The sequence below is a fragment of the Haloferax elongans ATCC BAA-1513 genome (assembly GCF_000336755.1).
Lineage (GTDB): Archaea > Halobacteriota > Halobacteria > Halobacteriales > Haloferacaceae > Haloferax > Haloferax elongans.
Map to the genome: position 1 here is coordinate 1 of NZ_AOLK01000023.1, position 57,671 is coordinate 57,671.

44 protein-coding genes are annotated in these 57,671 nt (G+C 57.6%); 21 read left to right on the plus strand and 23 right to left on the minus strand.

The genetic code is table 11. From position 1 onward, the window contains the following. Window positions 1-293, minus strand: a 293-nt coding sequence (locus C453_RS21135; RefSeq protein ID WP_241430786.1) for a hypothetical protein, incomplete at its 3' end; no start/stop codon positions are given. A gap of 31 nt (window positions 294-324) precedes the next feature. On the opposite strand from C453_RS21135, the gene C453_RS16715 reads away from it, so the two are divergent. Together C453_RS16715 and C453_RS16720 are read left to right on the plus strand one after the other, a co-directional pair. Beyond that, entirely contained in the window at window positions 325-1,329 is a 1,005-nt protein-coding gene (locus C453_RS16715; RefSeq protein ID WP_008326321.1) for a DUF1616 domain-containing protein, read from the plus strand. A gap of 55 nt (window positions 1,330-1,384) precedes the next feature. Beyond that, complete coding sequence (locus C453_RS16720) at window positions 1,385-1,921, plus strand: metal-dependent hydrolase (RefSeq protein ID WP_008326324.1); 537 nt, start codon at window positions 1,385-1,387, stop codon at window positions 1,919-1,921. Between the two features lie 12 nt (window positions 1,922-1,933). On the opposite strand, the gene C453_RS16725 is transcribed toward C453_RS16720, so the two are convergent. The 6 genes from C453_RS16725 to C453_RS16750 all read right to left on the minus strand — a co-directional run bounded on the left by C453_RS16725 (window position 1,934) and on the right by C453_RS16750 (window position 11,868). Next, on the minus strand, window positions 1,934-3,163 hold the full coding sequence (locus C453_RS16725) for an ABC transporter permease (RefSeq protein WP_008326326.1): 1,230 nt from the start codon (window positions 3,161-3,163) through the stop codon (window positions 1,934-1,936). Beyond that, window positions 3,160-4,398, minus strand: a complete 1,239-nt coding sequence (locus tag C453_RS16730) for an ABC transporter permease (RefSeq protein ID WP_008326328.1) — start codon at window positions 4,396-4,398, stop codon at window positions 3,160-3,162. Before C453_RS16730 ends, C453_RS16725 begins: the two co-directional genes overlap by 4 nt. Then, window positions 4,388-5,152 carry an ABC transporter ATP-binding protein gene (locus C453_RS16735; protein WP_008326335.1) on the minus strand — a complete coding sequence of 255 codons (765 nt, stop codon included), beginning with the start codon at window positions 5,150-5,152 and terminating at the stop codon, window positions 4,388-4,390. The genes C453_RS16730 and C453_RS16735 overlap by 11 nt, the downstream gene beginning before the upstream one ends. Window positions 5,153-5,235: 83 nt before the next feature. After that, a complete protein-coding gene (locus C453_RS16740) occupies window positions 5,236-6,996 on the minus strand; it encodes a S8 family peptidase (RefSeq protein WP_008326336.1) in 1,761 nt (586 codons plus the stop codon). 105 nt (window positions 6,997-7,101) lie between these two features. Further along, complete coding sequence (locus C453_RS16745; RefSeq protein WP_008326337.1) at window positions 7,102-7,863, minus strand: PGF-CTERM sorting domain-containing protein; 762 nt, start codon at window positions 7,861-7,863, stop codon at window positions 7,102-7,104. Between the two features lie 60 nt (window positions 7,864-7,923). Further along, window positions 7,924-11,868, minus strand: coding sequence for a surface glycoprotein (locus C453_RS16750; protein WP_008326338.1), 3,945 nt, complete (start codon window positions 11,866-11,868; stop codon window positions 7,924-7,926). Between the two features lie 813 nt (window positions 11,869-12,681). Between C453_RS16750 and C453_RS16760 the strand changes: the two genes are divergently transcribed. Genes C453_RS16760 through C453_RS19655 form a run of 7 tightly spaced genes read left to right on the plus strand, consistent with a single transcriptional unit; the run spans window position 12,682 to window position 20,519 of the window. Then, window positions 12,682-13,617 (plus strand): glycosyltransferase family 2 protein, encoded by a 936-nt coding sequence (locus tag C453_RS16760; protein WP_008326339.1) that lies wholly within the window; start codon window positions 12,682-12,684, stop codon window positions 13,615-13,617. Further along, window positions 13,614-14,726, plus strand: a complete 1,113-nt coding sequence (wecB, locus tag C453_RS16765) for a non-hydrolyzing UDP-N-acetylglucosamine 2-epimerase (RefSeq protein WP_008326341.1) — start codon at window positions 13,614-13,616, stop codon at window positions 14,724-14,726. The genes C453_RS16760 and wecB overlap by 4 nt, the downstream gene beginning before the upstream one ends. A 58-nt stretch (window positions 14,727-14,784) precedes the next feature. Continuing rightward, entirely contained in the window at window positions 14,785-15,741 is a 957-nt protein-coding gene (locus tag C453_RS16770; protein ID WP_008326343.1) for an NAD-dependent epimerase/dehydratase family protein, read from the plus strand. Between the two features lie 11 nt (window positions 15,742-15,752). Next, window positions 15,753-17,006 (plus strand): nucleotide sugar dehydrogenase, encoded by a 1,254-nt coding sequence (locus tag C453_RS16775; protein WP_008326345.1) that lies wholly within the window; start codon window positions 15,753-15,755, stop codon window positions 17,004-17,006. Between the two features lie 2 nt (window positions 17,007-17,008). Further along, window positions 17,009-18,235 carry a glycosyltransferase family 4 protein gene (locus C453_RS16780; RefSeq protein ID WP_083881619.1) on the plus strand — a complete coding sequence of 409 codons (1,227 nt, stop codon included), beginning with the start codon at window positions 17,009-17,011 and terminating at the stop codon, window positions 18,233-18,235. Beyond that, complete coding sequence (locus C453_RS19650) at window positions 18,232-19,398, plus strand: glycosyltransferase (protein WP_008326350.1); 1,167 nt, start codon at window positions 18,232-18,234, stop codon at window positions 19,396-19,398. Before C453_RS16780 ends, C453_RS19650 begins: the two co-directional genes overlap by 4 nt. Then, the gene (locus tag C453_RS19655; protein WP_083881620.1) at window positions 19,395-20,519 is read left to right on the plus strand and encodes a glycosyltransferase family 4 protein; all 1,125 of its coding nucleotides are present in this window, start codon (window positions 19,395-19,397) and stop codon (window positions 20,517-20,519) included. Before C453_RS19650 ends, C453_RS19655 begins: the two co-directional genes overlap by 4 nt. 336 nt (window positions 20,520-20,855) lie before the next feature. On the opposite strand, the gene C453_RS20040 is transcribed toward C453_RS19655, so the two are convergent. From C453_RS20040 to C453_RS20925, 4 genes are all read right to left on the minus strand, one after another. Beyond that, window positions 20,856-22,391 (minus strand): hypothetical protein, encoded by a 1,536-nt coding sequence (locus C453_RS20040; RefSeq protein ID WP_152418087.1) that lies wholly within the window; start codon window positions 22,389-22,391, stop codon window positions 20,856-20,858. Window positions 22,392-22,541: 150 nt separating this feature from the next. Next, window positions 22,542-24,044 carry an oligosaccharide flippase family protein gene (locus C453_RS16785; protein WP_083881621.1) on the minus strand — a complete coding sequence of 501 codons (1,503 nt, stop codon included), beginning with the start codon at window positions 24,042-24,044 and terminating at the stop codon, window positions 22,542-22,544. A gap of 24 nt (window positions 24,045-24,068) precedes the next feature. After that, window positions 24,069-25,193, minus strand: a complete 1,125-nt coding sequence (locus C453_RS19660; RefSeq protein WP_083881622.1) for a glycosyltransferase family 4 protein — start codon at window positions 25,191-25,193, stop codon at window positions 24,069-24,071. Continuing rightward, a complete protein-coding gene (locus C453_RS20925) occupies window positions 25,190-25,924 on the minus strand; it encodes a glycosyltransferase family 4 protein (RefSeq protein ID WP_338035952.1) in 735 nt (244 codons plus the stop codon). The genes C453_RS19660 and C453_RS20925 overlap by 4 nt, the downstream gene beginning before the upstream one ends. A gap of 658 nt (window positions 25,925-26,582) precedes the next feature. Here C453_RS20925 and aglF point away from each other — a divergent pair. The 8 genes from aglF (at window position 26,583) to C453_RS16830 (ending at window position 33,716) form a co-directional block, all read left to right on the plus strand. Next, a complete protein-coding gene (gene aglF, locus C453_RS16795) occupies window positions 26,583-27,308 on the plus strand; it encodes a UTP--glucose-1-phosphate uridylyltransferase AglF (protein ID WP_049907822.1) in 726 nt (241 codons plus the stop codon). 72 nt (window positions 27,309-27,380) lie between these two features. After that, window positions 27,381-28,544, plus strand: a complete 1,164-nt coding sequence (gene glmU / locus C453_RS16800) for a bifunctional sugar-1-phosphate nucleotidylyltransferase/acetyltransferase (RefSeq protein WP_083881624.1) — start codon at window positions 27,381-27,383, stop codon at window positions 28,542-28,544. A 232-nt stretch (window positions 28,545-28,776) separates the two neighbouring features. Further along, window positions 28,777-30,576, plus strand: coding sequence for a glutamine--fructose-6-phosphate transaminase (isomerizing) (glmS, locus tag C453_RS16805; protein ID WP_008326360.1), 1,800 nt, complete (start codon window positions 28,777-28,779; stop codon window positions 30,574-30,576). Window positions 30,577-30,764: 188 nt separating this feature from the next. Continuing rightward, on the plus strand, window positions 30,765-31,826 hold the full coding sequence (locus tag C453_RS16810) for a tubulin/FtsZ family protein (RefSeq protein WP_008326362.1): 1,062 nt from the start codon (window positions 30,765-30,767) through the stop codon (window positions 31,824-31,826). Window positions 31,827-31,984: 158 nt separating this feature from the next. Next, window positions 31,985-32,539, plus strand: a complete 555-nt coding sequence (locus tag C453_RS16815; RefSeq protein WP_008326364.1) for a hypothetical protein — start codon at window positions 31,985-31,987, stop codon at window positions 32,537-32,539. Next, complete coding sequence (locus C453_RS16820) at window positions 32,532-33,032, plus strand: metal-dependent hydrolase (RefSeq protein ID WP_008326367.1); 501 nt, start codon at window positions 32,532-32,534, stop codon at window positions 33,030-33,032. Before C453_RS16815 ends, C453_RS16820 begins: the two co-directional genes overlap by 8 nt. 68 nt (window positions 33,033-33,100) lie before the next feature. Then, window positions 33,101-33,307, plus strand: coding sequence for a hypothetical protein (locus C453_RS16825; protein ID WP_008326369.1), 207 nt, complete (start codon window positions 33,101-33,103; stop codon window positions 33,305-33,307). Between the two features lie 94 nt (window positions 33,308-33,401). After that, window positions 33,402-33,716: a hypothetical protein gene (locus tag C453_RS16830; protein ID WP_008326371.1), complete on the plus strand. Its 315-nt coding sequence runs from the start codon at window positions 33,402-33,404 to the stop codon at window positions 33,714-33,716. 406 nt (window positions 33,717-34,122) lie between these two features. Here C453_RS16830 and C453_RS16835 read toward each other — a convergent pair whose 3' ends face one another. The 6 genes from C453_RS16835 to arcS form a co-directional block, all read right to left on the minus strand. Continuing rightward, window positions 34,123-34,515: a hypothetical protein gene (locus tag C453_RS16835; protein ID WP_008326373.1), complete on the minus strand. Its 393-nt coding sequence runs from the start codon at window positions 34,513-34,515 to the stop codon at window positions 34,123-34,125. A gap of 68 nt (window positions 34,516-34,583) precedes the next feature. Beyond that, window positions 34,584-34,898, minus strand: a complete 315-nt coding sequence (locus C453_RS16840; protein ID WP_008326375.1) for a hypothetical protein — start codon at window positions 34,896-34,898, stop codon at window positions 34,584-34,586. Window positions 34,899-35,120: 222 nt separating this feature from the next. After that, entirely contained in the window at window positions 35,121-44,402 is a 9,282-nt protein-coding gene (locus tag C453_RS16845; protein ID WP_083881625.1) for a FlgD immunoglobulin-like domain containing protein, read from the minus strand. 307 nt (window positions 44,403-44,709) lie between these two features. Further along, window positions 44,710-45,021, minus strand: a complete 312-nt coding sequence (locus C453_RS16850; protein ID WP_008326377.1) for a helix-turn-helix domain-containing protein — start codon at window positions 45,019-45,021, stop codon at window positions 44,710-44,712. Between the two features lie 141 nt (window positions 45,022-45,162). Continuing rightward, the gene (locus C453_RS16855) at window positions 45,163-45,432 is read right to left on the minus strand and encodes a hypothetical protein (protein WP_008326378.1); all 270 of its coding nucleotides are present in this window, start codon (window positions 45,430-45,432) and stop codon (window positions 45,163-45,165) included. A 297-nt stretch (window positions 45,433-45,729) separates the two neighbouring features. Beyond that, window positions 45,730-47,487, minus strand: coding sequence for an archaeosine synthase subunit alpha (gene arcS, locus C453_RS16860; protein ID WP_008326379.1), 1,758 nt, complete (start codon window positions 47,485-47,487; stop codon window positions 45,730-45,732). A gap of 89 nt (window positions 47,488-47,576) precedes the next feature. Between arcS and C453_RS16865 the strand changes: the two genes are divergently transcribed. The 3 genes from C453_RS16865 (at window position 47,577) to C453_RS16875 (ending at window position 50,322) form a co-directional block, all read left to right on the plus strand. Next, window positions 47,577-48,845 carry an outer membrane protein assembly factor BamB family protein gene (locus C453_RS16865; RefSeq protein WP_049907825.1) on the plus strand — a complete coding sequence of 423 codons (1,269 nt, stop codon included), beginning with the start codon at window positions 47,577-47,579 and terminating at the stop codon, window positions 48,843-48,845. Between the two features lie 63 nt (window positions 48,846-48,908). After that, window positions 48,909-49,358 carry a pyridoxamine 5'-phosphate oxidase family protein gene (locus tag C453_RS16870; protein WP_008326381.1) on the plus strand — a complete coding sequence of 150 codons (450 nt, stop codon included), beginning with the start codon at window positions 48,909-48,911 and terminating at the stop codon, window positions 49,356-49,358. 178 nt (window positions 49,359-49,536) lie between these two features. Further along, on the plus strand, window positions 49,537-50,322 hold the full coding sequence (locus C453_RS16875; protein WP_083881626.1) for a CPBP family intramembrane glutamic endopeptidase: 786 nt from the start codon (window positions 49,537-49,539) through the stop codon (window positions 50,320-50,322). Window positions 50,323-50,471: 149 nt separating this feature from the next. Here C453_RS16875 and C453_RS16880 read toward each other — a convergent pair whose 3' ends face one another. The 3 genes from C453_RS16880 to C453_RS16890 all read right to left on the minus strand — a co-directional run bounded on the left by C453_RS16880 (window position 50,472) and on the right by C453_RS16890 (window position 54,074). Continuing rightward, window positions 50,472-50,684, minus strand: a complete 213-nt coding sequence (locus tag C453_RS16880) for a hypothetical protein (RefSeq protein ID WP_008326383.1) — start codon at window positions 50,682-50,684, stop codon at window positions 50,472-50,474. Between the two features lie 150 nt (window positions 50,685-50,834). Beyond that, window positions 50,835-51,764, minus strand: coding sequence for a DUF7351 domain-containing protein (locus tag C453_RS16885; protein WP_008326384.1), 930 nt, complete (start codon window positions 51,762-51,764; stop codon window positions 50,835-50,837). A gap of 324 nt (window positions 51,765-52,088) precedes the next feature. Then, a complete protein-coding gene (locus C453_RS16890; RefSeq protein ID WP_008326393.1) occupies window positions 52,089-54,074 on the minus strand; it encodes a DUF7282 domain-containing protein in 1,986 nt (661 codons plus the stop codon). A gap of 230 nt (window positions 54,075-54,304) precedes the next feature. Between C453_RS16890 and epsC the strand changes: the two genes are divergently transcribed. Next, window positions 54,305-55,207 carry a serine O-acetyltransferase EpsC gene (epsC, locus tag C453_RS16895; RefSeq protein WP_008326394.1) on the plus strand — a complete coding sequence of 301 codons (903 nt, stop codon included), beginning with the start codon at window positions 54,305-54,307 and terminating at the stop codon, window positions 55,205-55,207. A gap of 44 nt (window positions 55,208-55,251) precedes the next feature. Here the strand turns inward: epsC and C453_RS16900 are convergent, their stop codons facing one another. From C453_RS16900 to tgtA, 3 genes are all read right to left on the minus strand, one after another. Then, window positions 55,252-55,557 carry a hypothetical protein gene (locus C453_RS16900; RefSeq protein ID WP_008326397.1) on the minus strand — a complete coding sequence of 102 codons (306 nt, stop codon included), beginning with the start codon at window positions 55,555-55,557 and terminating at the stop codon, window positions 55,252-55,254. Between the two features lie 55 nt (window positions 55,558-55,612). Beyond that, on the minus strand, window positions 55,613-55,888 hold the full coding sequence (locus tag C453_RS16905) for an ArsR/SmtB family transcription factor (RefSeq protein WP_008326398.1): 276 nt from the start codon (window positions 55,886-55,888) through the stop codon (window positions 55,613-55,615). Window positions 55,889-55,983: 95 nt separating this feature from the next. Beyond that, window positions 55,984-57,516 carry a tRNA guanosine(15) transglycosylase TgtA gene (tgtA, locus tag C453_RS16910; RefSeq protein WP_008326401.1) on the minus strand — a complete coding sequence of 511 codons (1,533 nt, stop codon included), beginning with the start codon at window positions 57,514-57,516 and terminating at the stop codon, window positions 55,984-55,986. Window positions 57,517-57,671 lie beyond the last annotated feature (155 nt).

A 57,671-nucleotide genomic window follows, 5' to 3' on the forward strand; every position in this document is an offset into this window, starting at 1 on the left:
AGAGATGTGTATAAGAGACAGTCGTTGCCTACGAGGCGGTTCGGCAGTCGCTGCTGGCCGACTTCGGGTACAGTTCGGCGCTGAATCACACGGAACTCGCCCGCCGGGTGCGTTCGGACGGCGAGGCATCGCAGGCCGACGCGGTCGACGACCTCGTGGGAATCTACGAGCAGGTCGCGTTCGCGCCGTCTGGCGTGACACACGCGGAGGCGTCTCGGGCGTTGGACCTTGCGCGCGACCTCGTCGAATCGCCCTGACCCGGTCGTCCGAATCGTCCTGACCGACCGACTCACTTTAGTACGCCCTCGAATCAGATTCACAACGATGACACGCGACCCGGATTGGCGCTTGCTCCTCCCCAGACAGGTGCGCGAGCTTCCCGCCGATTTGGCGGCAGTTGTCGCCCTCGTCGGGGTCGTCAACCTTGCAGTCTTCCTTCCGGGCGTGAGCGAGACGCCGCTTCGGGACGTCCTCGGTCTCCCGTTCCTGTTGTTCGTCCCCGGCTACGCGCTGATGGCGGCACTGTTTCCCGAGGCCGGTGGCGACGTCTCGGGTATCGACGGCATCGAGCGCGTCGCTCTCTCGTTCGGCGGGAGTATCTCGCTCACACCTCTCGTGGGACTCCTCCTCAACTTCACCCCGTGGGGGATTCGACTCGCCCCGATTATGGTCGCAATGAGCGGCCTGACACTCGGGTTGGTGGCGCTCGGAGCGCGGCGTCGGAACCAGTTGTCGCCCACCGAGCGCTTCTCGGTGCCGTACGAAACGTGGCTCTCAGACGCGCGTGACGAGCTGTTCGACCCCGAGACGCAGACCGACGCGGTGCTGAACGTCCTGTTGGTCGTCAGTATCCTCCTCGCAGTCGGCAGCGTGGGCTACGCCGTCGCCGTTCCGAAAGACGGTGAGGCGTTCACCGAGTTGTACCTTCTCACCGAAGGCGAGGACGGCGAGCTCGTCGCCGACGGCTATCCCGAGGAGTTCGTCGTCGGCGAGTCGAAGCCGCTCGTCGTCGGCGTCGGGAATCAGGAACACCAGCCGATGAATTACACAGTGGTCGCGGAGTTACAGCGCGTTCGGGTCGAGAACAACAGTACGACCGTGTTGGAAGAACGCGAATTGACGCGGTTCTCACCGCGCGTCGCGCACAACGAGACGTGGCAGACGACCCACGAGGTGACGCCCACGATGACGGGCGAGCGCCTGCGACTGGTGTATCTCTTGTACAAAGGCGCGCCTGCGGGAGAGCCGACAGTCGAGTCGGCCTACCGCGAGGTGCATCTGTGGGTGAACGTGAGTCAGTCGTCGCAGTCGGAGTCGATTCGTCAGTAAACGCATCTCCAGAGAGCCAGACATTCAAGGGTCGGGCCACGAATCAGTCGCCTACGTGTTTCCATTCGGCCACCTCGCGTTCGGGTATCTCTCGTACGTGTTCACGCGACTCGCGCGGCGACAGCCGCTTCCGCAGGGCTGGCTGGTGGGCTGTGTCGTCCTCGGGACGCAACTTCCAGACCTCGTCGACAAACCGCTGACCTACGCGGGCGTGCTTCCCAGTGGTCGGACGCTGGGTCACTCGCTTTTCTTCGCCGTGCCGTTGCTCGTCGGCGTGGGATGGTGGGCGCACAACGCAGGATACGACGAACACGCCATCGCGTGGGGTGTGGGCCTCGTCTCCCACTACGTCGGAGACGTGTACTCGCTCGTCCTCGCCGGTGACTGGTGGACGATGCGGTTCCTGCTGTGGCCGGTGTTCCCGACGGTTCTGTACCCCGACGCCGACGCCATTCCGCCGTGGGTTCGGGTCGTGAACTCGCTTGGCGACCCGCGATTCCGGGTGCAGAACGCGCTGTTCGCGCTCGCGGGTGTGCTGTGGATAGCGAGTGTGATTCGGCGCAGGTGGGGCGCGCGACAAAACAAGGAGTAGCGTGACCGCCGCTCAGCCGTCGAGCAAGTCGGTCACGGGCTGTCGTGCGAGGCTCCACGACCCGGCGAGTGCGCTCGCGAGGCCGATGACGAGCGCGATAGCGAAACCACCAAGGACGACGCGCTGGTCCACGACGACGACGTTCTCGAAGCCGACGAGGGACTGGATGGCGACGTTGAGCACGTCCGCGAGGGGGTAGGTCAGCCCCGACGCCAACAGGCCGCCGAGCAGTCCATAAGTGAACGCCTGTGTGCCGACGACGCCGACGAGCGTCCATACGGAGAGTCCCTGTGCGCGTAACGCGGCGAACTCGCGGCGTTGCTGGTAGATGAGCGAGAGCACGAGGTTGAGTGTCAGTGCGATGCCCGTGATAATCGAGAGCGCGACGAGCGCCACGCCCGCGGCGATGAGGACGGCCTGCTGGCGCAGCGTCGCTTCGAGTTGCTCCTGGTTGGTGCGAACGTCGAGGGTCGGATAAGTCGATTCGAGTTCCGATGCGACCGTGTCGGGGTCCGCGCCGTCCCTGAGTTTGACAGTGACCAGGCTCGCCGTGTCGGTTCCGGTCGTCCCCGAGACTTCCTGCAGTTCGCTCAGGTGCAACACGACGTTGCTCGACCCGAGGAAGTTCGAGTAGGTGGGCGAAATTCCCGTGATTCGGAACTCGTGTTGTCGCGCCGAGGCGAGGGTGCTTCCGATGTAGAGCGTGTCGTTGACGCCGACGCCGAAGCGCTCGGCGGCTTCCGGGCTGATGATGACCTCGTGAGTCATCGGGCCGTCGTAGCTGCCGCCGTTGTAATGCGGGTCGCCGGGGGTGTACTGTGAACCTTCAGTGACCGTCACCGACTGCCCGCCGCTGGGTGCGCCGACGCCGATGATGGTCTCGAACTCCGAGGTGTTGGGTGAGACGTACACCGTCTGGAAGCCGAGCGCGTAGGCAGTCGCGACGTCGTCTCGGGCCATGATTTCGTCGGCGACGCGGTGAGAGTTGTCAAGCGAGTTCTGGAAACCACCGGTCTCGGGCGTGAGTTTGACGGGACCGCCCGTCACCCAGAGGTCGCGGCCGGAGGCGTCGAACTTCTCTTGGCCAGTCTGGACGACGCCCATCCCGAGCGACGTGAGAAGCGTCATCGACAGGACGGCGAGGCAGATGCCGACGATGGCGAGGAGGCTCCGGAGTCGCTGCGTGCGGATTTGTGCGCCCGCGATGCCGATGACGGCACGGAGTCGTGTGAGGAACCTCATTGCAGCACCTCCACGGGGTTCGCGCGATGGCTCAGCCACACGGGGTAGACCGACGCGAACAGGCCGATGAGCACGGAGACGACGAACGCGGCACCGACGAGAATGGGGTCGAATCGAGCGACCGACGCGATACCGAGATAGCGCTCCGTGAGGACGTTCGTGAGTTCGATGCCGCCGATGCCGAGGCCGAGGCCAACGACTGCGCCACTGAGCGTCACGCTGAGGGTCTCGACGACGAGCAGTAGGCTGCGGGAAGACGAACTGTAGCCGATTGCCGCGAGCGTCGCGAGTGACGCGCGCTCGGAGAGGACTTCGAGACCCATCATCGTCGCGACGAAGAGCGTGCCAACGACGAAGGCGGTGAGGACCGCGCCGACAGCGATAGCGAGCGGGAGGCTCGACGAGGAGAGTTGCTGTTGAGCGAAGCCGGTTCGCTTGACGACGTTCGTCTGTGGGTAGAGCCGTTCGATGTCACCCGCAACGGCGGCGTCGTCGGTGCTCACGAGAATCTGGTCGGCCTGGTCGCCGCTCGTCGCACCTGAAAGGGCCTGGGCCTCCGAGAGGTGGACGAGAGCGACGGGGACCTCGCCGATTCCGGTCGTGTACTCGCTTTCGGCGACATCAGAGACAGTAAACGAGCGATTCGTTGCCGACCCCGTCTCTGGGGAGAGAGTCGTCCCCTTTTCGGCGTCGAGAAGTGTCGCAGCGCCCGTGCTGAGCACGGCCTGTCCTGTCCACGGGCCGTCGTAGGTGCCATCGGCGTAGTGCGGGTCGCCGGGTTCGAGAGATGCAGTGGGAAGCCCGATAATCGACCGATTGGTCGAGTCGGGGATGACGCCAGCGACGAGGATATACTCGCTGTTGCCGGTCTGGGGATTCGAAAGTTCGAGTACCCGAATCAATACGGGTGTGGCGTAGTCGATACGGTCGTCGTCCGCGAGTTGGTCAGTGACTGAGTGGACGCCACCCAAGCGAGGGGCGTCGACAGAGACCGCGATTGCCGAAGCGCTCGCGGCGTCCGGGACGACCCAGTAGTCCACGTCCTCGCTCTCGATTGCCGACTGGGAGGCGAGGCCGAGCGAGATGCCGCCGACGGTCGTCATGAGCATGACTGCGAAGGCGACGCCGGCGATGCTCGACCAGAGTTGGCGCGAGTCGCCGCCGAAGAGTCTGCCGGAGAAGCGTGCGAGACCGAGGCGGACGACACCCGCCAGTCGCCGAACTTTACGACTCATGTGGAATCTCTCGGTGCATACTGGGGTCCGACTCGGATTGGAGTCGCCCGTCGTGCAGTCGGAGAACGCTGTCCGCCCGGTCGAGAACTGCCTCGTCGTGCGAGGCGATAATAACTGCGCGGTCGTCGGCGACGTCCGTGAGAAGGTCGAGAATCTGGCGGCCGGTTTCGCTGTCGAGTTCGCCCGTCGGTTCGTCAGCGACGAGGAGCGACGGGTCGGTGACGAGCGCGCGGGCGATAGCAACGCGTTGTTGCTCGCCGCCGCTTAGTTCCGCGGGTTTGTGGGTGGCGCGGTCGGCGAGGCCGACGGCGTCGAGGAGGTCGTTCGCTTTGGCTCGGCGAGTGGACTTGGGGACGCCGCGCTGGACGAGCGGGAGGGCGACGTTCGCACGGGCCGAAAGAGAGGGCAAGAGATGGAAGTGCTGGAAGACGATGCCGACCTCGTCGAGGCGGAGTTTCGCGCGCTGGCTCTCCGAGAGCGTCGTGGTGTCGGTGCCGTCGAGGACGACACGTCCTTTGGTAGGCGTGTCGAGCGCGGCGAGAAGATGGAGAAGCGTCGATTTGCCGCTGCCGCTCGGTCCGGCGAGGCCGACGACGTCGCCCGTGTGGATGGTCGTGGTGACGTCGTCGACGGCGACGACTGTTTGGGTGTCCTGCGGCGACGAAAGCCAGCCGGACCGCCCTCGCGTGAAGCTGCGGGTGACGCCGTCGCAGGTGAGAATCGGGTCGGTCGTGTCGCTCTCCGTGGAGACCATTTGGAAGAAATGATGGATAGCGATTTGATAGGTGTTGCGCTGTGCGAAAGCGTCGATTCGACCGGCTCACCAACGTCGTGTCGTTACTCGATTTGTCGAACCAGTTCTTGGACGTCCCGCATGTCGAATCCGCCGTCGTCGTTGAAGTCGAACGCCGTCGCGCCAGCACTGACCGTGCCTTCGAGTGCGAGTTGGTAGAGCAATTCGGCGTCTTTCATATCGACGACGCCGTCGCCGTTGACGTCCTCGTAGCGGCCGTCGTCGTCGGGGTCGGCCGGGAAGTAGACCTCGCCGTCGACTTCGATGCCACCGGGGAACGGGACCGGCTTGGTCCCCGCTCGCTCGATGTCGATGTGCCCCGCGCCGCGGAACGTCGCCGAGTCGTAGAGGTCTTCTAACTCGTAGTCGTCGTAATCGTCTTCGTCGGTCTGTTGGTCCGTGAAGTAGTCGACGTCCGGGTACGTGGTGTCGATGTCTCTCGCCGTGTTTTTGATGTGTGCTTTCACTTGCTCGGGGTCGGCCTCTGGGTTCGCTGCCATGATGACCGCGGCGAGGCCCGTGACGTGTGGGGCGGCCATGCTCGTCCCGTGGAGCGTGCCGTACATCCCGGAGCCACCGTAGAGGCCTTCGCCACCGCCCGGGCCGATACGGATGAAGCCGTACCCGCTGACCTTCGGCGAGAGCGTGCTCAGCACGCCATCGAACAGCGACCCGCCGGAACGCACGTTTCCACCGGGGGCGCTCACATCGACCGAGCCGGGGCCGTAGTTCGTGTAGACCGACGGGGTGTGTTCGGGGGCAATCGACCCGAAGTCCGGCTTTCCGTCGCCATCCGAATCTCCCGGGAGGTCGACGAGGTTCTCCACGTCCGAGCGCGGACCGGTCGCCGACACCGTCAGCCACCCAGGGTGGCTTCCCTTGCCAGTGTTCGTAATCTGCGGCTCGAACTCGTCGATGTTCGTGTCGTCGTTGCCGGAGGACTCGACGAGTATCGCGCCGTTGTCGCGGGCGTACTCCCCGACGCGTCGGTAGGATTTGACGCTGAGGTGCTGGCTGATACTCGGCGACACGGGGCTGCCCGGCCCGAGACTGAGGTTAATCGCGTCCGCACCGTTGTCGACGGCGGTCGTCACGGCGCTCAGAATCGAGGCGCTGGATTTGAACGGGAACACCTTCATGTCCAAGAGGACGGCGTCAGGTGCGACACCGACGACGTACGGGCCGTCCTCGGAGACGCGGCTTCCGTTCGCGGCGGCGATACCGGCGCAGTGGGTTCCGTGGCTGCTGTTGTCGCTGGTGCCGATATCGTCGTCGAGCGAGAAGTTGCCGGAGCGCTCCGTGTCGACGACGAGGTCCGGGTGGCTCGCGTCGATGCCGGAGTCGACGATGGCAATCGTCGCGCCCTCGCCCGTGACGCCCTGGTCGTGAAGCGATTTGACGTTCTGACTGTGCTTCGACCACTGATACGGGTGGGGTTCGGGGACCTCGTCGGTGACATCGGCGGCCGTGTCGAACTGCCCGTCTTCGGGGAGCGTGTCCGGAACCGAATCGGGTGAGACACCCTCGATTTCCGGCGGTTCGATAGAGAGTTCGACTTCGGGTGCGAAGTCGAGGCCGTGGCCTTCGAGGTCGCGTTCGTCTCCTTTGACCGACGCGAAGCCCACAGTGTCGGCTTCGTCGACGATTTCGACAGCCTCGCGCCACGCGTCCGACGATGCCGAGCGCGTGTCGACGAGGAACTGATTCTCCCGGACGCCAGTCGCAACGACTGGCGACGACGCGACCGACAGCCCACCGACTGCGGCCGCAGCACTCTTGATAAAATTCCGACGTGTGTGGTTCATGTGACGTAGCAAATGCTAAACATATTTATTGTTACCGAAGTTCATGCCAACTACTGACGATATCGACCGCAGTTGCCCGAAAAAATACTGCGGGGGTGACGTGGGTTATTCGGTGCGGAGTGCGAACAGCGCCGCCGCGAGAACGGCAGCGAGTGCGGTTCCGACACCGAATCCAGGAACGCCGGTTCCCGTCGTCGATTCATCGGCCGTCACCGATTCGTCTGCTGTCGTCTCCGTCGCTGTCGTCGTCTTCTCTGAGGCCGATTCGGTCGTCGACTGTTCCGATTCGCTCGTCGTCGATTCGGCCGTCGTCGACGATGGGTCTGTGCTGGTGGCCGTCGTTCCCACCGCTGTCGACGTGTTCGTGGTGGCAGTCGTGGTCGTGGATGCAGTGTTTGCACCGCCGGTGCTCCCACCGCCAGTGCTGCCACTGTTGTCGGCGTCGCCACCGGAGCTACCGCCACCGCCGGAGCCGCCACCAGAGCCACCGCCGGGGTCACTGTCTCCACCGGACCCACCGCCGTCGCTGTCGCCGAGGGCGAAGTTCACTTCGGTCGACCCCGTCGACTCCCATTCGAACTGTTTGGATTCGCTGCGGACGGTGATGGTCACGGTTCGCTCTTCGTTCTGGTCGATTTCCTCTTCGGGAACCTTCAGGTCGAAGTTCCCGTCGTCGCTGGTCGTGTTGGACGCGACGACCGAGCCCTCGTAGGTCACTTCGACAGTGGCTCCGGCCAGTGGTTCGCCGTCGTCTTCGACGGTTCCGAAGAAGCGATGCGGTGGCGACGGCGGGGATGCGAGTGTCGTGCCTGCGCCAGCGGTGACGACGAGGAGCGCGACGAGCGCTACCGCTGCCGTAGTCGGCATGCGTCGACTGTTCGTATCTCGTGAGTTCATGTGGATTGGCACAAAGACGTGGGTGTGAGGTTAGTTCTCTGAGGTGTTCTGCGACGCGCCAGTGTAGACCTCGTCGTCACGGACGAAGACCCAGTAGGCTTCGCCGCGCTCCATCGTCTCGAAGTCGCCGTCGATGTAGGCGTGATAGGCGATTCCCTCGCTCGACTCGTCGTGTGCGAGGAGGTTGTAGACGGAGTCACTATCGACCGACGAGAGCGCCGTCGTGACGTTCTGGTCGTACTCCTGGTAGTGGCCGACCAGATTCCACCCTGCGGCGAGTCGCTGTTGTGTCGGTGCGGGCGACACGTCGTCTTCACCCGCGTCGCTGCCGGGCATGTTGTAGACGTTGACTTCGATGGTCGCGGCACGGTCCATCACGAAGATATAGCCGTCGCCGCCTTCGAGCGTCGAGAAGTCGTTTATCCACGCATCCGGGTCGAAAGCGTCCCACGACCCGGACTCGGCGTCGTACGAGTAGACGGCGTCAACGCCCGAGAGGTCGAGTTCGTGAAGCGGAACGTCACCGCTCTCTGCGGGCACGGAGACGAAGTTCCAGCCCTGTTGCAGTTCGAGCGTGTCGGTGTGGATGACCGTCTTGCCGTCGGCCTTCCCGTTCGTCCCGGCGAAGTCAGCGTAGCTGTCGCCGTCGATAGTCACTGTCGGGCTGTTGCCCGTCTGTATCTTGCCTTCGGTGACGACGGTGACTGACCCGAAGACGCCCGCGTCTTGCACCGCGACGACTTCGCCATCGAAGCCTTCGATAGACACGTCACGCGGCGTGATGTCGCTGGCGTCGATTGGCTCGTTGAACAGCACGCGAAGTTTGGTAATGTTCCGAGTGCCGTCCTGTTGGGCTTCGGCGGTCACGTCGAGCAGGACCGCGTCAGTCGGGTGTGGGGCAGTCGTATCGACGACTGTCTGGTCCGACATCGTCTGGCTGTCGACCGAGCCGGAGATTTTGTAGCGCCCGTCTGCGCCGTCGGGACGGGTTGGTACCGAGACGGTCGCTCGGTACACGTTCGCTTCCGTCTTCGTGAAGTCGGACGCGTTCAGCGTGGTCGTGTAGCGCTCTCCGAGTTCGAACCCTTCGAGCGAGTCGAGTTCTCGGTTGACTCGGCTGATGGTGTACCCCGTGCTCGTCGCGTCGGTGATATCGCTCAGGGAGACGACCGTGACGACCAGCGTGCCGTCGTCGGCAGTCATGCTGAGGTCCGGCCTGACACCGATGGACTCGTTCGTCTGTCGAACGGCCTTTCCGACCGAGTCGTAGACGCTGTTGGCTTCGACGCCGACCATATCTTGGTCGAGGTCTTGGGTCGTGAGCACGCCGTTCGTCTCGAGGACGACCGTCTGCGGACCGGTCTGGGTGACCGACTCGATGGCGGTCACACCGCCCGTGTCCTCGTCTCTGTACGCGAAGTCGTCGAGGGTGAACGTCTCGTCGTCACCGGGCGTGACGGCCTCGGTGAACGTGAGGACGAGCGCTTCGTCGCCCGGTTCGGCCTCGATGCGAGAGAGTCTCGGCGTGCTGCCGTCGACGAGCGTCTGCCCCTGTGTAAGCTTGTTTCCGGCGTGGTCGGTTACGCTTGGAGCCGAGATGGTCACGCTCTCGTTGCGAATCGCACTCGGCGGCACAGACTCGTTGAGCGTGAGCGTCACGAACGGGCCGATGACTCGCGAGGTGTTGACCGTGTGTGAGAGATTGTTGACGACGAAGTCCTCTTCGTCGGTGTCTGCGACCGACTCGGAGAGTTTGAGGGCGACCTCTTTCGTTCCCGCGTTCGTCTCCGCGAATTCGAACGTCGGCGGGACGGTGTCGGTCACGATGTGTCGTGTCACCGTCTGGTCGTTTCCGGCGCGGTCTGCCATCGTCACGTCGAGCGTCGTCGCGCCGTCGGCGAACGCGGAGGCGTTCACCGAGAGCGTCACGGTGCCTTGCGTCGCGTCCTTCGTGGTGGAGACGGACGCGCCGTTCGGCCCGGTGAGGTTCATCTCGACGTCAGTGGGTTCGGTTCCCGTCTCCAACGTCAGGCTGTAGTTTTCGATGTTGTGCGTGTTGACGTCGGGGACGGTTTCGAGGGCGATTGTCGGTGGCGTGGTGTCGGCGAGTGCGCTGGCATCGGTGCCGACAGCACGGGCGTCAGTGTCGTGCGAATCGACGAGTTGCCCGCTGCGGGCGTTCACCCGGTCGCTTCCGAGGTCGCCGAAGGTGACGTTGGCGTCGAGGCGAAGCACCACCGTATCGCCGCTGTGTGCGACGACGGAGGAAATCGACCCCGGACCAGCACCGTTGCCGTCCTGGTAGGCGAAGTCGGCGCGGGTGAGCGCGGAGTCGCCGTCTCCGGCGACGACGACTTCAGAGAACTGCACCGTCACCGTGTCGCTGCCGACGGTCGCTTCGACCGATTCGAGACGCGGGTTGTCGGCGTTCACGTCGAGCGTGCCAGCCATGCTGGCGTTGCTCTGCATGCCGGTCGCGTCGGTCGCCGTGAGAAACACGCTGTAGTTCGCGTTGTCCGTGATTTGGTCGGCGAGGTCGACACCGAGCGTTCGGTTTTCGACGACGCCGTGGTCGACCGACTGCTCGTAGGTCGTGTACGACGCGTTTTCGAGGTCACCGGCCGTGAAGTTCGCAGTGCTCTCGTCGTCGACAACCCACACCGTGACGGTGGTGGCGTTCGGTGCCGACTCGTAGTCGTAGGTGAGGTTCAGCGTCGCGTTCGGTGCGATATCGGTCGTCGGACTCGCGAGTGAGACGTTTCCGACCGTCGGGTTCTCGTCGTTCACCACGACGACCGGCGAGGCAGTCCGGGCGGTCTCTGTGTGCCCCGACTCGTTCGCCACGGCCACCTCGACGTTGTACGCACCGTCGGTCAGATTGCCCGCCAGCTTGTCGAGGTCGAGCGGGACGGTGACAGTCGCACCCGCGACGTAGTCGGTCTTGTCGACCGCGTAGGTGTACGTGTTCTGCCCGTCCGTGAGCGTGAGTTTGGTCGTCGTGATGTTACTCGGCACGTCCTCGACGTAGCCGAACGTCACGTCGAGCAGGTCGTCCGACTCGACGATGGTCTGGTTGGTCGGCGAGACGACCTGCAGGTCCGGCGCGGCAGACGAGTTGTTGAGCGTCGGCGACGACGACCCGGTGTCTGTCGTGTTGTCCGTGGTCTCGTTTGTCGCCGTGGTCTGTCCCGACTCGGTGGTCGGTTCTTGTGTGGTTTCGTTGGTCGGCGTGTCTGTAGTTTCGTTGGTTGGCTCGTCTGTGGTCTCGTTGGTTGGCGTGTCTGTGGTCTCGTTCGTCGGTTCGTCCGTAGTTTCGTTGGTTGGCGTGTCTGTAGTTTCGTCGTCCGGACTCGCAGTCTCGGTCGACTCGTTCGCAGACTCGGTCGTCTCGTTTTCAGTCTGGTCGGTCGCGGCGAGCGTCTCGGTCACGCCGTCGGCGACAGCGTCCGTCTGGCCGGAGCTACCGTTTTCCGTCCAGTCGGCGCTCGTTTCGAGTCCCAGTTCCGCGGACTCGGAGACGTTGGACGCGACGGTGATAGAGACCTTGAGCGTCGTACTCCCGTCGTCGGGGACCGTGATATCGGAGACGGTGAACGTCTGGCCCGACCCGAAGAGACTGTCTGTGGGGGACGCACTGGCGACTTCGTCGCCGTCGGCGTCGAGGATGCGAACTGTCGAGAGGTCACTCGCGGACGCGGTGTTGTTGCTGCTGCCTGCGACCGTCACCGCGGTCACGTCGAGCGCGCTCGACTCGTTTTTGTCCGCGTCGGTTATCTCGATGGTCTGTACGACTGCCGTGTCACCGGCTTGGAGTTCCCCAGCGTCCGTCCCCTGGTCGGTGAACGCTCCGGGACCCGTTGCCTGTGCAGCGGCGGTCGCCCCCGTAACGGCGATGGAGCTTCCGAGGACCGAAAGCACCAGCAACGCCGAGAGGGCGAGTGCACGTAGTCGATGTCTGTCGGTATCGTCTGTCATGTTGTGAGATGAGTTACACTAAATGTCGGGGAGGGACCACTGGGACCAAGATTGTGTGATATGCCCCACTGTCGCGTGGTATAGGTGCCCACCACCCGCATTCATCTCAAACGTATACCAAATACAATTGAAAACTGTTTTGAATTGTCACGGACGTTCCTGTGGCTTCGTCGGGTGGTGATTGGGTGGGTGGTAGTGGTGATGTTTGGTGGAATTGTCTCTTGGGTGGGAGTTCGGGAGTTGGTTCTTCGAGCGAATTCGAAGCGTAGAGTCGTCGAGCTTCGGTGGTTGCGTCGTATAGTCGTCGTGTGGTCGTCGTGTGGTCGTCACGGTACAGCGTCTCCCGAGCGATATGTGGGGGATATCGTTTTTGGAAGTGTTACTGGTGGCGTACTCCAGTTCCTACTGAATGCCCCGAGAGAACCGATGGGTGCTACTCGGTTGACTCTGATGACATGTAGCGGAGAACAATTCACCGTATTGTCTGCTTTTTCAGCGACAGCAGACACAGCAGTACGTGGAAATAGTTTCTCAAAGCACACTATTCTTCACTGCCTCCAGGGCCGGTTTTAGTGATGTATCAGAAGAAAACTCTTTATTGATGTGTTATAGTGTTAATGATAGATAATCGAAGGTTCAAGGAGATAGGACAGTACCTATCTTGGAGGCCTCAGCCAGTCGAGAGACTATGGTACGAACAATCAACTGCAATCAACAGTGGGGCATAGAGTAGTGCAGTCAACTAATGCCGGGGGGAGAAGCAGTTCAGACAGCGTCGCCAGTCATGCCAGTGTCAATGGCCAGACGAGTGACGTGGAGACTGGACCTGCTACAGAGACCCACGATGACACGACAATCGTCGGAATTCCAGCCTACAACGAAGAGGTTGGAATCGGAAGTACAGTGCTAGCGGCCCAACAATACGCTGACGAGGTTGTCGTCGTCGACGACGGAAGTACGGACAACACAGTTCCAATCGCAAGGGGGTCAGGAGCGACTGTCATCGTCCACGAGGAAAACCAAGGAAAAGGCGGCGCTGTACAGACACTGTTGGAGCACGTTCGGCGGACGGACTGTGATGCATTCGTAATCCTCGATGGGGATGGACAGCACCATCCAGAGGACATTCCACAAGTCGTCTCACCTGTGTTAGATGGTGAGACGGACTTAGTAATCGGAAGTCGGTACTTAGAGTCAACGGAAGACGACGAAACGCCGCTGTATCGACGCTTTGGACAGCGTGTCCTTGACATCTTGACCGTCGGGTCGAGCGGGGAGAATCTCACAGACACCCAAAGTGGGTTCCGAGCGTTTTCACCGACAGCAATCGAGAAGCTATCGGTCAAAACGAGTGGGATGGGTGTCGAAAGCGAGATGATCGGCGACGCCGTCGACAAAGGACTCGAAATCAAAGAAGCACCCATCGATGTTCGGTACGAGGGTGTCGACGGACAGACGTACGGCCCACTCCGTCATGGGTTGACTGTTGCAACGTTCATTTTACAGTTGATTCGTGACCGCCATCCATTGATTTTCTTCGGTGGGCCTGGGCTCGTGTTTACCCTTGCTGGGTCATTGTACGGTTTGGACGCGATATTGATCTACCAAAACTCGGGTGTTTTCTACCCCGCCAAAGTGTTAGTGGCGGGTTTCACGACGATTCTGGGCGTGTTAGGCATCTTTGTTGGACTTCTGCTGAACCGAATTTCGAATATGATCAACGAACTCAAGCACGATTTTCACCAATGAACGACGAACAAAACCACATCACCATCGTCCTGGGGACTCGACCGGAGATTATCAAACTCGCACCAGTCATCCGAGCCTGTGAAGAATATGACCAGCCCTACAGTGTAATCCACACTGGACAGCACTACTCAGAAAACCTAAACAAAGTATTCTTCGATCAGTTAGAACTCCCGAAGCCAGATTATAATCTGGGAGTCGGGTCTGCCAGCCATGGTAAGCAAACAGGAGAGATGATTATCGGTATCGAAGAAATCCTGCTCGAAGAAAACACAGATGTTGTTCTCGTACAGGGCGATACGAACTCAGTACTTGCCGGAACAATTGCGGCAACCAAACTCGACTGTGAAGTTGGCCACGTCGAGGCAGGCCTTCGTAGCTTTGACCGTGAGATGCCGGAGGAGAAGAACCGGGTCATCGCTGATCACACCGCAGACTATCTCTTCGCACCGACCGAGCAGTCGGAAAAGTTCCTTCTGGAAGAAGGACTTCCAGAAGAGCGCATCTACGTGACTGGGAATACAGTCGTCGATGCGGTCCAGCAAAACCGTGAACTGGCGGCGCAAAAGAGCGCTGCGTTGAGCGAACTCAACCTGGAAGACGGTGGATACGGTCTACTGACGGCTCACAGAGCAGAGAATGTCGACAATAAAGAGCCGTTTTCGAACCTACTCGCAGGTGTTGCACAAGTTGGTAAGAGGTACGGTCTTGAATTCCTGTACCCGATTCACCCTCGAGCTCGCAGTCGTCTCAAAGAGTTCGACTTGGAACTTCCTGAGTGTGTACGGATGATTCCTCCACAGGATTATCTCGACTTCCTGCAGTTACAAAGCAGTGCAGGGCTCATTCTCACAGATTCTGGTGGCGTTCAAGAAGAAGCGTGTATTCTAGGCGTTCCCTGTGTCACCCTCAGAGATAGTACAGAGCGCCCCGAAACTCTCGACGTTGGGGCAAACCGACTCGCAGGAACTGAACCACACGAAATCGAAGAAAGCGCCCGATTGATGTTAGAAAAATCTCATGACTGGGAGAACCCATTCGGAGATGGAACGTCAGCAATAAAGGTCATAGATAAAGTCACGACAAGACGCACAGAATCGGTCTCGCAATAGAGTACTGCTTAGTCACGGACCACAAACTAAATATCAAACTCCAATAAAATATCAGCCAATGGTGAAGATTCTAATCACTGGCGGACTCGGAGCGATTGGTGCACCACTCACAGAGGAACTTGAAGAAAGAGGACATGACGTGTGGGTTGCAGACCTGCCGTGGAGTGAACGAGAGAAATATTTCCGCTGTGACGTGAGCGAATACCGACAAATCAGCAAAGTATTCGAACAACATGAGTTCGACTACGTCTATCACCTCGCTGCCGAGTTCGGCCGCAAAAACGGAGAGGACTTCTACGACACGATGTGGAAATCAAATGCAATCGGGACGAAGAATATGATTCGTCTTCAGCGAGAACACGGCTTCAAAATGGTTTTCTCATCGAGCAGTGAGGTCTACGGAGACTACGACGATGAGATGGAAGAACGTGTTCCGCTTGAAGAAGGCCCACGCCAACTGAACGACTATGCAATCTCAAAGTGGGTCAATGAACAGCAGATCCTGAACGCAACAGACCGATACGATACCGACACGGTCCGTGTGCGCTTCTTCAACACCTACGGCCCTGGTGAGAAGTTCAGTGAGTACCGAAGTGTCGTGTGCAAGTTCTGTTACCACGCGCTCCACGACAACCCATATCACGTCTATGAGAATCACCATCGATCATTCACGTATATTGGAGACGTCGTTCGAACCCTTGCAAATATCGTGGATAATTTCGAGCCTGGAGAAGTTTATAACATTGCTGGCGAAGAGTACTACGACATCAAGGAGCTCTCTGACATGATTCTCGGCTACCTCGGGAAAGATGATGATAAAGTCGAGTACAGAGGACGTGAAGAACATAATACACTCAATAAACGAGCAAGCGTCGAGAAAGCTAAGCAGGACCTCAACCACGAGGCACGTGTTTCACTTGAAGAGGGGATTCCTAAAACAATTGAGTGGATGAAGGACTACTACGGTATTGACAAAGAAGCAAGAGAGTCTGTGTTCCAGTTCACCAGCAACTAACCTGAGTACAAATGCAAACGTCTCAATTCGAAGAGGCCGTTGAGCCGATTGAACAGGTGGTAGTCGTTGGGACCGGTTTCGTTGGGCTACCATTAGCACTGCAGCTTGCAAAGGCTGGAAAGTCAGTGATTGGCGTCGATATTGACGAACAGCTCGTTGCAGCTATCAACGACCAATCGCTCAACCTCGACGAAGATAAACTCCAAAACCTACTAGAAAGCGACGAAGTAGAAGAGAACCTCCAGGCTCGGACATCACCCACTTCTGGTGATGCCTTCGTCGTTTCAGTTCCGACTCCACTAACCCGGCCTCAAAAGTCGCCTGACCTCTCGATGATTAAGGCGGCAGTAGAATCCATAATACCTCATCTTGAGGAGGGAGATCTCGTCAACATCGAATCGACGATACCGCCACTTACTTGTGAAGAAGTCGTGGTCCCAATGCTCACGGAGGCAGGATTCACTCCTGGAGAAGAGATTCAACTCGCGCACTCGCCAGAACGAATTCTTCCGGGTGATGTATTCGAAGAGATTGTACACAACGACCGTGTGATTGGGGGAATCAACGAAGAAAGTGCACACCGAGCAGCCAAGGTATACGAACCATTCCTTAAGGGAGAGACGTATTTCACGGATTTGATCTCCGCAGAGTTGTGCAAGCTAATGGAGAATACCTTCCGTGACGTGAATATAGCTCTCGCAAATGAGTTTGCACTGATTGGAGATTCACTTAACCTCGATATTACAGAGGTTATTGAACTTGCAAATCGTCATCCACGAGTCGACATCTTAAACCCCGGAATCGGAGTTGGTGGCCACTGTTTGCCGATTGACCCCTGGTTCCTCAATGAGGTGAATCCAGAGCATACAAATCTCATCACGACAGCCCGACGAATTAACGATAAGATGCCACAGGCATCAGCCCGAAAGATTCGTCACGCGCTCAGTGAATTTGACAATCCCACTGTGCTCGCACTTGGTTCGACTTACAAGCCGAACACCCAAGACGAGCGTCTGAGTCCAGCAAATGAGATTGTGGACGAATTGCGACGAGATGGATACGAAATCGAGCACTTCGACCGGCTCGTCGACGAGAAACAGTACGACAACCTGAAAATGCTCATTGAAAAAATCCAGCCAGATGCAATCGTTCACTTAGTCGGTCATAGTGAGACTATTAGTCAGCTGGAAGAACTTAAACCGTGGATAGCTGATCAGGAGATTAAACTAATCCAGACTGAGAACGGAAACCCACTTCGACTGTAACGATGTCCACCTTCCAGTCCGACGACGGGTCAGTACGTTTGCTTGTCATCTCCCAGTTTTTTCCGCCAGAATCAATGGGGGGTGCGCATCGATGGGAAAAACTCTCCAAGAACCTTTCAGAAAACGTAGAAGCACGAGTACTGTGTCCACCACCGACGTTTCCATACGGTGAATTCGACCGTGACTGGACACCCTACGCACAAGACGAAATAAACGATATTCCAGTCACGCGGTTGTGGACATGGCAGCCAAAGGATGACGACCGGATAGTAGGTCGCGTCCTCAATTACGGTGTCTTTGCTGTCCTAGCTACGCTATATGTCCTCCTGAACTGGTGGCGATTCGACGTTGTAGTGACAATGTCGGCACCTCACACAACATATCTTCCAGGTGTCGTTTCTAAACTAATGGGACGGAGGTGGGTCGTCGATATTTTTGATTTGTGGCTTGACAACGCTGCTGACTTAGGCTACGTTGATGAAGATTCACTCCAGTACCGATTTGTTAATATGCTAGAATATTCATCAATGCACATTTCAGATAAGATATTTGTCATAACGGAGACTATGTGCGAATTCTATCTAGAAAAATATCCAGAGGTCCATGAAGAAAAAATAGAAATCATTCCGTTTGGAGTCAATACTGAATTATTCTCGCCAGACACGAACACCACTAATAATGGTTCAGATATTATATATACTGGGAACCTTGGAACTGGACAAGCGTTTATCCCATTCCTCGAAGCATTTGCAGAATTGGACTTGAATTTGACCCTTTCGATAGTTGGAGATGGTGAACGGCGAGAAGAACTTGAAAAGTTAGTTGAATCACTTGATATTGAAGACCGTGTTACGTTTGTTGGACTCGTGCCACGCGAAGAGATACCCGAGCGATTGTCATCAGCCAAAGTAAGTCTAGTTCCTTTAAAAACAGAACATAGTCTCGATTACGCACGACCGAACAAAATGCTCGAGGCAATGGCCGTCGGAACATCATATATTGCAAGCTCAGTTAAAGAAATCACAAAAATAAGTGAGCAAAGAAACACGGGTGTAGCGACGTGCAATGAGAGATTAACCATAAAGGACGCCATGGAAACCCTAATTCAGAACCCAGAGCTACGTGAAGAGATGGGTGAGAATGGTATTAAGGTTATAAACGAAGAGCATGATTGGGAGGTAATTGGCCAGAGAGCCACGAACAGTATCAGCAAATTGGTGAGAGAATGAAAATATTACATGTATGCGGGAGCTTCCCCCCAGCATATGCCTACGGAGGCCCACCTCGCTCAATTCAGCATCTTACAGCAGCACTAGCTGATCTGGGTCATGAGGTTACCGTAGTCACTACTGACGCAAAAGATGAGGCTAGCCGAGTAGAAATTAATAACAACCCGACATGGTCAGATGGTGTTGAAGTATACCGGTTTCGGAATTTAAGTAATAAGCTATCATGGAAGAATATTCAGATCCCTCCAAAAATGATGCTGTATCTCCTCCGAAATTGTTCAGATTATGATGTAGTTCATTCGCATGAATTTCGGTCGCCTCCAAGTGTCTTCGCCCACTTCGCAAGTACAGTTGCTGGAATTCCTCACGTTCACCAACCCCGAGGATCTATGCCTAGATACGAATTGAGCCACCTGAAGCTAGCCTTTGACCGGGTGATTGGGGAACAAATGATTACTGCGGTCGATCAGTTAGTTGCATCGTCTGAAAGTGAGGGGTCGCTGTATGACGACATCTTCCCTAGTATCAATACAGACAAAGTTGCTAAAGTTCCAAATGGGATCTCTACAGAGGTATATCAAGACCTGCCAGAGCAAGGGAGATTTAAACATTCCAATAATATTGATTCCCGAGAAAAAGTAATTCTATTTTTGAGCCGTCTACACCCGAGAAAAGGAGGAGACCTCCTTATAGATGCAGTCAGTCAGTTAGAGAGGGAAAATATCAGACTTGTTTTTGTAGGTCCTGATGAGGGTGCTCAAAGCCAATGGAAGTCTTACGCAGAAAGAAAAGGAATTCAAGCTCAAACCAAATTTATAGGGCCGCTTTATGACACAGACAAGCTAGAGGCCTATGTTGATGCCGACCTATTTGTTCTACCTTCAAAGGATAGATACGAATCATTTGGAAATGTAGTTATCGAAGCAATGGCATGCGGTACACCAGTAATTGCAACAAATGTCTGTGGAGTGTCAGAATGGCTTAATCACCCAGGATGTCAGGTATCTAAGCCAGACGTGAATGACTTGTGTCAAAGTATTAGAAATCATCTCGATGGGAAGAGCCCAGATGAATCTTCAGTAAAACAGTATATCCAAGAGAACTTTTCTTGGTCGTCTGTCGCAAAAGAGACTGAGAAAATATATGAGAAACTGATACAATGAAAGTTACCTTCTTAACATACATATACCCATATCCAGAGCGCGGGTTCAACCCAGGTATTGAACGAGTTATACAAGAATTTGCTAGAAACCTGGTGGATAAAGGTCATGAGGTCCATGTGCTGACGACTTACCGAAATGGAGGGTCTGAAAAACATGGAGAAGACCAAGGGGTTCGAATCCATCGAGTTTCAGATACGCGAAGATATTTAGGTAGAGTTGGTAGTCTCCTTTCACTCGATCTACTGTCTTTAAATATATCATTCAAGTCGTACTCAGAGCTTCTGGAGACATCGGATGTCGTCCACGCCTTCACACCAATTATTCACAAATTCTTTTCTACGAAACTCGTTTCTCACTATCACCACTGGGATGATCCATCCCAACCATTAGAATATCTATACTTGCCATCTAGCCACCTATTGTGGAAACAGTGTTATGAGATCTCAGACAAGGTTGTTGCTGTATCTGAATATTCCGCGACCGACCTCTCTGAGAGAGGAGTTGATGACGAGAAGTTAGTAGTTGTGCCAAATGGAGTTGATACAGGAAAATACAATCCAGGACCATCAGACATAGAATTTAACGAATGGGAAACTGTGTTGTTGTACGTTGGCCCGCTAATGGATAGAAAAGGGATAGAATACCTGATACAGTCGCTCCCCACTATTCTAGACAAATATCCCAAAACTGGACTTGTGATAGTCGGAGGAGGGGAATCAGATACGTACGAGGAGTTGGCAGATAGCCTTGGTGTTAAAGATAATATCCGTTTTGAGGGGTTTGTGCCTGACGAGAAATTGCCGGAGTACTACCGTGGAGCAGATATTTTTGCTTTCCCTTCGCTTCTGGAGGGATTTGGGATGGTCCTCATAGAAGCTATGGCATCTGGGTTACCAGTTGTGAGTACAACATCAAGTGCAATTCCTGAAGTGGTAGGGGATGCTGGCTTACTCTGTGAACCCGCTTCTGTGAGTCCAATCGCTAAACAAGTGTGTGACCTCATAGAAAATCCAGAATTACAACACGAACTGAGTGAATCTGGCTTAACCCGAGTAGAATCAAAATTCACCTGGAATGCTGCTACTGAGCAACTTATCGAGCATTACCGACAGACCACATGATTTAAATTATATTTAATTAAATAGTATATTTACTGGTTGAACGTTTATCGGTATGTGATAATCGAATGAGTTGAGAGGCTTGATTTTCTTAACAGCACATAGATCCTCAAACTATACCTAATCATAATCATAGAATACAGTTAGCATCACCTCAACGCGTACGCCCGTGAGTAACCAACGTAATCACAAGAGTATAGTTGCACCTCTGACTGCCGCCCCATTTGGGTATAGCCATTCCCTTACAGCATGACCTGGGCAGCGAACGGCCTCAAATGTCTTTGAAATTCGATTCAGTGAACTCAGTATCTTAACGACTCGCTCGCATCTCGAATGGGGTTAACTAGATAGTACTGTCATATTACATTTGACAGAAGTTCGGCCATTTGTGTAAACTTGAGGTAATAACGGCAAGCTTCGACGTTCAGAATCAACAACGTAGTAATCTTGATTACTAGCTCGATGAATGAATCGAACGTCTGAGATCTTCAGGTTTCCATAATACAAAACACCCATACGTGTAGTTAGTGTCACTGCAGCTTTATCTGAAACAGCATATTTCTGAAGCCATTGTCCACCAGTTTTCTCTTGTTCCATTGTCATTGGAGTAACATCGCTAAACCCATCTGCTCGCACATCACTGCTCGGATCAACAAGGCTCGGAACAGTTGCAGTCATCACACTCATCATAACCAGTGCGACAGAAAGGACGACAGTCAATTTCTGAGCATGATTGCTAGAGAAACGCTCATGGACAGTCCAAAATGCAAGGAGTGCAAGTGGGATATATGAAAAGAGTATAAGCCTAACAAGCATATCGTAGTCTACTACTGCTGTTATAATACCAAGGAGACCAACAGCACCCAGAAGTGTAACAAGGAACCTTGTTGTATCATCGCAATCTGTGACAAAACTATAGACAATAGTCGGAAGAGCAAGGATACCAAGTACAGCTTTGATTACTGAGCTGAGATAATCCAGAACGGTTGGAGTTTGTGTAGTGAACGTAGAAGGCCCAGAGTAGAACCCAAGTTCTGCACCGCGGACAAGCAGTGTTGCACGGGTGAGAACCATGTTGACGACCCCAACATGAACTAGAGTATGAACTGAGAGAAGGGCGAGAAGAGTCAATAGGATATAAGTTAGGTAGTTGAAAGACCTACTCGTCTTAGACCGGGTCCGTCCAATCATCCTGTAAACGAGTGTTCCAGCAACAAGTAGGGGAAGTACCCCGAGAATTGCCAATGTTGAGAACCGGTGTGAAATTGCAAATGAAAATACCACTACTGCATATAGAATCATACCTCGTTTTCGATCTCGTGTTTGAATGATATGAATCGTTATGAACACAATGAGGGAGAACAATGCCAGAGCAAACCCTTGAGCGTGATACTGGGTTTGATAAGATATGAAAGTATCCAGTTGAGAGATAGTATATCCGACAACAATTCCATAGTGGGTGCCAAACAATTTTGATGCAATCCCAACAAGAAGAGCGAGCGTAGCAACCGAAAATAGTGCTGGAGTGACTGCACGAAGCAAAGTTGGATCAGTGATACCAGTCACTTCAGCGATAGTCGCTGTGACATAATGCATTGCCGGGTAGTTTAGCAGATGTTCTACACCGGGGTACCAAGTTTGGACTTGTGGTGCAACTGCCTTGTTATTTCGAATGATGCTTTCGAATGCTGTTGAATAAAAATAACTATCGTGCCATGGCTTCCGATACTGACTTACAGAGGGAAGAAAACGTGTGATAAAAACTGAAGTGGATGCAATAATACCTGAAGCAAGTTTACTTCGACCATCGAAAGTCCATAATATTAGAATGAGGGACAAGAGAAAGATTAGTCCGTAAAAAATGAGTATGTCCATATGATTGGGTCTGTAGGCAAATACATAAGTTTTGATAGAGTATTCGGACGGTTAGACGAGGCCACAGATTAGACCAACCGATGCCCCACTTTTCTATATTAGTAGGCTAAAGAATTAGTAATAATTCTTAGTTGAATTATCATAGCCAAGTTAATTCAATTTGCTTATGCCCAAGATATTCTTCACTTGATTGATCGAGGACTGGGTGATCATGCCTAGGGAGACACCCAATAACACAAATATAATAAACCCGATAATAGGCAGGACAAGTAGCTCAAGTAGATCTGGTAAAAAGACCAATTCCTTAGCTAATCTAAAGGTGAAGAAGAAAGAGATAGTGAGGGCGATGTTCCGAATCCAATTAAAGTCAGAAATTACATTATATCCTGCATATTGAAGAATCAGTCCATACTGAATGATTTTCACAAAGTACGATATAGACGTCGCCATAGCAGCTCCTTTGAGTCCAAATTCAGGAATCAGTAAAATATTCAACACTACATTAGTTATGAGAACTAAGAAGGATACAAGAGTGTTGTGTCGGATATAACCAGATACTTCGATTATTGGTGAGAGAACCCGAGCAATTCCAAATACAAATGTCCCAATCATCAAGATCTTAAATGGAGCCACCGAGCTAATATAGTCATTCCCAAAGTAAACCACGAAGAATGAATCAGATAGCACATAGATTCCGACACCGAACAGGGTTAGAATTAAAAATATATTGTCAAGCCATTTGGAGGTATGATGAATTATCTCCTTAGGCTTATCCTCTTGGTATAAGCTAGAAATATTATGGAACAGAATTGATTGAACACCTCTCGGAAAAAGCCACAACAGCTGTGATATTGTTAAGGCAGCGGTGTATATCCCTGTCTGTTTACCACCTAGCAAGGTTCGGACTAGTATTATGTCTGCATTATATATCAATGATGAAATAGCTAATGAGATCGCCGACCACCCTCCGAACGAAATCAAGTCAAAACCGAATTCATCCCACCCACGATATATACTATTGACACTAATATTGAGTTCCCCCCGTATGAAATAAATACCAATGGCCGACGAAAGAACGGAGCTTACTACAAACGTGAAAAGTATAGATCGAATATCAAGTCCCAAGTAGGAAACAAAGATTGCGGGCCCAAAGTACAAGAATTTCTTAAATATTTTAATTATTTCTGCTTTTGCTTCTTCAGATTTTGAATACAATACTGATCTGGAATACTCAATGCAGTTATTGAAAATAGTCGCAAAGAAAACAATCAATAAAGGTTCAAGCAGAACAGATTCAATAAAGTTGAACCCATCCATGATGAAGATGACCAACCAAGACGATACTGTGGTTGCGATACCGATTGAAATCAGAAATACGAACGAAAATGTGGTTAATTGGCTCTCTAAACCAGACTCATTGGCAATAGGGTAGTGTTTTCTAATTGAATTAAACATGCCAACTGTAGCAAGTGGCCCAACTATAGAGTGAACTGAAAGGACTGTTGAGAGGTTTCCGTATTGTTCAGTGGATATGAGCCGAACTAAAACGGGAGTAAAAATCATCGTCCCGAATAATATTAGTATAGATGACGAGTAATTTGATAATACACCGTACAGAATATTTTGTTCCCTTTTAGACGTTTCTTTGTTCATAGGATAAGTCAGGTTGATATTGGATTAGTATGGTAGCTTTTCGTCGACCATCTTTTCCCAAGAGTTGTTTTCTGCCCTCTGTTTCGCATTTCTCTGATACTCATCATACTGATTACTTTTTAGTAACTTATCGACGGCAGACGCTATCTCATCTGGTTGGGCTGGATCAACTAACAGCCCCTCTCGGCCATTCTCGATGATTTGGGTTAGACCACCAACATTAGTTGCTACTACCGGTGTTCCGGATGCCATTGATTCAAGAGCTGCAATGCTAGTGGCTTCTTTCAAGGACGGAAAAACAGAAACATCTGCTGAAGAATAGAGCTCAGGCATCTCTTCATAATCTACCTCTCCACGGAAGTTTGCATTTCTCATCTGATTATCGGCTTCAATAGTCCTTACAATTTCTTCTCTTTCCGGACCACTACCGGCAAAAACGACTTCAAAAGAATCCAAGTATTGGTCGAGGAATTTCATTGACTTGGCCAAGTGGATTACACCATTTTTCGGATACAACCGTCTTGGGCAAAGTATCGTATATTGGTCTGTAGAGACTCCAGAGGTATCTGTGAAAAACTGTGCTGGAACCCCATTAGAGATGTAAGATAGAGAGTTAATACGGTCCGTGTTAATTAATTCACGAACTTCTGACTTGATTTCATTACTCGGAGCGATTACATGACAGGATTGTTCCAGCATGTTTTTAAATAGGTAGTCCTTCCAAGTCCCACGGTTGTTTAAGAAGTACGAAGAATGAACAGTAGTCACAATGTCAACGCGATCAGAGGACATATTATTCATGTAGTTCACAAATGGAATTAGCTCAAAAGGCAAATCGTGGACATGAACAACGTCAATATTGAACTTATTAACAATCCGTTTTAGACTGTAAGATACAGGTATGCTGTTGACAGTATGATTTACGATATGCTCGGTAGATGCGATCCGATCGGAGCTACTTATTAAGTGGCCAGTGACAGGGTAATCTGCCTTTTTCTCAATTAATTCCCCATCACCAAGTGTTGCAATATGAACAGACTGTACGTTTGAGGAAGCTGCCTGTGCTTTACTCAATTCATGAACGTGTGTCTGTATTCCACCGGCAGCAGGCCAATACTTCTTGACAAAGTGTAATATGTTTTTACTCATTGATTTAGCTCCACGTATAATTTCTCATGCTTGTCTGCCGCGATTAAATGTGAGTAAACAGACTCTTTAGATAATTTTTTCGGGGCGTGATCAGAATCTAGCACTTGGAGAATTTCTTGTGAGAACTGCTCATTATCAGTTGGATCTGCAATTCTGCTAGATGGCCAGTCATCTAGTACTTCAGGAATTGCACCAAATTTAGATCCGACTATTGGTGTTCCACTTGCCATTGCTTCAATAGATACGCGACCAAAGGGCTCTGGCCAAACAGAGGGGTATAAAACAACAGAGGCTTGACTATACAACTGTAATATAGTATCTCTGTCAACATGTCCAACAAACCTTACTCGCCTACTAAGGCTAAATTCGGCTACGAGATCCTCAGCATCGGACCTTAATCTTCCATCACCGGCAACTATTAGTTCATACTCCTGAATTCGGTCAGAAATTAGACTGAACGATTTGATTGCTTCAAGAATACCTTTTTGTGGCTTAAGTGAACCCACAAATAGAAGTTCATTATTAGTATTTGACTGCGGTTCAGGATAAGAGTCCAAGAGTACAGAATTATAGATGGTAGTGACGTCGGTTGTGCTAAGTGAAGTGTTCGACACCAGGATATTTTTTATCAATTTACTTATCGAAATTACATGGTCAATATCAGAAAGTCCATTTTTTATCCTTTGTTGTATGCTTTGTCGGTATGCTGTTCTAACTAACCGGATTGGCATGAAATAACGACCGCGATTGGACAGTCTTGATGAGCATCGGGTTTCAGCGATAAGACTATCACAGCAATCGAGATCTGTACAGGAATTAAAGTCATTTCCCGTTGTGTGGCACATTGCATCACCTTCGCACAACCATTTATAGTCTCTTACCGTCCCTACTTTTGTAACATCTTGATTCTCAAGTTTTCCGACCGCAATATGTCCTGCAGAGTTGTGAGAGTGAATAACATCATAAGAGGACAAGTTGTGATTCTGTAACCAACTTAATAGGTCTCGTGCCGATTGGGACAACTCGAATTCACTATGGATCGAGTCTGATTTCACAGAATGTGCGGTGATAGATTGTCCTTCAATTTTCCAAGAATCAGTTCTTGTTTCGTCACCACAGTATAAACACTCGACTTGATGACCAATCTTAGATAGGCCAACTGCGACGTTTATTGCACTTCTCTCAGCGCCACTTGGGTTATTGAATGGTTTTTGATTCACAAATAGAATTTTCATCGATGTGTGTACCAAACACCAATTCCCTCAAACAAAAAGATGACTTATCCTAGAAGTGCAGAGCTATGATTATTAACTACGTGTCGTATGAATAATCGCGATTCATATACAATCATGCACAACACACATACAGGAAGGCGACACATCAAGGAGTATGAAAGCAGTCGTCCTAGCCGGTGGGAAAGGTACCCGTCTCCGACCACTGACCGATAACAAACCAAAGGGAATGGTCGAAGTCAACGACAAACCAATCCTCACACACTGCTTCGAGCAACTCGCTGACCTCGGTGCCGACGAACTCGTCGTCGTCGTCGGCTACCTCAAAGAGAAGATCATCGAGTACTACGGCGACGAATTCCAAGGGGTACCGATCACGTACGCCCACCAGCGTGAACAAAAGGGACTCGCCCATGCACTCATCACCGTCGAAGAGCACATCGATGACGACTTCATGCTCATGCTCGGCGACAACATCTTCAACGCTAATCTCGCTGACGTCGTCAATCGACAGCAGGAACAGCGTGCCGATGCTGCCTTCCTCGTCGAAGAGGTACCATGGGATGAAGCGGGTCGCTACGGAGTCTGTGATACGAACAAATACGGTGAGATAACAGACGTTATCGAGAAGCCTGAGGAACCGCCGTCCAACCTCGTGATGACTGGATTCTACACCTTCACTCCCGAGATTTTCCACGCGTGTCATCTCGTTCAACCGTCGAACCGTGGTGAATACGAAATTAGCGAGGCTATCGACTTGCTCATTCGCTCGGGGCGTACCATTGACGCCATCAAGATAGATGGCTGGCGGATGGACATCGGGTATCCAGAAGACCGTGACGAAGCCGAAGAGCGACTCACCCAAGCCGCTGAGGTACAGTAAGGTTCCTACGGTTAGCTTCCGAATTTTATATCAGAATATACAACTAAATCGTTCCACAGGTATTCAGTAGGTATGAACGCCATCATATTGGCTGCAGGCACAGGCACCCGCCTGCAACCACTCACGGACACACGCCCCAAAGCCATGCTCCCAATCGGCGACAAGCCGCTCTTGGAGCACATCGTCGACGCACTCCACAGCGCCGGAATCAACCAAATCACCCTCGTCGTCGGCCACAAACGCGAACGCATCCAGAGTCACTTCCAAAACGGCTCCGACTGGGACGTCGACATCCAGTACGCCGTCCAAGACAACCCCAGAGGAACAGGCGACGCGCTCCTCACAGCCGAACACGAGGTCAGCGAGTCGTGCATCGTCATCAACGGCGACCGAATCGTCGAACCGGAACTCATCGAGCGACTCATCCAGAAACACGAGGCCACGGGTGACGCCTGCCTCGCAGTCACCGAAGTCGAAGACCCACTGCAGTACGGCGCGGTCGAAATCGAAGCGGGCCAAATCACCGCCATCAAGGAGAAACCCGAACCACACGAAGTCACCTCGAACCTCGTCAACGCGGGCGTCTACGCCTTCGGTCCCGAAATCTTCGCTGCAATCCGGCAGACGGACCACTACGGCGAACTCCAACTGACCGACACGCTCAATCAGTACCTCGAATCGCACCCGGTACACGCGGTCCACTACGATGGGATGTGGCTCGAACTCTCCCGGCCGTGGGACCTCCTCTCGGTGAACAGCGGCATTCTCGCGAGAGACGACTCGACGGTCTCTGCCAGCGCCCACGTCGACGACGACGCGACACTCGGCGACCCCGTGGTCGTCGGCGACCACTCGCGTATCCAACCCGGCGCGCGAATCCTCCGAAACACCGTCATCGGCGAGAACGTGACCATCGGCGCGAATGCGGTGATAACGAACTCGGTCATCCTCGAAGACGCCGTCGTCGGACCGGGGACTGTCGTCAGCGACTCGATTATCGGCGCGGGCTCCGAAATCGGCCCACTGAACGCACTGGAAGGTGGCACGTCCAATATCGAAGTAAACGGCGAGCTACACACGGACGTCCGGTTCGGTGGCCTCGTCGGTGACGGCGTGACTACCGGAAGCAACGTTACAATCACCCCGGGCACAATCGTCGGCAACGAGGCCACAATCGAAAGCGGAAGCACGCTCTCAGAGCGAGTCCCTGGCGATGCGCACGTGTTCCGTGGCTAGCTGATAGTCGATTTCTCGAACGTCACTTCATCACGTCCCCGAACAACAACGTCTCACCTCCCGACTGCCACTCTTCACGCTCCGACCGCCACACTCTCCACACCCCGAAACACCACGTCCTCAGGAAATGACTAGTCGTTCCAGCAACACTAAATAGCCACGAGAGAGATGCCATATACTGTCAACATATCCCGACCATCAGGTGGGTAGTCGGGGCTACAGGGAGACATACATGTGTGGAATCATCGGTTACATCGGTTCGAACGAAAGTTCGTCAGTCCTCGTGTCGGGACTGAAGAACTTGGAGTACAGAGGATACGACTCGGCGGGGGTTGCACTCGTCAACGGCGACGTGGACGTCCACAAACAGGAGGGGACGATTGACGGTCTCACCGTCCCGTCCGACCCGGAGACGACCCACGGAATCGGTCACACACGCTGGAGTACCCACGGCGAGCCGACGGATGAGAACGCCCATCCGCACACCGACTGCAGTGGTGACGTCGCCGTCGTCCACAACGGTATCATCTCGAACTACCAGGAGCTGAAAGCCGAACTCAGTGGGCACATCTTCGAGAGCGACACCGACACCGAAGTCATCCCACACCTGCTCGAAGAGGAACTCGCACGGGGGGCAGACCTCCGGGCTGCCGTCACGCGCGTGCTCGACCGTCTCGAAGGGAGCTTCGCAATCGCGGCGACCCATGCCGACCACGAGGGAATCGTCGTCGCCCGTCACGACAGCCCGCTCGTCATCGGCCACGGCGACGAGGGGATGTACCTCGGCAGCGACGTGACGGCGTTCGTCGAGTACACCCGGCAGGTCTCGTACCTCGAAGACGGCGACATCGCTCACCTCTCCGCAGACGGCATCGAGATTTTCAACGACGGCGAGCGCGTCGAACGCGAGATTCAGACGGTCGACTGGGACGCCGACGCCGCAGGGAAGGCTGGCCACGACCACTACATGCACAAGGAGATTCACGAGCAACCCCACGCCCTCCGCCAGACCATCTCGGGGCGGGTCGACGAACTCGGCGGAAACGCCGACCTCGATATCGACCTCGACGACGACTTCCTCCGAACTCTCGACGAGATTCACGTCGTCGCCTGCGGCACCTCGCATTACGCCGGGCTGTACATGAAGGAACTCCTCGAATCGCTCGTCGACGTGACCGTTCGCGTGGACCTCGCAAGCGAGTACGAGGTTTACGACGGCCACGACGCAAGCCAGACGCTCGTCGTCGCCGTCACCCAAAGCGGCGAGACGGCAGACACCCTCTCTGCGATTCGCCGTGCCAAGGCCTCCGGGATGACCTCGTTCGCGGTGACGAACACCGTCGGCAGTACCATCACCCGCGAGGTCGACGATTCGCTGTTCATCAAGGCCGGTCCAGAAATCGGTGTCGCCGCCTCCAAGACGTTCGTCTCGCAGGTGACGACCCTCGCGTTGTTCACCACCTATCTAGGTCGCCTTCGTGGCACGCTCTCGGCCGAGGACGGTGCGGACCTCGTCGAACACATTCGTCAGCTTCCGAACGCCGTGCAATCGGTCCTCGACGCCGAACCGAAGATTCAGCGCCTCGCCGAGCAGTACGTCGACAGCGACGCGTTCTTCTTCATCGGTCGCGGCCTCGCCTATCCCGTCGCACTCGAAAGCGCGCTCAAACTCAAAGAAATCTCGTACGTCCACGCCGAGGGCTTCGCTGCTGGCGAACTGAAACACGGCCCCCTCGCACTCGTCACCGAGAACACGCCCGTATTGGCGTTCCTCAACGACGCCGCTGCAGCCGACGACACCGTGAACAACGTCAAGGAAGTCGAGTCTCGCGGCGCACCCGTCATCGGTCTCTCGACGCCCGACGAAACCAACTCCTTCTGTGAACACTCCATCGACGTCCCGGAACTCGGTCGACTCGAACCTCTCGTCGCGAACGTCGCGCTCCAACTGTTCGCCTACCACGTCGCCGACGAGATGGGCCGTCCCATCGACAAGCCACGGAATCTCGCGAAATCCGTGACTGTCGAGTGAGTCTCCCCACAGCGACAACCTGATACACGGTCGAGACGCGGCACTAAGATTCAAACCCCGACCCACAGACACGAACGAGGGCATACAACGGGGTTTACACTCGAAGGCCTACCCCCTCTGTACGCTCCGACGCCACTTCACGCAGGCGACCAGAAGATTCAGACGCCACTATATCATAGCCAAGAGACATGAAGGTATTCTGTTTTGGCGTCGGGGAATGTGGGAGTGAATTAGTTGACGCACTCACCAAATTCGAGCAAGACGGCCGCGCAGACTTCATCGTCGATGGGGTCGCCTGCAGCACGACAAGAACCGACTTCCAGTCGCTCGACACCATCCCGCAGTCGAAGCAACTCGTGTTCGGCGCTGGCGACACCGTCACCGACGCAGCACGAGCAGCCGAACTCGCAGAAGAGGACCACCGCCAATTACTCCGCGGGACCGACGATGCGCCCGTCTCACGGGCGGATGCCTTCATCATCTGTGCGGGGCTGGGCGAGGTGACGAGTGGCGCTGCACCAGTGCTCGCAAAGCGTCTCACACGCGTCCACGACCAACCCGTCTACGGTATCGGCGTCCTCCCCGAAATTGAGGAGACACACCGTGTCGAAACCGCCCTCCGCACGCTTCGGAAGTTCGTCGCTGCTACCGACCACGTCATCGGTGCCGACGCGGAGACCGCCGGGTCGACCGACGAAGCAGTCTCAGCGGTTACACGTCGCTTTGGAACGCTCTGTGCCGCCGGTGAGGGAGGCGACGGCATCGCCGAAAGCGTCGTCGACGCATCCGAGATTATCAATACGCTCCGCGGTGGTGGTGTCGCAACACTCGGCTACGCGACGAGCGAACTCCCAGAGAGTGACGCTGGCGGACTCACACAGACAGTCAAGCGACTCATCGGAGCCGACGAACCCGAACAAGTCGACGACCTCGACGCCCAGAACCGAATCACGACACACACGCGGGAGGCCCTCCTCGGCCAGCTTACGTTCCCGTGTGCGGTGGACACGACCTCGCGTGGGCTCGTCGTCGTGGGCGGGCCACCAGCGTGGCTCAACCGAAGTGCAATCGAGCAGAGTCGAAGCTGGGTCGAAGACGAGACGGAGTGCCTGGAAATTCGCGGTGGCGACTATCCACGGCCGTCTGCAAACCAACTCGGCGTGTTGGTGCTTCTCGCTGGCGTCTCTCCCGCCGAGCGAATCGAGGCGTTACGGGCCGCCGCCGGGGGTGACGAACAGACGACCGAGTAGCCACAGTCACCACGAGAGAACTGTCTCACGAACTGCTGACGAAGACACCTCAAGTAACCCTAACACAGGCGTCACCACGCAAGTCCACAGCGCGCTGGGCGCTCTCGTTTGCTCCCGACAGAAGGTTTCTTCTTCTCCCCACCGAGTACTCCTCTCCAATGAAAGACACACCGATGCGGCGGCTCGCGGGACTCCTCGCCCTACTGGGCTGTCTCTTCGCACTCACGGTCGCATTCGGTGCGCTCTCGCCTAACCCCGCAGTCGGTTCCTACCCAAATGGCCACCACCTCGGTGGCGACTACGACGCGTGGGTCGGCGAGAAAGCAGAAGTTTGGGGAACGGTCGTCCAAACTGACCCACTCGTCATCGAAGACGAGTACGGGACTGGTGAGTCGATTCACCTCGAACTCACGGACACGAACCTCGACCCCCAACTCGGCGAACGCGTCGCCGTCTTCGGCGTCGTCCAACCGGGCCACACCCTCCGGGTCGTAAACGCGTTCACCATCCCGGCGACGAACTTCACGTACATGTACCTCGTGTCGTTCGGGGCCGGTCTGTGGGTTCTCACGAGACTCGTTCGAACGTGGCGCGTCGACAGACGCACGTGGTCGCTCGAACCCCGGCCAACGCCACTTTCGTGGAGACGCCTACTCGGCGTCGACAACTCGGCAGAGCGTCGGACCTACCAGTCGGAGGGCGACGATGCCTGACTTACTGGCACACGTCTTCATCGCGTACAGTCTCGCCACAGTTGCATCGTGGCGCTACGAGTGGTTCACCAGCCCCTACGTGACAGTCGTCATGGCCGGCGCGTTCATCCCGGACTTGGCGAAGGGCCACTTGGTCCTTCCAGACGCTCGCGTCGAGCAACTCCTCGGTCTCCCATTCGACTGGTTCGGACTCCACACGCTTGGCGCAGTCATCTGTTCGGTGCTCGTTGGCGTCCTCGTCGTCCACGCGAGCGAACGACGGCGGGTCTTCTTCCTTCTCTCACTCGGGGCAGCCTCGCATCTCGTCGCCGACGGACTCCTGACGAAACCGTCGGGCGTCTCCCACCCGATGCTGTGGCCATTCACGCGCCTTCACCCCCCGACGCCGGGGCTGTACCTCAGTACCGACGTCGAGCCAGCGGTCTTGTTAGGCGCAGTTGCACTCCTCGTCGCAGTCGTCACGAAGTACCGCCAATCGACAGCCGAATCCTGACGACTATAGAATAGTATATAGTTGACATATCAGAGCATATTTGACCACGTCCGAGAATGATTGGAGTAATGGCAAGCGAGATCGAGGTCCCCCCGCACGTGGTTTCAGAGGGGTCGACGATTCGGCACGCGACGCTCTGTGAGGAACACGTCGTGACGGAGTTGACTGAGGAGATCGTCCGAACAGAGCGAGCAGACGGAACGACGTTCGTCTATCCCCGGTCAGAAATTGCCCTCGCCCTCTCGATGGGTCGATTCGAAATTGTCTCGTCCTAACAGCAGTGGTGGCTACGAATCGTCTTCGGCATCAACCCTCCCACCCAGCGACGCCTCTCGCCGCGCTTCGACAGACGGTGAGTCCAGTACACCGATGCTAATTCCGTCACACCTCAAACGGACGCTTGCCGCGAGCCTGTCGGGTGGGCTGGTCCTCTACAGTTTCATCGCCCTCGAAGAGCCTGCAGTGGGCCTCCCAGGCGTCGCTGGTATCGTCACGGCCTACACCACGTGGCGAAACGACGAAGCCTCACAGGCGGCTGTGCTCGTCGCATTCTGGGTCGTTCTCGGAGTTCTCCTCTGGTCGCCGAACCAAGTCCGCATCGTCTCGTCTGTGGCCGCAGTCAGCGTCGCGTACTTCGGCTGGTATGGTCTCCGAGGGCGAACGAACAGCATTGAAGACGGATAGTAAAACAGCAGTACGCTTGTTATACCCTGACCTCTCAATCGAGAGATCGTCGTTGCCATCGTTGTCTCGTTGGGTGGTAGTATTCCACATTTACAGCACTACTAGAAGACAGTATGAAATCGAATAGAGAACATAACACGCCTTGAAAACCAATAATATAGCATTTACGCACAAATGCCATAGATTGCTGTAGAGGTGCCAAATGAGGGTTAAAATTGATTTCTACAAGTTGGAAAATACCTAAAATCCCTACATTATACTACAAACAAACTCTAGACCTAGATATTAGACCACATCTCATTCATTATGGAGTCTAGAAACGAAATAGGTAATATTGTACTGCATAGGCAATATACATCCAACAAATCACATCTTCCACGAACCAGAATCCCCACAGCAGAGAGCGCTATCGCTTCCCGAATCGGATTCCGTCTTCGACCAGCCGTAAGTTTCGCTCGCGGTCGATGTGGGGGGCCAACCAGTCGTACTCCTGTAGTTGCAAAATCAGGTCGCCCTGCAGATTTCGCCAGGCAATCGCGTAAATCGGCGACTGTCCCCACGCTCGGAGTTCGGGAACGAACTCGTCGTATTTTTCGTAGTGGTCCTCCAGTCGCTCGATGGCGTCGACGACGTACGCGGCAGCCTCGGACTCGGTGTCGGCTTCGTCAATCGCTCGGTTGAGTCGCGTTTCGAGACCTCGTACCGCCTGCTGCATGTCCTGTGCGGCATCGCCATCCGGGTCTGGAAGCGAGTCGAGAATCGGCTTCGGGACACCAAGTGACAGCTCTTCTACGTCCATGGATTGCGGTGCGTGAGCAGATGCCAAAAAGGCGACGCCGCAATCGTGCTGTCGACTCCCGTACTCGCTTAAACCCGGTCGTACGAGGACTCGTCGTCAGACTGCGCTGCCGACGAAACCAACGCTTCGAAGTCTACGTCAGGGTCGTGTTGGCGGTCGCGGTTGTCGAGCGCTGCATGTCCTTTTGCCGTAATTTCGTACAGGCCAGAGTTCTCTGCGGGGCCGACGCGACGCACACAGCCGAAGTCGTCGAGTACACGAAGACGCGTGTTCATGTACGCACGCTTCTGGCCGAGTGCGACGCCGATGTTGACGGCGTTGTTTCGACCGTGCGAGGCGAGGTACTCGAGGATGGCGAAATCAGTGGGTTCGACGAGTTTCATAGTGCAGTGGGAAATGCGCGATTACTGAACAATCACCTATAGGTACATACCACCAGTAGAAAAGTGTGGCTTCTTTCGCACGTGCGACAGCCGTGTCGAACGCGAGCGCCGCGGCGGAGTCACTCGGTTTCGAAATATGCCCGCCACGTCACGTCGAAATACAGGCGGGAATCTACCGTATCATGTCGAAAGAAGGAAAGTACCGAAGCGCTGATGTCGCCGTTAGCGTCGGCGACGCGTCAGTGCCAGGACGACGGCCAGTGCACCGAAGACCGTCAGCACGCCGAATCCGGGAACGCCGGTCGACGTGGTCTCCTGGGCAGCATCGGTCGTCGCAGTGCCCTCATCGGGCGTTTCGGTGGGCGTCTCTGCAGTCGTCGTCGAATCGTCAGACGGCGTGTCCGTAGCCGTCGAATCGTCAGACGACGCGTCGGTCTGTTCGTTCTCGTCGACTTCGGTCGTCGATTCGGAGGTCGCAGTCGTCGTCGAGTCGCCCTGCGACGACGTGTCTGAACTGTCTCCATCGTCGTCGTCGCTGTCGTCGCTGTCGTCGCTGTCGTCGCTCGGCGAGGAGCCAGACGAACCGGAGCCGACGTCGGATTCAGTCGAGCCCTCCGCGACGTCGAAGTTCACCGTCGTCGAATTGGTGTTGGATGCGTCGTCGACGACAGTCACGGTCAGCGAGTGACTGCTTCCGTTCGAGAGACCGGTCGCGTCGTAAGAGACCGTGCCGCCGGAGACAGACAGCGCCGAACTAACGTCGGTGCCGTCGAACGTCGCCGAGATATTACTCGGGTTCACGTCGCCTTCGGCGTCATCGTAGGACACCGACACCGTCGCCGACGTGGTTCCTGCGGGGAGTGTACTCCCAGCGGCAGTCGGCGTCAGCGACGTGCCCGTAATCTTCGGTGCGGTCCCGTCGCGGATGGTGAACGTCCGCTCGTTCACCTTGGCGTTTCCGTCAGCGTCGACCACTGTCGTCCGGACCGTGTAGGTGCCGGGATCGAGGTTCAGCGCCGTGTAGTTCGTCTCCGAAGCCGTCACGACCGCCTGGTCGGTCACGTCTTCGAAGCCGCTGCCATCGTCGAATTCGACAGTGATTGCACCGGTGTCGATGCCGCTTTCACTGTCGGCGTACTCGACCGACGTCTTCACCTGCGACGTGGTCGTCGGCAGGTCGCTGCCACCCGCCGAAGGCGTCTGCGTCACCGACGTAATCGTCGGCTTCGTCGTGTCGCCCTCGATGGTGAACGTCTTCGTCAGCGTCGTCGTCTTGCCCGCGTTGTCCGGGACCGTCACCTCGATGGTGTAGCTGCCCGCGGTCAGGTCGGTCGCGGTGTACGAGACACCGGACGACGTGACCGTCGCGGGACCGGTGACATCGGACCCGTCGAAGGAGACCGAGACACCGCTTGTGTCCACGCCGCTTTGCGTGTCCGAATACGACAGGTCGAAGCTAACCGACTCAGTGCCGTAGTCGTAGGTCGCACCGTCCGTGAAGGACGTCGACAGCGACGGTGCGGTCGTGTCCTGCTCGACGGTGAACGATTTGGTGGTCGTCTGTTCGTTGCCCGCTTCGTCGGTGACCGTCAGGGTCACGTCGTGGGACCCAGTGCCGACGAGGTCCACGGCGGAGAGCGTCGTGGACGAACTCGTCACTTGCAGGTCACCGGCGTAGCCGGCCGTCACCGTCTGCCCGTCGAGAGAGACCGTGACGTTGCTCGTGTTGATACCGCTCTGTGCGTCGCTGTACTCGAACGTCACGTCGACCGACGACGTGTCGTAGTCGTACGGCGTCCCGCTCGGCGACAGCGAACTGTCGTCGATAGACGGTGCCGTGGTGTCGGGAGAGACCGCGCCGTACGTCGAGAAGTGCGACACGTTGACGACGTAATACTCGTCGGTCGTGCCGTTGACGGTACGGGTCTCGACTGTCGTCGTGCCGACGACCTCCCACTCGTCGGTACTCTCGTTGTAGCGCCGGATGTCCACGTCCTCGGGCGCGACGCCCGCGGGAAGCTCGGACTCGTCGACCGGAATGCCGACGAACGCGTGCGAGAGGTTCTGGTCGAGTTTGTTGCCGAGTTCGCCTTCGATGAACTGGCTGCCGGAGAGTTCGTTCGAGAGTTCGGCCAGCGGTGCGTCACTCTCGGTGAGCGCTGCGAACGCCTTTCTCACGTCGTTCTTCGTGTGGAGTTCGATGAACGTGCCAGTCTCGTCGTTCGTGATGAGCGCGGTCTTGTCGACCGTTTCGACGTTCGTCTGAACGCGCGCGGTCGACTCCGCGGAGTCGGCGTTGCCCGCTCGGTCGGTCGCGTTCGCGACGATGCGGTACTTTCCGTCACCGTCGTACGCGAACGTACCATTCCAGCCCTCAGCGGTACTGGAAAGCGAGACGCTCCGGCGGTTTCCGTTCGGCGTGACGACCGTCACGTCGGGTGCCGACGGGAGCGCTTCGCTCGCGGTCACGTTGATGTGGCCTTCCGTCGAGTCGACCTCGAGGATGGCCGCACCGACAGACGGAGTCTCGCGGTCGACGACGACCGTGAGCGACCCGTTCAGCGTGGTGTTGTCGTTCTGCGCCGCGTCGATTGCACGCGCGCCGACGGTGTAGTTCCCGTCGTCGGGAAGCGTGCTCACGTCGACCGTCGCTGTCCACGTGCCGTCGCCCTGTAGCGTCGCGTTGACGCGCTCTTCGAACGTTGTCGAATCGGAGCTAATCACAGCGGCGACCGACTGGACGCCCGACTGCGAGGCGTCTGTCGCGGTGCCGGTGACGGTGAGCGAGTCGGTGCTGTTGACGTAGACGGTCGTCGTCTCAGAGCCGTCGGTGACGCTGGTTGCGTCCACCGATGGGCTGTCGGTGTCGACGGTGACCATCTGCTGGGTCGTGTTCGTGTTTCCGGCGTCGTCGGTGCTCGTCACGGTGAGCGTGTAGTCACCAGAGGCGAGCACAGCGCCGGTGTCGTCGCTGGCGTTCCACGAGAGCGTCGCGGTACCGTCTGCGACTTCGTCCGTGGCGTCCGTCGTGTAGACGGTGTCACCGGACGCGTTCGTAATCTCGAACGTCGTGGACCCCGGGTGCTCGTCGGTGCTCTCGACGGTCACCGAAACGGGGTCGTTGACGCTGATTCCGTCCGTCCGGGCGGCGGAGACACCGACGACCGGTGCGGTCGAATCGACGCTGAACGTTCGCTCGGAGACGGCGATTTCGTTGCCGAGGTTGTCGACGAGGCGAACACTGACGTTGTGTCGGCCGTCGGCGACCGAGAGGGCCTGACTCGTCATCGTCAGCCCGTCCGAGATGTGCTGGTAGGACCCGCCGTCGACGCGGTATTCCGCGCGGTCGACGCCGGTCGTCGCGTTCGAGAGGTCGTAGGTGAGCGTCACCGACCCGCTATCGAACGTCTCGCCGTCGGTCGGCGAGGTGATAGAGACCGACGCGTCCGGGTTGGTCGGCCGCAGGACGGTGATGTTCGTCGTCGACAGAGTGTCGGCGGTCGCCGTGTGGTCGCCGTAGGATTCCCACGCGACGAGCGTGGCGACAGAGGCGTTCGTCGTCTCGTTCGGCCCGACCGTCACCGTCTCGTTGGTGACGACGTGGCCGTCGACCGAGAGATTGAGACTGTAGGTCCCTTCGACCTCGCCGGTGTTGGTGAGCGTCGCCGTCGCGTTGACGGGCTCGTTCCCGAGGATAGTCGTGTTCGCGAGCGTGTAATCCTCGACCGAGATGTTCGCCGGTTCGAGGATGGTGCTCGTCTCGGAGACCGTGCTGCTGTTCGTCTCGACGGTGACAGAGAGGGTCTCGGCAGTGGTTCCTTCGGTGGGGACCGTCTGCGAGACCGTCTTCGTCTCACCGGGTACGAGTGTCACCAACGTGCTATCGTTGCTGTTCGGTCCAGAGACCGAAAGCGAGTCCGTCGCGTTGAACGCGCCGGGGTTCGACAGCGTGACGTTGACCGTCGCGGGCTGTCCGCGGACGACTTCGGCGGGGAGGTCGACCGCGTCAACGACGACCGACCCGGGCTCGCTCGCCGTGACGGTGAGCGAATCCGCGTCGTAGGTCGTCGCGGCCGTGTCCGCCTTCGACGCCGTCACCGAGTAGTCACCGGTGCTCGTCGTCGTGAAGACGGCCTCACCGTTCGCGTCCGTCTGGAGCGTTTCCGTGCTGCCATCGGGGAGCGCGACGGTGAGTGTCGAGCCGGAGACCGTCTCGTTCGCGTCGTCCGTGACAGTGAGCCGGACGTCGTCACCTGCCGGGACCGCCGTCGCGTTCGACGAGAGCGACAGTGGAGCCGTCTGGTGGTCGACGGCGAGTTCGATAGTCACCGTCTGGTTTTCGGTTATCGTGACGCGTTTGCGCGTCTCTTCGCCGTTCGGTCCTTCGACGGCGAAGGACACGTCACCGACGAGGTCGATGCCGGTTCCCGCACTCGACGGGATATCGTAACGACCGTTCGCGTTGGTCTCGACGCCGGTGTACCCCGCGTCGGCGTCAGAGGTGGCGCTGTAGTGCGTCAGGTCGACCGTCGCGCCTTCGACGGGCGTTCCGTTCGGCGTGACGACCGCGACCTCGACGTGGTGTGCACTCGGGAGCGTAACGTCACCAGTCTGGACGGGACCGGACCCGTCGAGCGTCCGAACCGCGAAGACGTCTGGCGTCTCGTCGGTCGGGAAGTACGTCTGGTTGCCAGCGTTTCGGTCGTCGAGACTACCCTGGTAGTACTGCAGACTCTGCGTGACGTTCTCGACGACAGTCGCCGAGAACTCACCGTTGGTGTTCGAGACCGTCGAATCGGCCTCGGGATTCAGGTAGAGGCCCTCGACGTAGACGCTGAGTGTGTCGTTGATGACGGGCGACCCCGAGGAGTCGAGGACGCGTCCGCTGACGCTCGTCCGAGTCGGGTCAGAGACCGTCAGCGTGACTTCCTGCGGTCCCGTGACCGTGAGGTTGGTCACGTTGTAGTTCTGTCCGAGTTGCGTCGCGCGGACGGTGACGTCGTCTGTGACTTCGAGACCAGTGATGCCGTCGTGGGCCGACTTCCCGGCGTCGTTCGTGAACGTCGGGAACGTAATCGGGTTGAACGCCTCGTCACCGCGTGGTTCGTAGATGACGGACGCGCCCTCGATAGGCTGTCCGCTCTCGTTGACGACGGTGACATTGAGGACGTGACCGTCCGGGGCGGTGTACGAACCGACAGACAAGTTCGACGAGACGGTGACCGTCTCGAAGGCGTGGATGTCAGCGAGACCGTCGCGCGGTGCGATGGTCCCGTCGTCGTCAAATTGGCCGTAGCCGATGGCAATCGACTCGTTCGCCGCGACACCGACGGAGAACGACCCATCGGCTTGAATCTCCGCGGAGTGGCCCTTCCGCTCGAATCTGTTGTCGCTGATGACGACACCTGAAATCGGGTCACCGGTCGCGTCTGCGAGCGACCCATTCACGAAGACGGTCTTACTCTCGCGTTCGAAGACGAACGTGAAGTTCGCCGGTTCGGTGATGCCGACCGTCTTGTTTTCGGAGACGGTGTGGTAGCCGTCGGGGGCTTGCGGTTCAATTTTGACGGTCCCGTTGAGTTCGAAGCCGTTCGGACCGTCGGAGCCAGCGTAGAGGTAGCCGTCATCACTGACATTTTCGACCCAGCCGAGGCTCTTGTTCGAGCCGAGTGGGTTCTCGGTCCGCACGAGGATGCTCGCGTTCGGAACTGGGTCCCCGTACTGGTCGACCGCGCGAATCGTGGTCTCGTGACCGACCGGAACCGAGAGGTTTCCGAGGGCCACGTTGCCCGTGTCGTTCACCTGCGCGACCGTGGCCATGTCCGCGACGCCGTTCTTGACGCCGAAGTCGGTGAAGTCGTCGCTCCGGGCTTCGAGCAGCGCGATGTTGTACGACTCGTTCGACGGGAGGTAGAGAGTGAACTCGCCGTCGTCGTTCACGGAGTCCGTCGGGAATCCGTTCTCCGTGCGAGTGAAGACGTCGGCGTCGGACACCGGCGTCCCGTTCGGCGCGACGAGTCGCCCTGTGACCTTTCGCTGGTCGTGGACGACGACCTCGAAGGAGCCGTCTTCGGTGACGTTGAACTCGGTGTGGTTAGCGCTCAACGTCGCGGTTTCGGGTTCGACGTGGACGCGAATCGTTCCGGTGAGTTCGGCACCGGGCTGGTCTGCGCCCTCCCAGACAAACTGCCCGTTCGTGTTCGTCGCCCCGTTGTTACTCACGTCGGCGTCGCCGTTGACGTGCTCGATGTGGACGGGCACGTCAGAGACGGGTGAGCCAGATTCGTCGACGACGGTGATGTTCACCGCGTGTGGACTCGGAAGCTGATAGGTTCCGACGTTCGTCTCGGAATCATCGACCGAGACGGTGTCCATCGCGTAGAGGTCGACGAGACCGTTGCGCTCGAAGTCGGAAATCGAGTCGTCCCAGTGGTAGTCCTCGATGCCGAGGTCGAACGTCTCGTTCTGTTTGACACCGATGGTGAAGGTGCCGTCGTCGGCGGTGATGTTACCGTTTCCACCGGGGCCGTGCAGCAGCACCTTCTTCCCGCTCACCGAGGAGTCGTCTGGTCCGGTGACCGTTCCAATGACGTTCGTCTTCTCGTGGAGCGTGAACGTGACCGTTCGGTCGCTCTCGACCGAAATCTGCGTCCCGTTTTCGGTGTAGCCGCGGTCGTCGTCCGGGTCGGCGTGGATGCCAACCGTCTCGACGGCCTCGACAGTGACCGTCCCGTCTGTACCAGTCTGTGCTTCCGCGTGCACTCGGTGGTCCATGTCACTGTGCGAGAAGTGCAGCGGAACGCCCGAAATCGGATTCCCTGCCGAGTCGACGACTTCGACCGTGAGGTTGTGCGGAGCCGGCAGTTGTTGGGTTCCGACTGTGGTCGTCGACTCGTTGACGGTGCCGAAGGTGTAGAAGTCCGGCACGCCGTCTGCCGGGAAGCTCGGCGTGTTGTTGTGGGCTGCCGCAGTCTGGACGAACTCGAGCGAGTGCTGTCCGACCGCGACTTCGGCGGTGAAGTTTCCGTTCGCATCGGTCCACGCGTGGTCGCCGCCCTCGTCGTCGAGGGCGTGCAGACGGACACTGTCATTTTCGACCGGGGTGCCGCTTGCGTCCTCGATAGTCCCGGTGACAGTCATCGTCGAATCGAGCGTTATCACGACGGAGTCGTTTCCGCTGACGGAGATTCTCTCGTAGGTCTCCGACAGCGACGTGTTACTCGGCTCGACGTAGACGCCAAGCGTGCCGTTCGGTGCTTCGATACCGGGCGAAGCCGCGTTGTCGAGGACGACCTCCCCGTTGCTGTCGAGCGTCGCATCCGAACCGGCTTCAGCACCGTTCGACGCTTTGGCTTCGACGATGACTTCAGCATCCTGAACCGGCTGACCGTCCGGCCCCTCGACGCTGACGGTCACCAGATGGCCGTCGGGCACGTTCAGCGTCCCGAGTGATTCGTCGGTGGTCGTCGTCTCGAGCACCGTGAACGGCGCAAGGTCTGCGACGCCGTCTTTCGGGAACCACGTCGACGAGTCTCTATCGAACTGATGGTACGAGACTTCGTACGTGCTGTTCTTCTGGAGGCCGACTTCGAAGCTCCCGTCTGCTCCGAGCTGCGCTCCAGTTCCGTCTTCGGTGCCGTCGATGCCGTGGAACCGGACCTCGTGGTCTTCGACCGACGCGTTGTCCGGTGTGGTCACGGTCCCGTTGGCTCGGATGGCCTCAGAGAGCGTTATCGTCACCTGCTTGTCGCCGTTGACGGTGATGTCACGACCATCGTCGCCGTAGCCGTCCGCTTGGACGTGGACTTCGAGCGTGCCGTTCGGTGCTTCGATGCCGGGCGACGTCGCATCCTCGAGCACGACTGCTCCGTTGGCGTTCGTCGTCGCCTGTTCGTCGACTTCGGCCGTGCTATCGTCGTCTCGAACCTCGACGTAGACGTCCGCGCCCTCGATTGGGGTTCCGGACTCGTCTTCAACCGTGACGTTCACGTGATGGCCGTCCGGCACGGAGAGTTGTCCGAGGTCGACGTCACTCGTCGACGTTTCGAAGACGTGGAGTACCGCGAGGTCGGCGACGCCGTCTTTTGCGTAGCCGGTGTCGGCGTCCCAGTTGGACTGGTGGTACGTGACTTCGTGCGTACTGTCCTCGGGGACGGCAACCGAGAAGTTGCCGTCCGAGCCGAGTTTGGCTCGGTCGCCGCCTTCAGCCCCGTCAATTGCGTTCACTTCGACTTCGTGGTCCTCGACCGACGTCCCGTCGGACGCGGCGACAGACCCGTTGACGCTCACGACGTTCGGGAGCATGAGCGTGAGTTGTTCGTCTTGGCTGACGGTCAGTTCCGTGTGGTTGGAGCCGAGACCGCTGCCATCGGCTCCGGTGACGTGGACTTCTGTCTCGACCGAGTCGGCGACCTCGATGGTCGCGTCGCCGTTGGAGTCAGTGTCGCGGCTTTCACCGGTCCACAGCTCGCGTCCGTCCTGCGCCGTGTACTCCTGTGAGAAGTGCACTCGCGCGTCTGTGACCGCATCGCCGTTCTCGTCGACGACAGACACGGTCAGGTTGTTCGCCTCGGGGAGCGTCTGGCTCTGAAGCGACTTCGTATCGGTGTCGGTCGTCACCAGGCCGAAGGTGTAGAAGTCCGGCACGTTGTCGGCCAGCGACGGCGACCCCTCAGTCCCCTGGTGGTAGTCCAGTTGGTAGGTCGTGTCAGCACCCAAGTCGAGACTGAAGCTCCCGTTGGTGTCGGTAAAGCGGTGCTCACCGGACTCGTCGTGCTTGAAGATGACCGAGTCGTTCACGGCCGCGTTCCCGTCGGCATCGAGGACGGTCCCCTCGACGGTCGATACCTCGGGAAGCGTCACCGTGAGCGTCGTGTCGTTCGAAACCGTAGTCGTGGCCCGTTCGAAACCGTAGCCGTCAGGCCCACTCACGTCGAACCGAACGTTACCAGTGAGTTCGACGCCGGTCTGGTCGTTTCCGTAGAGAACGAGCTTCCCGTCCGCGTTCGTATACGCGTCGTTGTACATGTACGCACCGTCGTTTCGATGGCGAATCTGAATCTCCGCGCCATCGACAGGTGCGCCGCTCTCGTTTTGCACGACGACGTGGACGAGACTCGCGTTCGGAATCGTACGCGTTCCGAGCGAGATGTTCGACGAATCTGTCGACACCTCCTCAACCGCGTAGATGTCCGGAATCCCGTCTCGTGGGAAGTTCGTTGCGTCCCCGTAGTTGTGGTTGAACTGCTCGAACGTCAGATTGTGCGTCTCGTTTGTCCCCGCTTCAATCTGAAACGAGCCGTTCGAATCTGTGTAGTCCCAATAATCTCCACTCCCGTAGAGCGCCGCTTTCCATTCTGAGGCAGCGCTACCATCTTCGTACTGGAAGGTTCCATCGACGGTCACCGTCGAGCCTGCCGCGGCTCCGACTGTGACTCCACCAGTGATGGTAGATACCAAAAGTAGAATCGAAAGTGTGAGCGCTCTCGCTTGCCGATGTGTCATTTACGCCAGAAAGCTTATATTGTCAAAACATAAGTGTTGTTGAAAATGTAATTCGTGAAACACTGATTGTCTATTTGTCAAGTGTTCATTTCAGGACGAACGAGGGGTTGGCGAGCGTAATAGATAGAGAGTCCGCCGCAGTATCGACCAATAATAATATTATATTGACATTATTGGCCTGCCGCCAGCACGACATCGACCACTAGTCACGAATGTGCGTCTGTCATACTCGGAAAAAGAGAAGTGAGACGCGCCGGGGTGCCTCCGAAGGCCGTTCCAGCCTCCGGTAAGGCGCGTGGTTGGGAGTCTATTCGTCGGTGGTTCCGTTCGACCGTGCCCGGAGTTTAGATTCGACGAGGTCGTCGAAATCGACACCCTCCGTTCGGTACTGGTCGCGGTGCCCGGCCACGACCCGTCCTTTCTCGGTTATTTCGTACAGCCCGGAGTTCGGCGCGGGACCGACTCGGTCTAACAGTCCATAGTCTGCGAGTATCGGCAGTCTAGTGTTGATGTACGAACGGTTCCTGTCCAAGATATACGAGAGATTGACGGCGGTGTTCCGCCTCCCATCGGAGAGTGCCTCCAGTATATCGAAGTCGGTTGGAACGGCCAACTTCATGGGCGAAGGTCAGCATCCTTCGTTAAATAAGCAACCCATATAGGAATCCTACAAGAGCGAATCTATCAGTAAGAGTCCCGTTAGGGCGGTGGTTTACGGGAAAGAGCAATGAGCCCGTTCCCACCTAGACGGTGCGACGCGTCACTTTCGTTCGTCGAGCGCGTCCCGTGCGAGTCGGAGGTCTTCGAGGATGCGCTCGTGCTTCGAAATCGCCGCGTCGAGATACTGCTGGGTTGCCGCCGTGGAGATGGTATCGTCACCGTAGTAGTGTGTCTGCATCAGATGCGACTCCAACGCACTCGACGTGGAGTCGCTCGCCGAAAGCAACGACCGAATAATCGTCCAGTCGATTGCACCGTCGTCCGGTAGTTCGTCTATCAGTCCCTCGTGCCCCTCTGTTCCGCCTGACATCACACAAGGTGTTGCCCCGCTATGGTATTTAAATATTGGATATTTTGATAATAACGAAGCAACCGGCAGCTCACAGAACCCCAGTAAACGACCCATTTAGACGTGTTATACAGCCATTTAGCCGATTCTCACTTCACCACTACAAATTATCTTATTTGATAATAGATGCGAAGGTGACAGACGAATAGTGGTCGGTAGCTGAGACGAAAGACAAGGAAAAACAATCGGCGAGCGCGCGGAGAACATTCAGTTTCGCGACCACCACCCCGGAGTGGGGTCAGACGGACAACCGCGTTTTTACCGCTCTTCGACGTGCCGAATTTCGACGCCGATACCCCGAGTCGACGACACCATCTCGGGACCGCTCATCTCCGCGCGGCCGACGGCGAACGCGCGCGGCCCCTCGACAACCACTTCGTCGCCCGGCCGGATATCCGAATCCGCATCGACGACACCAGGGGCGAGGACTGACCCGTGGGGCACGAACCCGTCGATTTCGACCGTCTTGGTCGGTGCGTCGCTGTCGCGCCACACCTTCGCACCTTCGAGCGTAAAGGAGAGCACACCGTACTGCGGGACCATCGTCGCCAACTGCTCGCCCGCGTCGTTCCAGACCTGCAGTTTGGGATAGCGACTCGTCATCTCTAATTCGACGTCAGAGAAGAGTTCGTCACCAGCACCAGCACCGAGTTGGTAGTCGGCGAGCGCCTTCACGACGTTGTGCTCGCGCTCTGTGCGCGAGAACTTCGGCTCACCATCGAGCGTCCGCATGAGGTTGCCGATGGATTCTGTCGTCGTCGGGTGTTCGGAGACGGTGTACTCCACGTCGAGGCCGAGGTCCGACTCGACACGCTCGACGATTTCGGTGTACGCACCCGGGGGCACGTGCGCGATGATGCGCGAGTAGTCGTTGCGCTTCAGATACCGCCGCAGGACCTCGGCGACGAACGTCTTTTCATCTTCGGACCAGTCACCGGTCACGACCGAGTCGTAGTGCTGAGCCGGGTACGTCAACTCCAATTCCTGCGGGACGACACCGATAGGCGACGTCATCGACACCATGTGGGCCCGGTACTGGACCGCCTCGTGGAACTGTCGGTGGCTCTGTGACTCGCTGTAGGGCTTCTTCGCCGAACACGGAAGCAACACGAGCGGGTTGTCGAAGCGGCTTTTGTACCGGGTCGTCACGCGGTCGGCGAACCGCTGAATCTCCACGCGGTCGATAGACTCCTCGGACGCGGCGGCGAGTTCCGAATCCCGGACCACGGGCGTCCGTTCTTCCATGTAGGAGTACTGCTGGTCGAACCGCCGGAACGCGGCGGTCAGCCACTGCTCGTGGCGCGCCTGCCCCTCAACGTAGTCACGGAGTCGCCCATCGCGAATGCGACGGCGAACTCTCGCAAGCTCCGCTCGAAGCGCGTTGACGTTGTGGTCGGCGGCGTCTCCTCGGGTGAACTCCGAGGCAGGCTTCTGACACGCCGCACAGGCACACGGCAACTCGTCGAGGTCTTCGAGGAAGTACTCGCCGTCGGTCGTGAGATAGAAGCCTTCGAGACCGCGGGACCGCGCGAGCGTCTCGTCGAACAGGTCCACACCGGCGTACGCGAGGACCGCGACGTTTCGCGGCGTAGCGACACCCGAGAGCATGAGCGCCGTGTCGGCTGGAAGGTTCGACTTCGCTTCGACGATTGTATCTCGAAAGGCGCGCGCGTGGCCGACGAACCCCTGTGCATCGGAGAGGATGTACGCATCCGCGCCGTAGTCGCTGGCCGTGTCGGCGGTGACAGTCGCCGCCGACGGGAAGTCGACGTCCGGGTAGTCGACGGAGAACGACTCTTTAATCTCGTCTGCGCTTCCCGCGGGAAGCGACCGGTGCGGCAATACGGTCAGCACGTCGTCGGACCCCTCGGGCATGTCGCGCTCGGCGGCCCAGAGGCTACCGGCGTCCGAGAGAACGTCGTCCACGAGCGCCGGCGTCGTCACCGGGTCAGAGAGCCGAAGCTCCCCGACTCGGGCAGCGCCGTCGCGCGCGTGAACCTCGAAGTAATCGGTCATACCCGCTTTCGGCCCCGGATGGGCAATTAACTTGCCTTCCGCGGGCGCGAACCACAGGACATTCATGTCACTGTTGCTATGGATTATCGATGTCAGAGCCCTCCACACTCTCACGTCGACGCGCACTCTCGCTTTTGGGAGGCGGCCTCGCTATCGGTTCTCTCGGCGGCTACGTCGTCGGCGACGATTCCGAACGCGCTGAAACGGCTTCGTCACCAGTTATCGCGCCAACTGACTGGAGTCATCCGAATTACGACGCGACGAATAACCGACACCCACCAGTTCAGAACGCTCTCCGCGACCCCACCTCGCTCGATACCGTCTGGAAGGCACCGATGTCGCTCGACGGGACGTTTGTTCCCGACAATCCGGTTCCGGTCGTGGCGAACGGGTTGGTCATCGGAGGGAAGTACTCAACCGCCCGGTCACGAACTACTTTCGAACTCTTCACGACCCACGGTGGCGAGTCGTATGGGTCGTTCAGTAGGCCGGGGACGAAGCACACGCCAGTTGCCGCGGGCGACTACCTGTTCTCTCATTACGAGACAACCGATGGAATGCAACTCGACGCGTCGGGTTTCAGAAGCGGCGAGCGACTGTGGTCGTGGGAAGAACAGACTACGAGCCTCCCGCCCTTACAACCAGTCGTCGCGGGCGGCCTCATTCATATGGCGACTGCTAGAGGTGGCACTTCGGCCTCCGCGTTCACGCCACGTGGAGAAACCAAATGGAAGACCCGCTTTGGTGGGAGGACGCACAATCTCGTTCCACCGGCCGCGACGCCCCGCACGCTCGTTCACCCGACAATGGACGGGTTTGCCGTCTTCGATACGCAGACCGGTGAATTCCGGTGGGAAGTCACCAGTTGGGAAGGGGGGTCGAAGGCGATGGCAACCGCGCCGGTTCTCCACGACGGGGCACTCTACATGGCGAGGCACGACGGACGGGTGCTGTGCTACGACCTCGAAGATGATTCCGGGCCACAGTGGGTTCGGAGGCGACAGGGCCTCGCCCGCATCGCCGCCGTCGATAGTGGGCGCGTGTTCCTCACGCAGTCAAGAGATGCGCTCACCGCCCTCGCTACCACCGACGGGAGCGACGAGTGGTCACTCAACCGCCTCGACATCCATCCCGACGCAAGCAATCTGACGGCGGCGACGCTGTGTGACGGCATCCTCTACGTCGGCGTCGTTGTCGAAAACGACGATAAGTATCAGCATCGACTCGCTGTCATCGATGCCGACTCCGGCACTGTTTCCCACCAGACGACGCTTCCGGGCGCACCGCGTTTCGGCCCGATGATTTCGAACGGAACGGTCATCGTACAGACGCGGGACGGCTTCGTCGGACTTCGCTAAGGCCCAACTATCGCAGCCTCCGAGAGCCACTACCGCTTACCTGCTGGCCTACCAAGGATACCTATGGTCTCCCTCGAACCTTCTGGCCCGTGGTCGCGCGAGCGCGCCGACGAGTTCCTCACGCAGACGACGATTCCGCTCCGGCTCTCGTGTCGAACCCCCGCAGGCGACCCCTGGATGCTGTCGCTGTGGTACGAGTGGGATATCGAAAACACCGAACTCCGGTGTGCCACGTCGGCCGATGCCGACGTAGTGAGATTCCTTCGCGCACACGACGATGTCGCCTTCGAGGTGTCGACGAACGACCCACCGTACCGCGGTGTGCGGGGTCGCGGGACCGCCAGCGTCGAACCCGACGCAGAAAAGACGGTGCTTCGACGACTCATCGGCCGTTATCTCGGCGACGACGAAACACCGCTGACGAAGCGCCTGCTCTCGCCCGACCGCGACGAGGTGTCGATTCGGATTCGACCCACGAAGTTGCATACGTGGGACTACACGAGTCGGATGTAGTTGTCGGAGATGCCGAGACACTGAATATTCCTCTTCGGCTGGGCAGGATAGCTGAAGAGAGACATCGTCAAGAGACCCTCTGAAACATCGTTCACGAGGTGAAGCTGGCTTCTGAAAACCCGTTCACAGAACAGTCGTTCAGATAACACTTTTTGAGAGACACGGTCCAGTTCTCGTGATGGCAAATACGTCAGCAGTGCCAAGCGCAACTGAGGAGAGGAGACCAAGTGCAATAGCGAAGCGTATCGGGGTTTCGATAGCCCTCGTCACGGGTAGTGTCGTTTTGGGCCTCGCCTTCGCCGTCGCTCTCGGGTTCGGTGTCGCGGCAGCCACCGGTGGCCTGCCAGCCGACTTCGTCAGCGTGCTCGACCTCGTAACCACACAGTCGGGGTTCGCCATCGTCGCGCTGGGGTTTCTCGGCGGTGTCACGGGGTGGCAGTTCGTCGAGATTCGCAGACCGACGCGTAGTGAACTTCGACTCGTCGCTCCTTCGCTCGCCACAGTCCTAACCATCGAAGCGCTCCGACAGCTCGCAGTCCGTCAGGGATACGTCGGTGTCGCTGGCACGCTCTCGACGCCCGGAGAGATGAGTGCGACGGCGGTCGCCATTCTGTTGGGGGCAACTGTACTCCTCGCCCCACCCGTGGAGGAGCTCTTCTTCCGTGGCGTCGTACAACAGTACGTCGCGGATGTTGCGAGTCCAGCGGTCGGCATCGCCGTCGCGACGATACTCTTCGTCCCGGTCCACGGTTTCGGTATCCTCCTCACGGCTAGCAGTCTGATGGCAGCGGTTGTCGTTGTTCTCGTACTCGCGGTGCTCTCCACCGTCCTCGGTATGGCGTACGCTCGAACCCAAAACCTAGCAATCCCGATAGCGATTCACGCAGGATACAATCTCCTCGCCGTCTTCGTCGCTATCGGTGTCCAACAGGTCTCACTCACCGCGGAATTTCCCGTGTTCTGACCCTCTACTCGGAAGCCAATGTCTAAGCTGAGTGTCTGGCAGACATCCTCGTCGCTGCCGCTGAATGGTAACTCGACGAAGCCCACCGCGACAACACCCGCCACGGGAGGGCGAAATCGGTTAGGAGGCGCTTCCTCTCGTGGCGAAGCTTACTCGTCTCCCTTCAAGAACCCGACCATAATTCCGCTCGACATCCCCAGCATCATACCGGCACCAACCCCGAGAGCTGGCATGTCGATGGCCAACCCGGCGGCTAATCCGAGTGCTGAACCGAGGAACATCCCGATTCCCATGAATGCGGGATTTAATCGGTTCTGCTCCTCAGTTTCGGCGGAGCCGTCATCTGAAATAGTACTTGACATACACACAGATACCGTGGATAACCTGAAAAGTGCTATCTGAATGAGTATTCTGTGAACGGATTTTCAGAAGCGAGCTTCACAAACACGAGATTGCAGTCCGAGACGAGTCGTTTCGAGACAAAAAGCCACTCGCCGAGGAGGTGAGAAGAGTTACTCGACAGACCGGGTCGAACTGACGACTTGGTGGTCGCTATCGAACGTCAGGTCTATCGTCTCGCCTTTCACAGCGAACGTGATTTCGACCCGAAGCGGGTCTGTTTGCACTACAGTCACCGATTCGTCGGCCGCGACCGTCACGTCGTGCCACTCTCGAACGAGCGGTGGCTCGAGTCCACCATCGATCAAGAACTGCCGTACCTCGTCCGTCGTCAGGGCAACAGAAGACAGGTCCGAGTAGTAGTAGTTATTGCAGACAGTACATCTCAGACTACTGATTACGCCACCGACAGACAGTGAATCGAGCCGGTCGTTCAGGTCGTCGACGAGTTTGGTCTCCACAGGACCGTCACAGGCCGGGCAGATGCCCTGTCTCGCGAGTCGTAGCTCGCTATAGAACGACCGAAAGGCTGCCTGGAGAGCGTCATCGTCGGTTCGATTGGTAAACCCGCGTGGAGAGAACGGAATCACCGCATATCCCGTTGTGCAAGCGTCACAGGAGAATACCAAAGCGTTGTCGGCGCGATACGTTGCCCGTACCGTTCCGCCACACGAGGGGCAGTCGTCGACATCAATGTCCGTGCGTATCTCCCGCTCTGTGAACGTCCCTGAGACGATTAGCCGGTATAATTGCATTCCGGGGTTGGGAAGCCAGTAGCCGTCGTCCGACTTGGCAACGAACGAGCCAACCAGTTTGTCGAGGTGGTAGTTGAACTGTCCGCTGTCGGTCAAGCCGACCGCCTCCATCAGTTCCGAGAAGCGTAGTTTCTGTTGTTGATGACGGCTCTCATCCCAGGCCTTTCCGAGTTCGACGAGTATCTCCATCCGGGTTTGTTCGCCGAGAATCGAGGTGGCCTCCTCAATGGAGATTGATTCGAACCCACCGATGTGATCGAGCATTTCGGAGCGATGTTCCTCGGCCATTGCCCGTCTCAAAGGGAGTCCAGAACATAAACATCCTGTAGCAATGTATCGCTGGGTGTACAGCGGTCTCTCGGGGAATCTAGTCGAGACCTCTGAGTCCCTGCAATCGCTACTCGTTTCAACAGGTCAAAAAAGCCCCAAACGGGGCTGGTGCCGCACGGGGAGGGGCGTTGGCTCTCGGGGAGGGGAGTCCCCGAGGTTGGAAGGGCCTGCTGCCCGGACTGGAAGGGGAGCGCCGTCCGAATTGGGCGTGGGTGGTGGCGGGTGGCCGCCCGCGCGGCGTACGAAAAATCGGGCGACGGGGAGTTAGTTTCGTCAGCGGGGTTAGCGACGACGTGCCAAGAGCGCCGCGGCGACGAGCGCCACGAGCGCGACGGCGATACCGAAGCCGGGCACGTTGGTGTTGGACTCGTCTGTCATCTCCGAATCGTCCATCGATTCGGTCGTCGAGTCGTCCGCCATGGTCTCCGTGGTCATCTCCTCGTCGGAGTCCATCTCCTCGTCGGAGTCCATCTCGGTCTCCATGCCCTCGACCGTGTAGGCGGCCGTATCGACGACTGCACTCCCGGCAGCCACGTACGGACCGTCGTCTGCGCCCTCACTGGCCGGGAAGTCGTAGGTCTCGTCACCGTCGGTGTCGCGGTGGGCCATCGGGACGAGCGTGCCAGACTCTTCGAGCGGTTCGTCGAGGGTGATTTCGACGTTTTCGTGCGTCCCGGGACCGAGGTATTCGGAGGTTCCGCGGATACTCTCGAAGACCTCACCGTCGGTCACGGTCGCGTCGTGAATCGTCACGAAGCCGCCATCGTGGAGCGTGACGGAATCGACCATCACGGTCGTACCGTCGCCGGACTGGTCAGCCGCAGTCACCACCGCATTCACCGTGGTGTCCGCGCTGGCGACGACTGCGCCGCCGTCGGCGGTGTACGGGCCGTCAGCTTCGCCTTCGGATTCGTCGAAGGTGTACATCTCGTCGCCGTCAGTGTCCTTGTGCGCCATGGGCGTGAGGACCTGCGAGGAGCGCATCGGTTCGTCGAGCGTCACCGTCACGTCCTCGTGGACGCCAGCGGGGAGGTACTCGGAGGCTCCGATGACGCTGTCGAAGACTGCGCCGCCGGAGAGTGCGGGGTCGTGGATGACGACGAAGCCGCCCTCAGAGAGTTCGACGCGGTCGACAGTGACGGTCATGCCGTCGGAGGATTTGGGACTGTACGAGACGCTTGCGGAGACAGTCGCGTTGCCGCTGTCGATGACTGCGCTCCCGTCAGCGGTGTAGCTGTCTCTTATACACATCTCTGATGGCGNGAGATGTGTATAAGAGACAGGGACGACCGTCGTCGTCTCGTTCAGCGGCGAGTCAAGCGTGACCCGCACGTCGCGGTGCAGACCGGGTTCGAGGTACATCGACGTCCCGCGGATGCTCTCGAAGACTTCGCCATCGGTGACAGTTCCGTCGTGAATCGTCACGAATCCGCCTTCAGGGAGGTACGCGGAGTCGACGACGATGGAGTAGCCACCGGTGGCCTGCTCGCTGTACTCGACGGTGGCCGTGTCCGAGGGCATCGCCATCGCCGTGTCGACGACGGCGCTTCCGTCAGCCGTGTACGGACCGTCGGTTTCGCCGTCCGTCTCCGGGAAGGTGTACATCTCGTCACCGTCGGTGTCTTTGTGTGCCATCGGGACGAGCGTCGTGTTCTCGGTCACGGGCGTGTCTAACTCGACGCGGACGTCCTCGTGAACACCGGCAGAGAGGTACTCCGAGGTGCCGCGGATGCTCTCGAAGACTTCGCCATCGGTCACGGTCGCGTCGTGAATCGTCACGAAGCCACCCTGCGAGAGTTCGACGCGGTCGACGACGACGGTGTCACCGGTCGTCGGTTGGTCGGACATCGAGACGGACGCGCTGGCGTTCACCATCGCGTCGTCGACGACTGCTCCACCGTCGGCGGTGTACGGGCCGTCAGTCTCGCCGTTGTCGGAGACGAACGAGTAGACGCGGTCACCATCCGTATCCTTGTGTGGCATGGCGACGAAGCTCCCCGACTCGGCTATCGGTTCGTCGAGGCGGACGGTCACGTTCTCGTGTGTGCCTGCTTCGAGATAGGTCGACGAGCCGACGACGCTCCCGAGGACTTCACCATCGGAGAGCGACGCGGCGTGAATCGTCACGAACCCGCCTTCGGGCAGGGTGACAGCGTCGACTGTTACGGTCGTTCCAGCGGTCGTTTGGTCTTCGAAGGAGACCGTCGCAGTCTCCTGTTGTGCCGCCGCGGCCACTGGGACGCCCCCAGCGACGACGACGAGTGCCATCAACAGTGCGAGTGTGCGTCGCATGTCTGAATCGGGGGCGAACACGTAAAAGGTAATTTTCCGAACTGTCACCCAAATCTCTCCCCGATGTCGCCCCAGTACGGCGATTTCAGCCCATAGAACGGAGGGGGAGCGTCCGCAACAGTCACCGTTGTGCGTGTTATATGGCTCACTAAGCGAACTACTATCCCGATAATAAATACGGGAGAGCGTTCAAGTGAGACCAACAAATGTCCTACACCTACACCGGTGATGCTCACCGTGCCCTCTTTGGCTCCTATCAAGAGGACACAGACCCCTTCCCGACCGATACGTCGCTCGTGTTCCCCCGACGCGACCACATGCGCGACGACGTCCACCTGCTCAAACGACTCATCTTCCCGCGTGCGTGGAACGGCGGCGACCTCGTCGAAGACGAGTCTACGCTCGAAGACACGGTCGCGGAGTTCGCATCGCTCTGCTACCGCGGTATCGCACCCTACCTCCAAGAGATGTCGGGCGAGAAAGACGCCGAGACCGACGGCGCAGGCGACCCTGCGAAGATGGTCGAGACGCTCCTCGACCGCCTTCCCGACCTCCGCGCGACGCTGAAAAAGGACGTCGAAGCGGCGTACAAAGGCGACCCGGCGGCGCGGAGTTACGTCGAGATAATCCGGTCGTACCCCGGTGTGCAGGCCATTATCGTCCAGCGCGTCGCGCACGTCCTCTACGAGGCTGGCGCACCGGAGTACGCCCGCGAGCTAACCGAGTACGCGAAGATGGAGTCCGGTATCGACATCCACCCCGGTGCAGAGATTGGCGACTACTTCTTTATCGACCACGGAACCGGCGTCGTCATCGGTGAGACGGTCACCATCGGCGACTGGGCGCGAATCTATCAGGACGTGACGCTCGGCGCGCTGCACTTCGAGGAAGAAGAAAACGACCAGCACATGCTGAAGAAAGGCTACAAGCGTCACCCGGATATCGGCGACAGCGTCGTCATCGGCGCTGGAACGAAAGTTCTGGGTGCAGTCAGCATCGGCGACCACGTGAGTATCGGCGCGAACTCGTGGGTCACAGAGGACATTCCGGACCACACGAGCGTCTTCATCTCGGAACACCCGACCCACGAACGGAAGTCGAACGACTGAATTTCGGCGCGTCGCTCTGCATCACCGCTCGTCACGCTGCCCGGTCAGTCGAGCGTAATCCACGCGAGGAACGCGAGTCCAATCGTCTCGAAGACGTGGAGCAGCAGCATAAGCCGCCAGACGATGACGGGCACGGCCGTACTGAACCATCCCGACAGTGTGGGGTCGAGGATGTACATGTAGAGCGCCAGTGCGTTCTCTGCGAGGAGGAACACCCCGAAGACGAGGAGACCGAGGGCGTGCTTCGACCGGAAGGTCACGTAGTTCCGCGCCCAAATCGCCGACAGTGCGAGAAGCACGACGACGTTGACCGCGGCGGCGACCCGCGCGACGTCAACCCAGATACTCATTCGTTCGTTCCTTCCCCCGTCAGCCAGATATACACTTTCCCAAATCTCTCCATATTCAGTCCACCTGCTCGATTATCTGCTCGACCGTTTCCCAGTTCGCGCGGCACCGCCCCGACGGGAGGTACACCGCGCCGTAGTCGTCGCCGCTTCGCTGGACGACGTTGTTGTCCATGAGGACGTCGAGGTGGTGTCTGACGGTCTTGTAGTCGAGGTCGAGTTCCTCGGCGAGTTGGTTCGCGTTCTGTGGCTGTGAATCGATAGTACGGAGAATACGCACGCGGTTCTCACCACCGCGTGTGCCGGTAAGTACGTACCAGAGGACAGCCTCCATCGTTTCTCGTGACACGTCGAGAGAACCTAAGGCCATCGACCGATTCCGAAGACGCCGGTGCGCTGCGGCGCGACCACGTGGCGATGAGTGTCCGGTTACTCGTCGGTGTCGGCAGCACTCCCGTCGGCCATCGCTTCCTTCGCCAATCGCTCGGTAACGGCTGCGAGCGACTCTGTCGTCACCGATCCGGGAACGAGTTCGAGCGCCGACGCGGGCCAGTCGTCGTGGGCGAGCGTGAGCGACGCGTCGGGGTTCTCGTCGGCCAGTCGGGCGACGCCGCGGGCGGCCTGCTCGTAGGCGTCGCGGTCGAGTCGCTCCGGCACCTCGGCGGTAAGCGGGTAGGTCTCCGAGAGCGCCCGCGGGAAGGGACCGAACGGCGGAACGACCCGCCAGACCGAATCGTACTCGTCGTTCGACGGCGTTCCGCCCTCGGTGAGAAGCACGTCACCCTCGGCGGTCAGACGGTCCAGTCGGTCGTGATGACGGACGACCTCGGGACGGTGGGCGCTCTCGTTGGAGGCGTAGAAGAACGCACCCTTCGAGGCCGGGTCCTCGCGTTCGAGTTGGTCCACGTGGTCCAGAAGCGCGCGGTAGCCGTCGAGCATCGCGGGGTGCGAGCGAGCGCGCTCTTCGACGAGTTCCATCAGGTCGCCGTCGCGGATGGCCTGCTTGATGCGCCGGAGTTCGGCGAACGTGACGTGCAGATTGTGCTCAGCGAGCAGTTTTTCCTGTCGTTTCGACCCCTTCGCCCGCAGGTCGTCGGGGGAGTACTCCGTACAGATGGGACAGGTACACGGGAAGTACTCGAGGTCTTCGAGGTGTTCGGTTCCGCGGACCGTGAGATAGCGCCCGTCGCGGGCGTAGAGTGCGTACGCCGCCGAGTCGAACAGGTCACAGCCGAGCGCGACTGCGAGTGCGAGCATCATCGGGTGGCCCGCGCCGAACAGGTGGACGGGAGCGTCGACGGTGAGGCCGCGCTTGGCGGCCGCGACGGCGTCGACCATGTCGGCGTAGCGGTAGGCGTTCATCATCGGCACGACTGCCCCGACCGGGAACACGTCGAGGTCGGAGGCGGCGGCGTGGCGACCCGCTTCCTCGCGAAGGTCAGGGTAGGTCGACCCCTGAACGGGGGCGTTGAGCAGCATGTCGCCCGTCTCGGCGGCTTCCGCGTCAGCGATTGCCTGTTTCGTGACTTCGAGTTCCTCCTCGGCCTGCTCGCGGTCGACGTCCGGGGGCGTCGGGATGTCGACGGGCGTCGCGATGTCCGTGCCGATGTCGTGTTGGAACTGCAGAATCTCCTCGGTCGTCGTGTCGATTTCGCCGTACTCGGCGAGTTGGAACGACCCCGAGTCGGTCATGATGGCACCGTGGAAGTCCAGCATCTCGTGAAGACCGACATCGAGTGCCTCCTCGCGCAGGTGGTCGTTCTTCTTGATGATGTAGGAGTTGGTAATGAGAATCTCCGCGCCGAACTCGGATTCGAGCTTCGCGGGCGGAATCGTATCGATATTCGGGTTGACGACCGGCAGAAGGGCCGGCGTCTCGACAGTGACCCCCGCGCGGGGGACTTCCAGACGGCCGATACGGCCGGCGAGGTCCCCGTCGCGGATTTCGAAATGGTCGCGCATGGAGGTGCTTCCGTGAGCGCGGCGGTAAGGGTTGCGTTCGCGTGCGAGAGCCACTTCCGAGAGACCAGAAACATACCAAGACCGATACCGGAAATAGATGACAACAGCGAATCATAATTTTTCATATGTCTAGTTCAGAGGGCGGAAAATTATCA

What these genes read in the sequence shown, in the direction of transcription:
- C453_RS16715 (WP_008326321.1), top strand. Translation starts at nt 325, where the DNA reads ATGACACGCGACCCGGATTGGCGCTTGCTCCTCCCCAGACAGGTGCGC.
- C453_RS16725 (WP_008326326.1), bottom strand. Translation starts at nt 3,163, where the DNA reads ATGAGGTTCCTCACACGACTCCGTGCCGTCATCGGCATCGCGGGCGCA.
- C453_RS16730 (WP_008326328.1), bottom strand. Translation starts at nt 4,398, where the DNA reads ATGAGTCGTAAAGTTCGGCGACTGGCGGGTGTCGTCCGCCTCGGTCTC.
- C453_RS16735 (WP_008326335.1), bottom strand. Translation starts at nt 5,152, where the DNA reads ATGGTCTCCACGGAGAGCGACACGACCGACCCGATTCTCACCTGCGAC.
- C453_RS16740 (WP_008326336.1), bottom strand. Translation starts at nt 6,996, where the DNA reads ATGAACCACACACGTCGGAATTTTATCAAGAGTGCTGCGGCCGCAGTC.
- C453_RS16745 (WP_008326337.1), bottom strand. Translation starts at nt 7,863, where the DNA reads ATGCCGACTACGGCAGCGGTAGCGCTCGTCGCGCTCCTCGTCGTCACC.
- C453_RS16750 (WP_008326338.1), bottom strand. Translation starts at nt 11,868, where the DNA reads ATGACAGACGATACCGACAGACATCGACTACGTGCACTCGCCCTCTCG.
- wecB (WP_008326341.1), top strand. Translation starts at nt 13,614, where the DNA reads ATGAACGACGAACAAAACCACATCACCATCGTCCTGGGGACTCGACCG.
- C453_RS16770 (WP_008326343.1), top strand. Translation starts at nt 14,785, where the DNA reads ATGGTGAAGATTCTAATCACTGGCGGACTCGGAGCGATTGGTGCACCA.
- C453_RS16775 (WP_008326345.1), top strand. Translation starts at nt 15,753, where the DNA reads ATGCAAACGTCTCAATTCGAAGAGGCCGTTGAGCCGATTGAACAGGTG.
- C453_RS16780 (WP_083881619.1), top strand. Translation starts at nt 17,009, where the DNA reads ATGTCCACCTTCCAGTCCGACGACGGGTCAGTACGTTTGCTTGTCATC.
- C453_RS19650 (WP_008326350.1), top strand. Translation starts at nt 18,232, where the DNA reads ATGAAAATATTACATGTATGCGGGAGCTTCCCCCCAGCATATGCCTAC.
- C453_RS19655 (WP_083881620.1), top strand. Translation starts at nt 19,395, where the DNA reads ATGAAAGTTACCTTCTTAACATACATATACCCATATCCAGAGCGCGGG.
- C453_RS20040 (WP_152418087.1), bottom strand. Translation starts at nt 22,391, where the DNA reads ATGGACATACTCATTTTTTACGGACTAATCTTTCTCTTGTCCCTCATT.
- C453_RS16785 (WP_083881621.1), bottom strand. Translation starts at nt 24,044, where the DNA reads ATGAACAAAGAAACGTCTAAAAGGGAACAAAATATTCTGTACGGTGTA.
- C453_RS19660 (WP_083881622.1), bottom strand. Translation starts at nt 25,193, where the DNA reads ATGAGTAAAAACATATTACACTTTGTCAAGAAGTATTGGCCTGCTGCC.
- C453_RS20925 (WP_338035952.1), bottom strand. Translation starts at nt 25,924, where the DNA reads ATGCCAATCCGGTTAGTTAGAACAGCATACCGACAAAGCATACAACAA.
- aglF (WP_049907822.1), top strand. Translation starts at nt 26,583, where the DNA reads ATGAAAGCAGTCGTCCTAGCCGGTGGGAAAGGTACCCGTCTCCGACCA.
- glmU (WP_083881624.1), top strand. Translation starts at nt 27,381, where the DNA reads ATGAACGCCATCATATTGGCTGCAGGCACAGGCACCCGCCTGCAACCA.
- glmS (WP_008326360.1), top strand. Translation starts at nt 28,777, where the DNA reads ATGTGTGGAATCATCGGTTACATCGGTTCGAACGAAAGTTCGTCAGTC.
- C453_RS16810 (WP_008326362.1), top strand. Translation starts at nt 30,765, where the DNA reads ATGAAGGTATTCTGTTTTGGCGTCGGGGAATGTGGGAGTGAATTAGTT.
- C453_RS16815 (WP_008326364.1), top strand. Translation starts at nt 31,985, where the DNA reads ATGAAAGACACACCGATGCGGCGGCTCGCGGGACTCCTCGCCCTACTG.
- C453_RS16820 (WP_008326367.1), top strand. Translation starts at nt 32,532, where the DNA reads ATGCCTGACTTACTGGCACACGTCTTCATCGCGTACAGTCTCGCCACA.
- C453_RS16825 (WP_008326369.1), top strand. Translation starts at nt 33,101, where the DNA reads ATGGCAAGCGAGATCGAGGTCCCCCCGCACGTGGTTTCAGAGGGGTCG.
- C453_RS16830 (WP_008326371.1), top strand. Translation starts at nt 33,402, where the DNA reads ATGCTAATTCCGTCACACCTCAAACGGACGCTTGCCGCGAGCCTGTCG.
- C453_RS16835 (WP_008326373.1), bottom strand. Translation starts at nt 34,515, where the DNA reads ATGGACGTAGAAGAGCTGTCACTTGGTGTCCCGAAGCCGATTCTCGAC.
- C453_RS16840 (WP_008326375.1), bottom strand. Translation starts at nt 34,898, where the DNA reads ATGAAACTCGTCGAACCCACTGATTTCGCCATCCTCGAGTACCTCGCC.
- C453_RS16845 (WP_083881625.1), bottom strand. Translation starts at nt 44,402, where the DNA reads ATGACACATCGGCAAGCGAGAGCGCTCACACTTTCGATTCTACTTTTG.
- C453_RS16850 (WP_008326377.1), bottom strand. Translation starts at nt 45,021, where the DNA reads ATGAAGTTGGCCGTTCCAACCGACTTCGATATACTGGAGGCACTCTCC.
- C453_RS16855 (WP_008326378.1), bottom strand. Translation starts at nt 45,432, where the DNA reads ATGTCAGGCGGAACAGAGGGGCACGAGGGACTGATAGACGAACTACCG.
- arcS (WP_008326379.1), bottom strand. Translation starts at nt 47,487, where the DNA reads ATGACCGATTACTTCGAGGTTCACGCGCGCGACGGCGCTGCCCGAGTC.
- C453_RS16865 (WP_049907825.1), top strand. Translation starts at nt 47,577, where the DNA reads ATGTCAGAGCCCTCCACACTCTCACGTCGACGCGCACTCTCGCTTTTG.
- C453_RS16870 (WP_008326381.1), top strand. Translation starts at nt 48,909, where the DNA reads ATGGTCTCCCTCGAACCTTCTGGCCCGTGGTCGCGCGAGCGCGCCGAC.
- C453_RS16875 (WP_083881626.1), top strand. Translation starts at nt 49,537, where the DNA reads ATGGCAAATACGTCAGCAGTGCCAAGCGCAACTGAGGAGAGGAGACCA.
- C453_RS16880 (WP_008326383.1), bottom strand. Translation starts at nt 50,684, where the DNA reads ATGTCAAGTACTATTTCAGATGACGGCTCCGCCGAAACTGAGGAGCAG.
- C453_RS16885 (WP_008326384.1), bottom strand. Translation starts at nt 51,764, where the DNA reads ATGGCCGAGGAACATCGCTCCGAAATGCTCGATCACATCGGTGGGTTC.
- epsC (WP_008326394.1), top strand. Translation starts at nt 54,305, where the DNA reads ATGTCCTACACCTACACCGGTGATGCTCACCGTGCCCTCTTTGGCTCC.
- C453_RS16900 (WP_008326397.1), bottom strand. Translation starts at nt 55,557, where the DNA reads ATGAGTATCTGGGTTGACGTCGCGCGGGTCGCCGCCGCGGTCAACGTC.
- C453_RS16905 (WP_008326398.1), bottom strand. Translation starts at nt 55,888, where the DNA reads ATGGAGGCTGTCCTCTGGTACGTACTTACCGGCACACGCGGTGGTGAG.
- tgtA (WP_008326401.1), bottom strand. Translation starts at nt 57,516, where the DNA reads ATGCGCGACCATTTCGAAATCCGCGACGGGGACCTCGCCGGCCGTATC.